This is a genomic window from Streptomyces geranii, assembly GCF_002954775.1.
GTDB classification, from domain to species: domain Bacteria; phylum Actinomycetota; class Actinomycetes; order Streptomycetales; family Streptomycetaceae; genus Streptomyces; species Streptomyces geranii.
Window position 1 is genome coordinate 173,015 of record NZ_PJME01000003.1, and the last position, 57,671, is coordinate 230,685.

The 57,671-nt window shown below is 70.1% G+C and carries 36 protein-coding genes and 1 pseudogene (2 of these 37 running past the window's edge); 26 read left to right on the forward strand and 11 right to left on the reverse strand.

What is annotated here, in order from left to right; all coding sequences use genetic code 11:
- The 5 genes from CW359_RS05805 to CW359_RS05825 all read left to right on the forward strand — a co-directional run.
- Positions 1-405, forward strand: the 3' end of a protein-coding gene (locus tag CW359_RS05805; RefSeq protein WP_105968667.1) for an FAD-dependent oxidoreductase. Its footprint begins 1,116 nt before the window's first position; 405 of the gene's 1,521 nt are visible here — the last part of the coding sequence; its start codon lies beyond the left edge, outside the window; its stop codon occupies positions 403-405.
- A 102-nt stretch (positions 406-507) separates the two neighbouring features.
- On the forward strand, positions 508-1,407 hold the full coding sequence (locus tag CW359_RS05810) for a dihydrodipicolinate synthase family protein (RefSeq protein ID WP_105968668.1): 900 nt from the start codon (positions 508-510) through the stop codon (positions 1,405-1,407).
- Between the two features lie 45 nt (positions 1,408-1,452).
- On the forward strand, positions 1,453-2,454 hold the full coding sequence (locus tag CW359_RS05815; RefSeq protein WP_105968669.1) for a proline racemase family protein: 1,002 nt from the start codon (positions 1,453-1,455) through the stop codon (positions 2,452-2,454).
- 118 nt (positions 2,455-2,572) lie between these two features.
- Entirely contained in the window at positions 2,573-3,247 is a 675-nt protein-coding gene (locus CW359_RS05820) for a GntR family transcriptional regulator (RefSeq protein ID WP_105968670.1), read from the forward strand.
- A 120-nt stretch (positions 3,248-3,367) separates the two neighbouring features.
- A complete protein-coding gene (locus tag CW359_RS05825) occupies positions 3,368-5,509 on the forward strand; it encodes an ATP-binding SpoIIE family protein phosphatase (RefSeq protein WP_105968671.1) in 2,142 nt (713 codons plus the stop codon).
- 16 nt (positions 5,510-5,525) lie between these two features.
- On the opposite strand, the gene CW359_RS05830 is transcribed toward CW359_RS05825, so the two are convergent.
- On the reverse strand, positions 5,526-6,938 hold the full coding sequence (locus CW359_RS05830) for a lanthionine synthetase LanC family protein (RefSeq protein WP_232838241.1): 1,413 nt from the start codon (positions 6,936-6,938) through the stop codon (positions 5,526-5,528).
- Positions 6,939-7,035: 97 nt separating this feature from the next.
- On the opposite strand from CW359_RS05830, the gene CW359_RS05835 reads away from it, so the two are divergent.
- Complete coding sequence (locus tag CW359_RS05835; RefSeq protein WP_105968672.1) at positions 7,036-7,779, forward strand: TetR/AcrR family transcriptional regulator; 744 nt, start codon at positions 7,036-7,038, stop codon at positions 7,777-7,779.
- 67 nt (positions 7,780-7,846) lie between these two features.
- Here CW359_RS05835 and CW359_RS05840 read toward each other — a convergent pair whose 3' ends face one another.
- Complete coding sequence (locus CW359_RS05840; RefSeq protein ID WP_105968673.1) at positions 7,847-9,376, reverse strand: helix-turn-helix domain-containing protein; 1,530 nt, start codon at positions 9,374-9,376, stop codon at positions 7,847-7,849.
- Positions 9,377-9,457: 81 nt separating this feature from the next.
- A complete protein-coding gene (locus tag CW359_RS05845; protein ID WP_105968674.1) occupies positions 9,458-9,655 on the reverse strand; it encodes a DUF4236 domain-containing protein in 198 nt (65 codons plus the stop codon).
- Positions 9,656-9,762: 107 nt separating this feature from the next.
- Between CW359_RS05845 and CW359_RS05850 the strand changes: the two are divergent.
- From CW359_RS05850 to acnA, 3 genes and pseudogenes are all read left to right on the forward strand, one after another.
- Positions 9,763-11,190 (forward strand): annotated as a pseudogene (locus CW359_RS05850) (SWIM zinc finger family protein); the annotation flags it as partial.
- 218 nt (positions 11,191-11,408) lie between these two features.
- Positions 11,409-14,156, forward strand: coding sequence for a DUF6493 family protein (locus CW359_RS05855; protein WP_105968676.1), 2,748 nt, complete (start codon positions 11,409-11,411; stop codon positions 14,154-14,156).
- A gap of 261 nt (positions 14,157-14,417) precedes the next feature.
- Positions 14,418-17,132 carry an aconitate hydratase AcnA gene (acnA, locus tag CW359_RS05860; RefSeq protein WP_105968677.1) on the forward strand — a complete coding sequence of 905 codons (2,715 nt, stop codon included), beginning with the start codon at positions 14,418-14,420 and terminating at the stop codon, positions 17,130-17,132.
- An 86-nt stretch (positions 17,133-17,218) separates the two neighbouring features.
- On the opposite strand, the gene CW359_RS05865 is transcribed toward acnA, so the two are convergent.
- A complete protein-coding gene (locus CW359_RS05865; protein WP_105968678.1) occupies positions 17,219-18,220 on the reverse strand; it encodes a helix-turn-helix transcriptional regulator in 1,002 nt (333 codons plus the stop codon).
- Positions 18,221-18,304: 84 nt separating this feature from the next.
- Complete coding sequence (locus CW359_RS05870) at positions 18,305-21,985, reverse strand: S8 family peptidase (RefSeq protein ID WP_105968679.1); 3,681 nt, start codon at positions 21,983-21,985, stop codon at positions 18,305-18,307.
- A 242-nt stretch (positions 21,986-22,227) separates the two neighbouring features.
- Between CW359_RS05870 and CW359_RS05875 the strand changes: the two genes are divergently transcribed.
- The 5 genes from CW359_RS05875 (at position 22,228) to CW359_RS05895 (ending at position 29,812) form a co-directional block, all read left to right on the forward strand.
- A complete protein-coding gene (locus CW359_RS05875) occupies positions 22,228-22,953 on the forward strand; it encodes a response regulator transcription factor (protein WP_105968680.1) in 726 nt (241 codons plus the stop codon).
- Positions 22,950-24,461, forward strand: coding sequence for a sensor histidine kinase (locus CW359_RS05880; protein WP_105968681.1), 1,512 nt, complete (start codon positions 22,950-22,952; stop codon positions 24,459-24,461). Before CW359_RS05875 ends, CW359_RS05880 begins: the two co-directional genes overlap by 4 nt.
- A 318-nt stretch (positions 24,462-24,779) precedes the next feature.
- Positions 24,780-25,880, forward strand: coding sequence for a lytic polysaccharide monooxygenase auxiliary activity family 9 protein (locus tag CW359_RS05885; RefSeq protein ID WP_198655104.1), 1,101 nt, complete (start codon positions 24,780-24,782; stop codon positions 25,878-25,880).
- Positions 25,881-26,125: 245 nt separating this feature from the next.
- Positions 26,126-29,410 carry a GH92 family glycosyl hydrolase gene (locus tag CW359_RS05890; RefSeq protein WP_105968682.1) on the forward strand — a complete coding sequence of 1,095 codons (3,285 nt, stop codon included), beginning with the start codon at positions 26,126-26,128 and terminating at the stop codon, positions 29,408-29,410.
- A 12-nt stretch (positions 29,411-29,422) separates the two neighbouring features.
- Entirely contained in the window at positions 29,423-29,812 is a 390-nt protein-coding gene (locus tag CW359_RS05895; protein ID WP_105968683.1) for a hypothetical protein, read from the forward strand.
- Between the two features lie 28 nt (positions 29,813-29,840).
- Here the strand turns inward: CW359_RS05895 and CW359_RS05900 are convergent, their stop codons facing one another.
- Positions 29,841-33,668 carry a GH92 family glycosyl hydrolase gene (locus CW359_RS05900; protein WP_105968684.1) on the reverse strand — a complete coding sequence of 1,276 codons (3,828 nt, stop codon included), beginning with the start codon at positions 33,666-33,668 and terminating at the stop codon, positions 29,841-29,843.
- A gap of 471 nt (positions 33,669-34,139) precedes the next feature.
- Between CW359_RS05900 and ngcE the strand changes: the two genes are divergently transcribed.
- The 9 genes from ngcE (at position 34,140) to CW359_RS05945 (ending at position 46,415) form a co-directional block, all read left to right on the forward strand.
- Complete coding sequence (gene ngcE / locus CW359_RS05905; protein WP_232838243.1) at positions 34,140-35,630, forward strand: N-acetylglucosamine/diacetylchitobiose ABC transporter substrate-binding protein; 1,491 nt, start codon at positions 34,140-34,142, stop codon at positions 35,628-35,630.
- A 60-nt stretch (positions 35,631-35,690) separates the two neighbouring features.
- On the forward strand, positions 35,691-36,617 hold the full coding sequence (locus CW359_RS05910; RefSeq protein ID WP_105968685.1) for a carbohydrate ABC transporter permease: 927 nt from the start codon (positions 35,691-35,693) through the stop codon (positions 36,615-36,617).
- 5 nt (positions 36,618-36,622) lie between these two features.
- Entirely contained in the window at positions 36,623-37,549 is a 927-nt protein-coding gene (locus CW359_RS05915; protein ID WP_105968686.1) for a carbohydrate ABC transporter permease, read from the forward strand.
- A 220-nt stretch (positions 37,550-37,769) separates the two neighbouring features.
- Entirely contained in the window at positions 37,770-38,969 is a 1,200-nt protein-coding gene (locus tag CW359_RS05920; RefSeq protein ID WP_105968687.1) for an ROK family transcriptional regulator, read from the forward strand.
- 124 nt (positions 38,970-39,093) lie between these two features.
- Positions 39,094-40,200, forward strand: coding sequence for a sugar ABC transporter substrate-binding protein (locus tag CW359_RS05925; RefSeq protein ID WP_198655105.1), 1,107 nt, complete (start codon positions 39,094-39,096; stop codon positions 40,198-40,200).
- A 252-nt stretch (positions 40,201-40,452) separates the two neighbouring features.
- The gene (locus tag CW359_RS05930; protein ID WP_105968688.1) at positions 40,453-41,241 is read left to right on the forward strand and encodes an ATP-binding cassette domain-containing protein; all 789 of its coding nucleotides are present in this window, start codon (positions 40,453-40,455) and stop codon (positions 41,239-41,241) included.
- Entirely contained in the window at positions 41,238-42,560 is a 1,323-nt protein-coding gene (locus CW359_RS05935) for a sugar ABC transporter permease (protein WP_105968689.1), read from the forward strand. The genes CW359_RS05930 and CW359_RS05935 overlap by 4 nt, the downstream gene beginning before the upstream one ends.
- 281 nt (positions 42,561-42,841) lie before the next feature.
- On the forward strand, positions 42,842-44,767 hold the full coding sequence (gene dxs, locus CW359_RS05940) for a 1-deoxy-D-xylulose-5-phosphate synthase (RefSeq protein ID WP_105968690.1): 1,926 nt from the start codon (positions 42,842-42,844) through the stop codon (positions 44,765-44,767).
- 148 nt (positions 44,768-44,915) lie between these two features.
- Positions 44,916-46,415, forward strand: coding sequence for an amino acid permease (locus CW359_RS05945; protein WP_105968691.1), 1,500 nt, complete (start codon positions 44,916-44,918; stop codon positions 46,413-46,415).
- Between the two features lie 49 nt (positions 46,416-46,464).
- Here CW359_RS05945 and CW359_RS05950 read toward each other — a convergent pair whose 3' ends face one another.
- On the reverse strand, positions 46,465-46,842 hold the full coding sequence (locus CW359_RS05950; RefSeq protein WP_105968897.1) for a PIN domain-containing protein: 378 nt from the start codon (positions 46,840-46,842) through the stop codon (positions 46,465-46,467).
- Between the two features lie 108 nt (positions 46,843-46,950).
- On the opposite strand from CW359_RS05950, the gene CW359_RS05955 reads away from it, so the two are divergent.
- Complete coding sequence (locus CW359_RS05955) at positions 46,951-48,021, forward strand: PLL family lectin (RefSeq protein WP_105968692.1); 1,071 nt, start codon at positions 46,951-46,953, stop codon at positions 48,019-48,021.
- 359 nt (positions 48,022-48,380) lie between these two features.
- Here CW359_RS05955 and CW359_RS05960 read toward each other — a convergent pair whose 3' ends face one another.
- Complete coding sequence (locus CW359_RS05960; RefSeq protein WP_105968693.1) at positions 48,381-49,478, reverse strand: LCP family protein; 1,098 nt, start codon at positions 49,476-49,478, stop codon at positions 48,381-48,383.
- A gap of 265 nt (positions 49,479-49,743) precedes the next feature.
- Here CW359_RS05960 and CW359_RS05965 point away from each other — a divergent pair, with 265 nt between their 5' ends.
- Together CW359_RS05965 and CW359_RS05970 are read left to right on the forward strand one after the other, a co-directional pair.
- Positions 49,744-50,997, forward strand: a complete 1,254-nt coding sequence (locus tag CW359_RS05965; protein ID WP_408647457.1) for a nucleotide sugar dehydrogenase — start codon at positions 49,744-49,746, stop codon at positions 50,995-50,997.
- Positions 50,994-52,769, forward strand: coding sequence for a glycosyltransferase (locus tag CW359_RS05970; protein WP_105968695.1), 1,776 nt, complete (start codon positions 50,994-50,996; stop codon positions 52,767-52,769). The genes CW359_RS05965 and CW359_RS05970 overlap by 4 nt, the downstream gene beginning before the upstream one ends.
- Before the next feature lie 70 nt (positions 52,770-52,839).
- On the opposite strand, the gene CW359_RS05975 is transcribed toward CW359_RS05970, so the two are convergent.
- From CW359_RS05975 to CW359_RS05985, 3 genes are all read right to left on the reverse strand, one after another.
- Positions 52,840-54,297, reverse strand: a complete 1,458-nt coding sequence (locus CW359_RS05975) for a polysaccharide deacetylase family protein (RefSeq protein ID WP_232838244.1) — start codon at positions 54,295-54,297, stop codon at positions 52,840-52,842.
- 55 nt (positions 54,298-54,352) lie between these two features.
- Positions 54,353-55,798 carry a cellulose binding domain-containing protein gene (locus tag CW359_RS05980; RefSeq protein WP_105968696.1) on the reverse strand — a complete coding sequence of 482 codons (1,446 nt, stop codon included), beginning with the start codon at positions 55,796-55,798 and terminating at the stop codon, positions 54,353-54,355.
- A gap of 255 nt (positions 55,799-56,053) precedes the next feature.
- A protein-coding gene (locus tag CW359_RS05985) for a 3-hydroxyacyl-CoA dehydrogenase NAD-binding domain-containing protein (protein WP_105968697.1) crosses the window boundary here: on the reverse strand, positions 56,054-57,671 show its 3' portion. The gene runs 509 nt beyond the window's last position; the window shows 1,618 of its 2,127 coding nt (coding positions 510-2,127); its start codon lies beyond the right edge, outside the window; the stop codon is at positions 56,054-56,056.

Consider the following 57,671-nt stretch of genomic DNA (forward strand, 5'->3'; position numbering starts at 1 on the left):
GAGATCGCCGGGCGGTCGATCGCCGCGCGGCTGGCGGGAGTCGAGCCGCGTCCCGCCGACTGGGCTTCTGCCGCCCGGACCCGTACTCGGTTGCGGAAGTTCTTCGCCGCCGTCGATGTCGCTTACGCCCCGCCCGCGCACTGGGTCGAGCAGGTCACCGACGACACCGTCGTCTGTCGCTGCGAGGAGGTGACTGCGGCGGAAGTCCGGGAGGCGGTGGGGGAGTTGGGGGCGACGGATCTGCGGACCGTGAAGCTGCTCACCCGGGCCGGTATGGGGTGGTGTCAGGGGCGGGTCTGTGCGGCCGGGGTTGCTGGGGTTGCCGGGTGTTCGGTGGGGTTGGCGAAGCGGCCGTTTGCTCGTCCTGTGCCGTTGGGTGTGTTGGCGGAGGAGCCCGGGGGCTGATGTCGTGATTTGTCTGCTGCGCCGTTGTGGCTGGTCGCGCAGTTCCCCGCGCCCCTAAAAGCAGGGCGCTTTCCCCCTGTGTCTCGAAAACTGGAGGTTCTTATGGGCACCACTGTCCCCGTCCCCGTCTGGCGCGGTGTTCTTGTCGCCACCGCTCTGCCGTTGAACGACGATCTGAGCGTCAACTACGCCGCCTACGCCGATCATTGCCGTTGGCTCGTCGAGAACGGGTGTGACGGGGTCGTGCCCAATGGGTCGCTCGGTGAGTATCAGGTGCTCACTGTCGAGGAGCGGGTCAAGGTTGTCGAGACCGCAGTTGACGCGATCGGTGGGGACCGGGTCATGCCCGGTGTCGCCGCCTACGGGTCCGCCGAGTCCGTCCGGTGGGCCGCGCAGGCCAGGGACGCCGGCTGTGCCGCCGTCATGCTGCTGCCGCCCAACGCCTACCGGGCCGACCGGCGTTCGGTGCTCGCGCACTACGCGGCCGTCGCCGAGGCCGGGATCGACATCGTGGCCTACAACAACCCGATCGACACCAAGGTCGACCTCACCCCCGAACTGCTCGCCGAGCTGCACGCGGCCGGGCTCATCAAGGGCGTGAAGGAGTTCTCCGGGGACACTCGGCGCATCTACCAGATCCAGGAACTCGCCCCGGAACTCGATGTGTTGATCGGCGCCGACGACGTACTCCTCGAACTGGCCACCGCCGGGGCGGTCGGCTGGGTCGCCGGGTACCCCAACGCCCTGCCCCGGGCCACGGTCGAGCTGTACCGTGCCGCGATCGCGGGCGATCTGGCCACCGCGCTGCCGCTCTACCAGCAGCTGCACGCCCTCCACCGCTGGGACTCCAAGGTCGAGTTCGTGCAGGCGATCAAGCTGTCGATGGACATCGTCGGACGGCACGGCGGTCCCGTCCGGCCGCCGCGCATGCCGTTGCTGCCGGAGCAGGAGAAGGCGGTCCGGGAGGCCACCGAGAAGGCCGTCGCCCTCGGTCTCGCCTGAGTACCGGGACCCGCCGACCCGAGTTCACCTGAGAGGATCGCCCCCATGCGCAGCAAGCTCGTCCTGCACGCCGTCGACTCGCACACCGAGGGCATGCCGACCCGGGTCGTCACCGGCGGTATCGGCACCATCCCCGGCGACACCATGAACGAACGCCGGCTGTGGTTCCGCGAACACCGGGACGACGTACGGCACTTCCTGATGGACGAGCCGCGCGGGCACGCCGCCATGAGCGGGGCGATCCTGCAGCCGCCGACCCGGCCCGACTGCGACTACGGCGTCGTCTACATCGAGGTCTCCGGCTATCTGCCGATGTGCGGCCACGGCACGATCGGTGTCGCCACCGTGCTCGTCGAGACCGGCATGGTCCCGGTCGTCGAGCCGGTCACCACCATCCGGCTCGACACCCCGGCCGGGCTCGTCGTCGCCGAGGTCGCGGTGGAGGGCGGTGCCGCCAAGGCGGTCACCATCCGCAACGTGCCTTCTTTCGCAGTGGAGTTGGGGCGGAAGGCGACCCTCGCCGACGGGCGGACGGTGACGTACGACCTGGCCTTCGGCGGCAACTTCTACGCCATCCTGCCCCTCGACGAGTTCGGTCTGCCCTTCGAGCGCGAACGCAAGGACGACATCCTCGCCGCCGGACTCGCCCTGATGGACGCGATCAACGCCGACAGTCCCCCCGTACACCCGGAGAACCCGACCATCAACGGCGTCCACCACGTCTATCTGGCCGCCCCCGGCTCGGACGCGACCCGGTCCCGGCACGCGATGGCCATCCACCCAGGCTGGTTCGACCGTTCGCCCTGCGGCACCGGGACCTCCGCGCGGATGGCGCAGTTGCACGCGCGCGGTGAACTCCCCCTGCACCAGGACTTCTTGAACGAGTCCTTCATCGGTACGTCGTTCACCGGGCGGCTCGTCGAGAGCACCGAGGTCGGCGGGCGGCCCGCCGTGGTGCCCACGATCACCGGGCGGGCCTGGATCACGGGCACCGCCCAGTACCTGCTGGACCCGGACGATCCGTTCCCGGCCGGCTTCGTACTCTGACATCACCCATCACCCATCACCCATCACCAGAAGAACCAGCGCGACCAGAACCACCCACCGCGACCGGAACCACCGCGACCAGAACCAGCGCCAGTTGAGATCCATCCAGGAGAACGCCATGGCCGCCGCCCAGCCCACCGGGCCCGCCCTGCCCAGCCTCGGCGGGCCGCGGCCCAGCTACCGGGCGAGTGTCGCCGACGCGCTGCGGGCCGCGCTCGTCGCCGGTGAACTGCGGCCCGGGGAGGTCTACTCGGCGCCCTCGCTCGCCGCCCGGTTCGGCGTCTCGGCGACCCCCGTGCGCGAGGCCATGCTCGACCTGGTGAAGGAGGGCATGGTCGACCCCGTGCCCAACAAGGGGTTCCGGGTCACCACGGTCTCCGACCGGCAGCTCGACGAGTACACCCACATCCGGTCGCTGATCGAGATCCCGACCACCGTCGGCCTCGCCGCGACCGCCGACCCGGCCGCCCTGGAGGCGCTGCGCAAGGATGCGGAGGGCAGCGTGGCCGCGGCGGAGCGGGTCGATCTCATCGCCTACGTCGAGACCGATCGCCGCTTCCACCTCGGGCTGCTCGCCCTGGCCGGCAACGAACACCTGGTCGAGGTCGTCGGCGACCTGCGCAAGCGCTCCCGGCTGTACGGGCTGACCGCGCTGGCCGAGCGCGGTCTGCTGACGTCCAGCGCCGAGGAGCACCTGGAGATCCTCGACGCGCTCCTCGCCCGGGACACCGAACGCGTACGGACCGTGATGACCAGACACCTCGGGCATGTCCGGGGCGACTGGGCGCGCTGACCCCGCCGGTCTCCCACCCGCCCCACTGATCCACCGCCACAAATGGCGTACGCGAACTCCCCGTGCGCGTTCGGACGTGTTCGGTTGTTGCCCTCCGGGCGCGGGGAGGACACTGAAACCATGGCCTCCGCGCACGTTGACGACGCACATCAGGACGGACCCGACCTGGTGGAACAGGCGTTCCAGCAGGCGTCGTACTCGATGTCCGTCTTCGACATCGAGCAGCGCTACCGGCGGCTGAACGACGTGGCCGGCCAGGTGATGGGCGTCGAGGAGGCCGCGCTGATCGGCCGGGTCTTCCCGTACGGCGTGCCGGAGGACGTGGACTGGCGCGGCACGCTGCAGGCCCTGAAGGACGTGGCCGCGACCGGAAAGCCCGCGCACTACGAGAGCTTCACCCGGGCCCCCTCCGGCATCCGTGAGCACGCCTGGAACCTGGAACTGTGGCCCGTCCGGGACGCCTCCGGCGAGGTGTGCGCGGTCGGGATGGCCGGGTTCGACAGCAGCGAGCAGCACTGGGCGCGGCAGCGGCTCGCCGTGCTCGACGAGGCGGCCGTGTCGATCGGCACCAGCCTCGATCTCGACCGCACCGCGCAGGAACTCGCCGATCTGGTCGTCCCCCGGTTCGCCGACTTCGCCAGCGTCGACCTGCTGGAGGCGGTCATGCGCGGCGACGAACCCGCCGAGGCCGGTCCTGACGGCGATGTCGTGCTGCGCCGCCTCGCCCACGCCTCCGGGACGGAGTGGGAGCCAGGCGCGGTGCTGGGCCTGGGCGCCACGGACACCTACCCGCCTTACTCCCCGCCCGCCCGCGCGCTGCGCACCGGTGAGACGGTGCTCAGCCGCAGCGGCGCCGCCGACTTCGACCGTTGGATCGCGAGCGCGCCCGAGCGCGCCGAGCGGCTGCGCGGCACCGTCGTCACCTCGATGGTGGCGGTCCCGCTCATCGCGCGCGGTACGACCCTGGGGGTCGCCGTCCTGCTGCGTACCCGGGCCGACGTCTTCAACGAGGACGACTTCGTGCTGGCGAAGGAACTGGCGAGCCGCGCCGCCCTCTGCGTCGACAACGCCCGCCGCTACACCCGCGAGCGCTCCACCGCCCTCGCCCTCCAGGAAAGCCTGCTGCCGCGCGGCCCGTCCCGGCAGTCCGCGGTGGACGTCGCCTCCCGTTACCTCCCCACCGACTCCCGGGCGGGCGTCGGCGGCGACTGGTTCGACGTCATCCCGCTCTCCGGCGCGCGCGTCGGCCTGGTCGTCGGCGACGTCGTCGGCCACGGCATCCAGGCCTCGGCGACCATGGGCCGACTGCGTACGGCGGTCCAGACCCTGGCCGACGTCGACCTGCCGCCCGACGAACTCCTGGCCCACCTCGACGACCTCGTCCTGCGCCTCGCAGCCGACGACGACAGCGACCCGAGCGACGCCCGGATCGGCGCCGGCGCGACCGGCGCGACCTGTCTGTACGCCGTCTACGACCCCGTCTCCCGCGAGCTGACCGTCGCCAGCGCCGGCCACCCGCCGCCCGTACTGGTCCTCCCTGACGGCGACACGCGGGTCGTGGACGTCGCCGTCGGACCGGTGCTCGGCGTCGGCGGCCTGCCCTTCGAGACCACCGAGAGCCGGCTGCCCGAGGGCACCCTCGTCGCCCTCTTCACGGACGGACTGGTGGAGGCCACCGCCGAGCGGGACGCCGACCTGGGGATCGCCCTGCTGGCCAGAACCCTGGCCACCGGGGACACGGGCAGATACGCGGGTACGCACACGGGTACGGGCACGGAAACCGTCCCGGTCTCCCTGGAAGACCGCTGCGACCAGGTCCTCTCCGCCCTGCTGCCGAAGCACCCGGCCGACGACGTCGCCCTCGTCCTGGCCCGCACCCGCGCCCTGGACGCCGCCCATGTCCGCGTCTGGGACCTGCCCGCCGACTTCGAGGTGGTCGCCGAGGCCCGCAGACGCGCCGTCGCCCAGCTGGAGGAGTGGGGCCTGGACGAGGCCGCCTTCGTCACCGAACTGGTCGTCAGCGAACTCGTCACCAACGCCATCCGCTACGGCGCCGACCCGATCCAGCTCCGCCTGATCCACGACCGCACGCTCATCTGCGAGGTCTCCGACGGCAGCTCGACCTCACCGCATCTGCGCCGGGCCCGGATCTCCGACGAGGGCGGCCGGGGCCTGCTCCTGGTCGCCCAGCTCACCACCAGCTGGGGCACCCGGCACACCAGGAACGGCAAGACGATCTGGGCGGAACAGGCCCTGACCTGACCGCTCCCGCCGGGGCTCAGGAGACCGTCGTACGCAGCCGCTCCGGGACCGCCCACCATTGGTCGGGACGGTCGACCACCGCCGCCTCCGCCCCGGCCCCGCCGAACCGGGCGAGCCGGAGGAGATAGGCCGCGATCCCCGCCGCGCCCTGCATCCAGGAGGTGCCCGGGGGCAGCAGCGGCTGCTCCTGACGGTATTCGACGAAGCGCCAACGGGCCCCCGCCTCATCGCGGATCGCCCGCTCCACCAGGGCGTCACCCATCACCCGGGCGCCCTGTACGAGCGTCCGCGCGCCGTCGGACTCCGAGCCGTCGCCGTGCGGGCTGTCCTGGGCCGCGTCGAGGAGTACGTCGCCCACGCCAGCCGTGCCGCAGCAGCGGCCGTCGTTGTCCCAGAAGCCGGGCCGAAGGCGTCGCGGGACCCCGGAGGTGAGGATCGAGGTCAGACAGCGCTGCCGCAGCTCGCCGACCCCGAGCCCCGACACCTCCGTGACGCCCGCGTGGGCCAGCGCCGTGAACAGGTGTGACGTACCGGCGGGACCGTGGCACCAGGTGTACGTCAGCGGCTCGACCTCGCGCTTCGAGGGCGGGATGGTGTGCGGGACGACGAAACCGCCGTCGTCCAACAGCCCCACCGACAGCACGTGCCGGGCCCCGCGCTCGGCGGCCTCGACGAAGTCGTCGCGGCCCAGCGCGGCCCCCGCGACGGCCAGCGCCGAGGCCACTCCGGCGGTGCCGTGGGAGTAGTTCGGCGCCCGCCACTCCGTGGTCGCCCCGATGCCCCAGTCGAGCCCCGCCTCCGTACGGTCCGCGACCCGCAGCAGCGCCTCGCAGCCCGTCGCCGCGATCGACTCGGCGTACTCGCCGCCCGCCCAGACGGCGGTCAGGACCACGCCCGCGGTGCCCATGATGATGTCGTTGAGGGGCGCGTCCGAGCCCTTCTCGAAATCGAGGGTGGTCCGCCAGCCGTCGGGCCCCGCCAACTCGGCCAGCCGCCGCAGAGCCACCGACTCCGAGCCCGGCTGCAGCAGCCGCAGGGCGGTCACGTCACCGGCCAGACCGTCGTACAGCGAGGGTTCCGTGCGCTGCCGGGCGACAGCCGACAGCCGGGCCACGATGCCGTCCGCCAACGCCCGCTCCCGGTCGGTCAGCGGGCGGTGCAGGGCGATCTCGGCGAGGACGGGCGCGAGACCGGCGATGCCCGCGTAGAGACAGTCCCGGTCCTTGGCGGGGCCGCCTTCCTCGCCCTCCTCGGACACCGTCTCCGGCAGCCAGGGCCCGTCGTCCTCGCGAACCTGGTCCAGCACCCACGACCAGGCGGCCTCGCCCAGGTCCCGGTACTCGTCGTACGAACCGCTCGTGCTGCTCGTACTGCTCGAACTGTTGGAATCGCGGGAACCGCTGGATTGGCTTACGTCGTTGTCCGGCACCCGGACACGCTACAACCGCACGATCGACCGTCGGTAGGTGCCTGCTCCAGGGCCGGACAAAACCGGATAGGTCGATCCGATTGATAGGCTCACCGGCATGAACCCTGGCCGCCCCCAGCCCTCCGACGACATCGCCGCCCAGTCGCTGCGCAGTGACGCCGAGCGCAACCGGGAGCGCATCATCGCCGCCGCGCGCGGGGTGTTCGCCCGCGACGGACTGGGCGCCTCCATGGCCTCGGTGGCCCGTGAGGCGGGCGTGGGCATCGCGACCATCTTCCGGCGCTTTCCCACCAAGGAGGAGCTGGTCGCCGCCGTCTTCGCCGACCGCATGGACTCCTACGCGGACGCGGTCGCCGTAGCCCTCGCCGACGCCGACCCCTGGCACGGCTTCGTCGGCTACATCGAGACGGCCTGCGCGATGCAGGCGGCCGACCAGGGCTTCGCCGACGTACTGACGACGACCTTCCCGACCGCCAAGGCCATGGAGAAGCGCCGCGAGGAGGCGTACGAGGGCATGGTGCGGCTCATCGGCCGCGCCAAGGCGGCAGGCGGGCTGCGCGAGGACTTCGACCCCTCGGACCTGGTCCTGCTCCACATGGCCAACGCGGGCGTCGTCAACGCCTGCGGCGACGCGGCCCCCGACGCCTGGCGCCGCGTCGTCGCCCTGTTCGTCCAGTCCTTCGCGGCCCCGGCCCGCGCCACTCTGCCCGCCTCGCCCGCACACGAGGACCTCTACCGGGCGATGCTCCGGGCGGGGCCGGAGGTCCCGGGGGCAACGGCGCCGGGCAGGACGGGCAAGTCGAGCAAGGTGGCTACGGACAAGGCGGGCGAGGCGGACTGACGACCGCGGTGCCCTCTTGGTGACGCGACCAGGCGTGCACGCGCGTGCGTGCGTGCACGCGGGCTTCTCAGATGTCCCGGAAGATCTCGATCTGCGCACCCACCGAGTTGAGCCGCTCCGCCAGCTCCTCGTACCCCCGGTTGATCACGTACACGTTCCGCAGCACGGACGTGCCGTCGGCCGCCATCATCGCCAGGAGGACCACCACCGCGGGACGCAGTGCGGGCGGGCACATCATCTCGGCCGCTCGCCAGCGGGTCGGGCCCTCCACCAGGACGCGGTGCGGGTCGAGGAGCTGGAGGCGTCCGCCGAGGCGGTTGAGGTCGGTGAGGTAGATCGCGCGGTTGTCGTAGACCCAGTCGTGGATGAGGGTCTTGCCCTGGGCCGAGGCCGCGATGGCCGCGAAGAAGGGCACGTTGTCGATGTTCAGGCCCGGGAACGGCATCGGGTGGATCTTGTCGATCGGCGCCTCCAGCTTGGAGGGGCGGACCGTCAGGTCGACCAGCCGGGTACGGCCGTTGTCCGCGAAGTACTCGGGCGTACGGTCGTGGTCGAGCCCCATCTCCTCCAGGACCGCCAGTTCGATCTCCAGGAACTCGATCGGCACCCGGCGCACGGTCAGCTCGGACTCGGTGACGACGGCCGCCGCCAGCAGGCTCATCGCCTCGACCGGGTCCTCGGAGGGCGAGTAGTCGACGTCCACGTCGATGGTCGGTACGCCGTGCACGGTGAGCGTGGTCGTGCCGACGCCCTCGACCCGTACGCCCAGCGCCTCCAGGAAGAAGCACAGGTCCTGGACCATGTAGTTGGAGGACGCGTTGCGGATGACGGTCGTGCCGTCGTGCCTGGCGGCGGCGAGCAGCGCGTTCTCCGTGACGGTGTCCCCGCGTTCGGTCAGCACGATCGGGCGGCCGGGGGAGACCGAGCGGTCGACCTGGGCGTGGTAGAGACCCTCGGTCGCCGCGATGTCCAGCCCGAACCGGCGCAGCGCAATCATGTGCGGCTCGATGGTCCGCGTACCGAGGTCGCAGCCGCCGGCGTACGGCAGCTGGAAGCGGTCCATGCGGTGCAGCAGCGGGCCGAGGAACATGATGATCGAGCGCGTACGGCGGGCCGCCTCGGCGTCGATGGCCTCCATGTCCAGCTCGGCGGGCGGCACGATCTCCAGATCGACGCCGTCGTTGATCCACCGCGTGCGTACGCCGATCGAGCCGAGTACCTCCAGGAGGCGGTACACCTCCTCGATCCGGGCGACCCGGCGCAGCACTGTGCGCCCCTTGTTGAGAAGCGAGGCGCACAGCAGCGCTACGCACGCGTTCTTGCTGGTCTTGACGTCGATGGAGCCGGAGAGGCGGCGACCGCCGACCACCCGCAGATGCATGGGGCCCGCGTAACCCAGGGAGACGATCTCGCTGTCGAGAGCTTCACCGATTCGGGCGATCATCTCAAGGCTGATGTTTTGATTGCCGCGTTCGATGCGGTTGACGGCACTCTGGCTGGTGCCGAGTGCCTCGGCGAGCTGTGTCTGTGTCCAGCCCCGATGCTGCCTGGCGTCACGGATGAGCTTGCCGATACGTACGAGGTAGTCGTCTGCCATGGGGTTGAGGCTATCTCAGATATGAGATGGCGCCTTCTGGGGACTCCGTGCGGGTGACGCACCGTCAGTTGCCGCTGACGGTCAGCGGCGCTTCTTGGTGCGGGTGCGGCGCCAGCCGAAGGGGCCGGGCAGATCCATCGACGTCGTACGGCGTCCCGTGCTGCTGTGGGTGTGCCGGGGTCCGTGGCTGCCGCCGGTCGTGATCGACCAGGAGCCCTTGTTGATGTTCAGTCGTACTCCCGGGAGGATCCGGAAGCTCTTGCGGAAGGTGAGTGGCATAGGGGTCGGGTACCCCGGATCGTCGCGGTGATGACCGCTTTCCGCTTTGTACGGCTGTCCGGGGCGATGTCAGTGGCCGGCCGTAGCGTGTGCGTGTGACCCGACTCATGCAGACCTACTCCTACTTACGACCCTCGGCCGTGCGCGAGTCCACGGCCGGGCGCACCCTCGCGCTGGAGACCTCCGGTGGTGCCACCCCGGCCGGGGAGGCGGCCAACCCCCGGTTCTTCAGCGGGTTCCTGACCGCCCCGGCCGTCGCCGCGACAGCGCTGCTCGCGGTCGCCGACGTGGCCGCCGCCCGCTACTACCGGCCGAGCGGCAACGCCTCGCTCGATCCGGTGGTGACGGCCGACGGCGACCGGCTGCGACTGGAGTCCTTCTCCGGCTGCTGCGGTGTGTACGCGCGCCTCGACGTCCTCGCACCCGGCCTCGACGGCGACGACGTCGGCCACGGCACGACGAACGTGGACGTCAACCCGCCCCTGCGGCGGGCGCTGGCCGGGCTCGGCGGGCTCGACCCCCTCCATCTGGCCGTCGGGCCCGAGGAGTTGACGGTCAGCACCTTCGACGGCGAGTTCGTGGAGAAGAAGGTCCCGCTCCCGGAGCGCTGGCTGCGCGGCTTCGCCGAGGCCCAGGTGCTCGCCGCGGACTTCGCCCTCCGGGCCGAGGTGCCCGCCGCGGAGGCGGCCTCCCTGCTGCGGGCGCTGCCCCGGCCCACCCAGCGGTCCGACGGCCGTACGACCCGCTGGGTGGTCCCCGCGGGCCGCACCCTGCGCCCCACGACCAGGCCCTCACCGGGAGCCGTGTGCCTCCCCGGGCCCGAGCGCCTGCTGACCCTCCGTACGGTCCTGCGGCACGCGACGACCGTACGGGTGTACGCGCCGACCGCCCCGCACACCGGGGACGCCGGGGACGGTGCCGCCGCCGTCGCCTGGGAGGTCGAACTGCCGGGCATGCGGCTGACGTTGATGCTCTCCCAGAGCGCCGCACGCGGCTTCTCCGGCGAGGGCGGAGTCCTGAACGACCTCGCCACCGGACAGGTGACCGAGGACGCGGAACGGGTCGCGGAGCTGCTGGCCTGGGAGCCACGCATAGACGTCACCGAGTTGTCGACGCAGACCGCTCTGCCGGCCACGCGTGTGCGCGCGGCGCTGACGATGCTGGGTACCTCCGGCCAGATCGGCTACGACCTCGCCGAGCAGGCGTACTTCCACCGCCACCTGCCCTACCGCGCGGGCGCCGCCGAGACCCGCAACCCCCGTCTGCGCGGCGCCCGGACGCTGGTCGCGGACGGCGCGGTGCACCTCGACGGCCCGCTGGCCCGCGTCGGAAAGGGCGACGAGGCCCACGTGGTCCGCACGGACGACGAGTCGGGCCGCCTGAGCTGCACGTGCTTCTGGTGGGCGAAGTACCGGGGCGGACGCGGCCCCTGCAAGCACGTGCTCGCGGTGGGCATCGTGCGGGGCACGGTTGATGGCGTGGCGCGGGGGCTGGTGGGGGGAGTGGAGCGGGGCGCGGTTGACGGCGTGGCGCGGGGCCTGGTGGATGGCGTGGCGCGGGGCGCGGTGAGTGACGCGGCGCATGGCACGGTGCCGGACCGGCCGGCGGGAGCCGCTGGGGAAGCGGCAGCCCCAGCCCCGCCCCGGGCCGCAACACCACCCTCACCGCCGGCCACAACACCGCCCCAGCCCTCACCCCCAGCCACATCACCGCCCCCGCCCCCAGCACCCCCAACCCCTTCGGAGACCGCCCGATGAACCTGTTCCACCTCGCGGGATCCGGTGACGTCGAGGAAGTCCTCCGGGAACTCGCCACCCTGACCCCGGCCGAACGCGCCGCGCAGGCCGACGCCCTGGAGGCCCGGCGGGCGCCGATGCGGGTCGCCTGGTATCACGTCCCCGAGGACCAGAAGGCCGCCCAGCTCGCCGCCGAACTCGGCTGCCGTACCGACCCGGACGGCGCGGCCGAGTGGATCCTGCGGCCGGAGAACGGCTCGAACACGGTCGTGCTGCCCCTCGGCGGTGCCTGGATGCTCGACGTCGTGAATCTCCAACCCCTCGCCTGGCGGGCCGAGTTGGCCGCGCGGCTCGCCGAACGGTCGGTGCCGGGCAAAGCCATCAGGTCCGACCTCGTTGAGCACCTCGTCCACGACACGGGCTGTCCCGTCCCGATCACCGACGGGTTCATCGACAGCTGGCTGCGCTGGCGCGACAGCACCTGGGAGCGGCCCGCGCACCTGCGCGGCGGTTCCCCGCCGGGCGCCACCTTCCTGGCGCGGCTGCGCGCCGACGCCCTGTCGCCGCTCCTCCTCCCGCTGGTGCCGGAGCGGCCGGGCGTGTACCTCCGCTCGAACTCGCTCCACCACATGTCCACCAGAAGAGGCCTGCCGTACGTCATGGAGGACACCCGGCTGGGCGTGTTCATCAGCCTGGCCAGGGAGGGTCTGGTCGACCGTGCCGCGCTGATCCGGCGTGTCTTCGCCGACCTGGCCGGTGACGCGGGCTGGGGCTGGGACGCCGCGCTCACGCTGACCCAGCTCGCCCTCAGCCCGGCGGAACACGCCTCCGTGTCCCGTGAACGCCTCGCGCTCGCCGAGCCGTTGGTCGCCCGGCTGCTCCAGGACGGCACCCGCGCGGACACCGCCCCGCACCTCGCGTATCTGCGCGCCCTCGCCCTCACCCCGGCCGAGAACGTGCCCGCCCTCCGGGACCAGGTCGCGCTGCTCGACCTGTCGTCACCGGTGGCCGCCTACGCCCAGGAGGTCCTCCTCGGCCTCGACGAGGCGGGGCTGCTGGAGCCCGACGTACTCACCGAGATGTGCGAACGCGTCCTGCTCCGCCCGGAGAAGAAGCTGGTCCGCGCCCAGCTCACCCGTCTCGACCGGGCCGCCCGCAAGGACCCCGCGCGCGCCGCCCGGACCGTCCTCGACACGGCGACGGCCCTCGACCACCGGGACGTCGACCTCCAGGAGCGCGCCCTCGACGTGATCGCCCGGCACCTGGCGGCGGCGGGCGACTCCGTCCTGCCCGAACTGCGCGCCGCAGCCGCCCGGATCAACCCCGCCCTCGCACCCCGCGCAGCCGAACTCCTCGGCACCGCCCCCGGGCAACTCGCGGACGAGCCGGACCGGTTCACCGACCCGCTCACCGATCAGTACGCCGACCTGCTGCCCGCCCCGCCCGAACCGCGCCCCGTCCCCGGGCCCATCGAGACCGCCGCCGAGGTCGCCGAGGAGCTGGCGGCCGTCGTCGCGAACCCCAAGGACGTGGTGACCTTCGAGCGGGTCCTGGACGGACTGGTCAGGCACGCCCACCTCGACCGGGTCGAGCTGGAGCGGGCGCTGCGGCCGGTCATGCGCAAGGAGCCCCGCGACGCCGTGGACTTCACCCAGTCCGACGTGTACGACGTGGCCAGGGCGCTGCGCCGCGACGAGCCTAGGCAGCGCCACTTCGACTCCCGTTTCAGGGCGGGTCACTCCTCCCCGGCCGGGGAACTGCTGAGGGCGCGGCTGGCCGAGGCGATCGCCATCGTCGAGGCCGATGCCCAGCCCTTCCTGCTGGCCGTCCCGACCGACGCCACGGGCGCGCTGGACGCCGCCGTACTCGTCCGGCGGCTCTCGGTGCTCGACGGGCTCGGCATCGCACCCGCCCCGGTCGACCTCGCCCAGGCGCTCCTGCGCGTCACCCCGACCGCCGACGCGAAGGTGCTGGACGCGGCCGGGCGGCTGGACTCCGACGCCGGTCGGCGGCTCGCCCACTGGCTGAGCGAGGGCGGCCTGCCGCACCCGGACACCGGCCACGAGGACGACACCCGGCCGGGCCGGCACCCGACGGACCTGGTGAGCCACCTCCACCCCGACCCGGTCCCCGGACCCCCACTGCTCCCGGCCGCCGAGACCCTGATCGGGCCGTACCGCAACGACGGTCTGTACGACCCGATGGTCCCCTTCTGGCTCGCCCAGCTGCCCCACCACCGCGAACTCGTCCTGGCCCGCGACTACTTCAGATACCGCGTCTCCATGCGCGGCTGGGCCCACGCCCTGCCGTTCGCCGCGGAGTCCGGCGGCCCGGCGGGATTCGCCCTGCACCTGGCCGTGGCGTACACCCTCACCTACGACCAGCAGGGCGAGCGCGACGCGGCGGTGGACGCGCTCCTCGTGCTCGCCGGGCGGGGACAGCTGGACACCGGTCTGCTCGGCCGGCAGCTCGCCGACCTGCTGCGCGCCAAGTGGATCGAGGCGAACCGGGTCACGGCCTCCCTGCGGACGGCGGCCGAGACAGGCGCGTACGCCACGATCTGGTCGGTGCTCGAAGCCGCCCTGCCCCCGCTGCTGCGCGACCCCGTGGTCCGGGGCACCGGAGCGCTGCTCGCCCTCGGCGTCGACTGCGCCTCCCGCAGCGCGGCGAAGGGCGGGATACCCGAGGTCACGACGGCCGCCGCCCGCACCGGATCGAGCCAGGTGGTGAAGAACGCGCGGCTGCTGCGCGACGTACTGGGCTGAGCGGCCGGACCCCGCGAAGGGCAGGGCGAGGCGGATGGCCGGGGCACGGTCGGCCACATCACACCGCGGCCGGGCATGACCATCCGCCACCCATGTACTAGAGTTATCTCGACATCGAGATATCTGCCGGGCGTACCGCGGCCCACTCCACTGCCGGTCCAGCGGTAAGGCTTACCTAACTTAGCCTTACCTTAGCGGATCGGCCAAGCAGGCGTGGCGGCAGGATGCGGTGGAACGCGCACATCAATGAAGGAGACTGTCGTGTCGGCGAACAGCTTCGACGCCCGTAGCACGCTCAGCGTGGGCGACGAGTCGTACGAGATCTTCCGGCTGGACAAGGTGGAAGGCTCGGCTCGCCTTCCGTACAGCCTGAAGGTGCTGCTGGAGAACCTGCTCCGTACCGAGGACGGCGCGAACATCACCGCCGACCACATCCGGGCCCTCGGCGGCTGGGACTCGCAGGCGCAGCCCAGCCAGGAGATCCAGTTCACGCCGGCCCGCGTGATCATGCAGGACTTCACGGGTGTGCCCTGTGTCGTCGACCTCGCCACCATGCGCGAGGCCGTGAAGGAGCTGGGCGGCGACCCGGCGAAGATCAACCCGCTCGCTCCCGCCGAGCTGGTCATCGACCACTCCGTCATCGCCGACAAGTTCGGCACCCACGAGGCGTTCGCGCAGAACGTCGAGCTGGAGTACGGCCGCAACCGCGAGCGCTACCAGTTCCTGCGCTGGGGCCAGACCGCGTTCGACGAGTTCAAGGTCGTCCCGCCCGGCACCGGCATCGTCCACCAGGTCAACATCGAGCACCTCGCGCGGACCGTCATGGTCCGTAACGGGCAGGCGTACCCCGACACCCTGGTCGGCACCGACTCCCACACCACCATGGTCAACGGCCTCGGTGTGCTCGGCTGGGGCGTCGGCGGTATCGAGGCCGAGGCCGCGATGCTGGGCCAGCCCGTCTCGATGCTCATCCCGCGCGTCGTCGGCTTCAAGCTCACCGGTGAGCTGACCCCCGGCACCACCGCCACCGACCTCGTGCTGACCATCACCGAGATGCTCCGCAAGCACGGTGTCGTCGGCAAGTTCGTCGAGTTCTACGGCGAGGGCGTGGCCGCCACCTCCCTCGCGAACCGCGCCACCATCGGCAACATGTCGCCGGAGTTCGGCTCCACAGCGGCGATCTTCCCGATCGACGACGAGACCATCAAGTACCTGAAGCTGACCGGCCGCGACGCCCAGCAGCTCGCGCTCGTCGAGGCGTACGCCAAGGCGCAGGGCCTCTGGCTGGACCCGGCCGCCGAGCCCGACTTCTCCGAGAAGCTGGAGCTGGACCTGTCGACGGTCGTCCCGTCGATCGCCGGTCCGAAGCGCCCGCAGGACCGTATCGTCCTCGCGAACGCCGCCGAGCAGTTCAAGTCCGACGTACGCAACTACGTCGCCGACGACGACGAGGCGGGCAAGGAGTCCTTCCCGGCCTCCGACTCCCCGGCCGCCTCCAACGGCGTGCCGACCAACCCGGTCACCGTGACCGCCGCCGACGGCTCGACCTACGAGATCGACCACGGCGCGGTGACGGTCGCGGCCATCACCTCCTGCACCAACACCTCGAACCCCTACGTCATGGTCGCCGCCGCGCTCGTCGCGAAGAAGGCCGTGGAGAAGGGGCTCACCCGCAAGCCCTGGGTCAAGACCACCCTCGCGCCCGGCTCCAAGGTCGTCACCGACTACTTCGACAAGGCGGGGCTCACCCCCTACCTCGACAAGGTCGGCTTCAACCTCGTCGGCTACGGCTGCACCACCTGCATCGGCAACTCGGGCCCGCTGCCCGAGGAGGTCTCCAAGGCCGTCAACGACCACGACCTGGCCGTGACCTCGGTGCTCTCCGGCAACCGCAACTTCGAGGGCCGGATCAACCCGGACGTCAAGATGAACTACCTGGCGTCCCCGCCGCTGGTCGTCGCGTACGCCCTCGCCGGTTCGATGAAGGTCGACATCACGCGTGACGCGCTGGGCACGGACCAGGAGGGCAAGCCGGTCTTCCTGGCCGACATCTGGCCCTCCGAGGCCGAGGTCAACGACGTCGTGGCGAACGCCATCGGCGAGGACATGTTCAGCAAGTCCTACAGGGACGTCTTCGCGGGCGACGCCCAGTGGCAGGCGCTGCCGATCCCGAGCGGCAACACCTTCGAGTGGGACGCGGAGTCGACCTACGTCCGCAAGCCCCCGTACTTCGAGGGCATGACGATGGAGACCACCCCGGTCTCGGACATCGCCGGCGCCCGCGTCCTCGCCAAGCTCGGCGACTCGGTCACCACCGACCACATCTCCCCGGCCAGCTCCATCAAGGCCGACACCCCGGCCGGCCAGTACCTCACCGAACACGGCGTCGAGCGCCGCGACTTCAACTCGTACGGTTCCCGCCGCGGCAACCACGAGGTCATGATCCGCGGTACGTTCGCCAACATCCGCCTGCGCAACCAGGTCGCGCCGGGCACCGAGGGCGGCTACACCCGCGACTTCACCGTCGACGGCGGCCCGGTCTCCTTCATCTACGACGCCTCGCGCAACTACATCGAGCAGGGCATCCCGCTGGTCGTCCTGGCCGGCAAGGAGTACGGCTCCGGCTCGTCCCGCGACTGGGCCGCCAAGGGCACCGCGCTCCTCGGCGTCAAGGCCGTCGTCGCAGAATCGTACGAGCGCATCCACCGCTCGAACCTCATCGGCATGGGTGTCATCCCGCTGCAGTACCCGGCGGGCCAGTCCGCCGAGTCCCTCGGGCTGACCGGCGAGGAGACCTTCTCCGTCACCGGCATCACGGAGCTGAACGAGGGCACCACCCCCGCCACGGTCAAGGTCAGCACCGACACCGGTGTGGAGTTCGACGCGGTCGTCCGCATCGACACCCCCGGCGAGGCCGACTACTACCGCAACGGCGGCATCCTGCAGTACGTGCTGCGCAGCCTGATCACCAAGTAGGCGCTCCGGTACGGCAGTCGGGCCGCACCACCCGGGTAGGAAACGGGGGGTGCGGCCCTTCGCGTGTGCTCGTACCCCTACACCCGCTACACCCAGCCCCGTTGCGCCGCCCGCACCCCCAGCTGGAACCGGCTCGCCGCCCCCAGCCGTTCCTGCAGCTCGCTCACCCGGCGCCGCAGGGTCCTCAGGCTCACCCCGAGATGGCGGGCCACCGCCTCGTCCTTCATCCCGGCCGCCAGCAACCGGGTCAACGTCCGCTCGCCCTCGGAGAGTTCACCCTCTCCGGTGCCCTGGCCCAGCGGGGTCGCCTGCTGCCAGGCCAGGTCGAACAGCTTCTGCAGCGCCTCCGTCACCGCCGAGTGCCGGACGACCACCGCGCAGTAGCCGCCCGCCTCGGACGCGGTCAGCGGAAGCATCGCCCGGCGCCCGTCGACCACCAGCAACTTGACCGGCACCGAGGGCAACACCCGGGCCTGTTCGCCGAGTTCGACCATCTTCCAGGCGTGGTAGAGGACGTCGGGGTCCTCCAGGGCGGTCGCCGCGTACACCGTGCGGTAGACGATGCCCCGGCGGAGCAGATCGGACTGCAGGTCCAACTGCGGGGTGCGCGGGGCCAGATACGGGGGAGTGTCGAAGACGCACACTTCGTGCTCGGCGCGCGCGTACAGCTCTTCCAGCCGGGCCGCGTTGGCGCCCTCCCCGGAGACCACCTCGACCAGCCGGGACGGCTCCTCCCGCAGCAGGCCCGCCTCGTACGAGGCGGCCATCTCCTCGGCGTTGGCGGCGAGCAGCTCGGACTCCGTCTCGCGCTGCCGGATCAGCGCGCGGATCGCCACCCTCGGGTCGACCGCGCGTAACCCGCCCATGGAGTCCGGCGGTTGCAGCAGTCCGAGCGCGAGCAGCCGGTTGCAGGACTCGCGGACCCGGCCCGGGGAGGCGCCGGTCAGCAGTGCCCAGCCGGCCGCGCCCGCGTCGGGCTGATGGAGGACCGACTGGTACACCAGCTCGTCGAAGGCGGAGACCCCCACCGCGGCCCAGGGGCTCGCGGCAGGGGTCCGCCCCGCAGTGTCATATGCCGTGTTAACCATGCCACGGCACGCTAGAGGATCCTTGTTAAGAGCGAGGCACTGGCGACGGGAGTTACTTCGGTAGCAACCCCCTTATTTCCGTGGCTACTTCAGACCGAACGCCCTCAGCACCGTCTGGTCGATGCCGTTGCCGGCCCGGTCGGTGGCCCGCACCCGCAGGGACACCGACTCGGCGCCCTTCGCGGCCTTGAACCGGACCTCGCCGCTCTTGACCCGCACTTCCTTCCAGGTGGTGCCGTCGTCGAAGGACACCCAGGCCTTCAGGCTGCGGGCCTTGACGCTTCCCAGCTGGTCGGAGACCGGCAGCGCGACCGCCAACTCCTGCTTGCGCTCGGCCCGGTTGAGCAGGTCGAGGCCCTTCGGGGCGATCCCGACGGTGAGGACCGGCAGGGCCGTCCCGGTGTCGGTGTGCGCCGAGTCGAAGGTCCACTCGGTGTGCGTGGACGTGGAGTACTTGGCCCACTCCGCCCGGCGCTGCACATCCAGGTCGAAGCGGTACGAGGCCTTGCCCGCCGGGACGTCGAACACGCCGTACCCGCCGAACGTCGAGTCGCCGACCAGCTGCCCGTCCGCGTAGAGCTTGCCTTTCGCGGTGCTGTCGGTGCCGTTGATGTATCCGTAGTGACCCGGCGTGGAGTCGGTCAACTCCGCCACCGACATGGTGAGTTTGTCGCCGGTGCGCTCGGACAGGCCGTACTCCTCACTCGTCCCCGGGCGGATGACCTGACGCAGCCAGTTCTCGGTCTTCTTCTCCGTGCCCGCCTTGTCGAAGGTCCGCAGCGGGCTCCACTGGCCCCTGAAGGTGTTCCAGTTGGGGTAGACGGTGTGCCAGGTACGGGTGTCGGGGTCGACGTAGTAGTACTCGTCGCGTTCCGTGCCCAGCTGCAGGTACTTGCTGCTCTCGATGCCGAAGAGCTGCCAGGGGCGGAAGGTGTACAGGGCGTCCGCGCCGGTCTCGTCGGCCGTCGCCCCGTAGTAACGGGCGTGCCGCTTCACGGTGTTGGACTTGTCCAGGCTGTACGTCTGGTCGGCGGCGATGGAACCGCTCTGCGCGACGAGCACGTTGTAGACGTACGGACTGACCGGTGTGCCGCTCAGCTTGAGCGTGACCTTCTTGCCGGTCTTCAGCAGGCCGGTGAGCTTGGCGCCCTCCTCGCCGGTGGCGATCATGACCGGGACGGTGGTCGCGCGGTCCACGGCCTCGATCCAGAAGCCGGGGTTGTCGCGGTACACGATGAGGTAACCCGCGCCTGCCTTGGTCGCGTTGTCCAGAGCGCTCTGTGCGCGGTCCGTGGCGCCGACCCTGACCACCGCGACCTTGCCCTTGACGTCGAGGCCCGCGAAGTCGGCCTCGGTGCCGGCGCCCGCGTCCACCGCGCGGACCTGATGGGTGCCGCTGATCTTCAGCGGGAAGCCGTTGTAGGTCTGGGAGTGGTAGAGCGAGGACAGCTCCGTCTTCGCCGGGCTCGTGACGCTCGCCGTCAACTCCTGCTCGTACAGCCGGAATTTGGCGGAGAACTCCAGGGAACCCTCGGTGACCTGCTCGGTCGGCGACACATAGACGTGGTCGGTCCAGAAGCCCTGGCTGTAGGTGAGGCCCCAGCTGTTGGCCGCCCCCTCGCGGTGCACACTGGTGCTGAAGCCCTGGAACTCGGAGTTCTGCCTGGTCTCCGGCTTGATCTCCACCGCCTTGCGGGCGTCGAGGACGACCGCCGTGTCCGCGCCCACCTTGATCTCGGGGCTGGTGACGACCGAGGTGCCGACGGCCACGCCGCCCGCGTCCCGGTCCGGGATCCAGGTCGAGATGGCGTACGTACCCGCCGGGACCTGCCAGGTCCAGCCGGTGCCGAGGAAGCCGTACTCGTCGGGGATGCCGTTGTTCAGCTCCATCAGCGTGTAGATCGAGCCGCCGGTGGGCGCCTTGCCGTCCCGGCCCAGCAGGGAGACCTTGAGGTCGTAGGTCTTCGGGGCCTTCTCGAAGCCGACGCCCGTGGTCACCCGGACGCCTGCGCCGGTCGCCGTGATGTGGCCCGTGTACCGGCCGTCGGCCTGCGCCGCCGGGTCGACCGTGACCGGGACCGTCGCCGTGCCCTTGGCGGGAACGGTCACCGTGCCGACGCCCGGCGCGGCTGCGGCGAGGGAGGACGAGATCGTCAACTCCACCGCCTGGTCGGTGGTGTTGGTGTACGTGACGTCCTTGCCGACGACGCCGGAGTCACCGTCCTGGAACTCGCCGAAGCTCAGCGCCGAGGTCCCGAACACGCCCTGCCCGACCGCCCGTACGGCGTCCACCCGGCCGTCGCCCTGCTCGAACACGGAGTTGACGTCGTTGGTCCTCGCCGTGCTGGCCAGGGACTGCTTGAGCTGCTCGCCCGTCCAGTCCGGATGAGCCTGCGCGACCAGCGCCGCCGCGCCCGCGACATGCGGGGTCGCCATCGACGTACCGCTCGCCGCCGTGTAGTAGTCGTCGACGGGCGTGCCGCCGGGCATGCTGGTGCCGGCGGCGCGGGCCGCCGTGATGGCCACCCCCGGCGCGGTGATCTCCGGCTTGGCCGCGAAGTCACCGGGGCGCGGGCCACGGCTGGAGAACGGCGCCAGCTTGTCGGACTTGTCGACCGCGCCGACCGTCAGCGCCGAGTCGGCGATGCCCGGAGTGCCCACGGTCTGCTCGGAGGGGCCCGCGTTGCCCGACGCGATCACGAACAGCGTGCCGGTGGACGCGGACAGCTCGTCGACGGTCTCACTGAGCACGTCGGACGCGCCGGTCGCCGTACCGCCCAACGACATCGAGACGATCCGCGCGCCCGAGTGCGCCGCCCACTCCATGCCCGCGATGATCCAGGAGGACTGCCCCCGGCCGTCGTTGCCCAGCACCTTGCCGACCAGCAGCTCCGCGCCCGGGGCAACCCCCTTGAGCCGGCCGTCCGAGGCCGCGCCCGAACCGACGATCGTGGACGCCACATGCGTACCGTGACCGTGGCCGTCCTGCACCGCCTGGTCCGGTACGAAGCTCGTCGACTCCGCGATCTTCCCCGCGAGGTCCGGGTGCCCGGTGTCCACGCCCGTGTCCAGGACCGCGATCTTGACGCCCTTGCCGTCGTAGCCCGACTTCCACACCTCGGGTGCGCCGATCTGCGGCACGCTCACATCCAGGGACGCCGTCACCTGGGCGTCCAGCCAGAGCTTGTCGATGCCCTCGCCGAGCTGCTTCGCGGCCTTCGCGGTGGGCTCGGTGCCGAGGGCCGGGGCGATGTCCGTCCAGAAGGCGCTGGTCTTCCTCGCGCTCAGCGCTGCGCCGTCGATCCCGGGCAGCGCGAGCGTCCGGCGCGCGCCCTCGGGGGTCGAACCGCCCCTGCTGTAGGTGGCGATGACGGGAGTGGCGCCGGTCCTCGCGTCCGAGTAGCCCTGCTCGACCAGCTGGGTGACGTTGAACAGGGCCGGGTCGAGGCGGCCCGCCTGGATCAGCGGGATCGCGTCCGTCGGCAGGACGCTGACCTCGCCGTTCTTCTCGCTGGACAGGAAGGTGGCCGCCTCGCGGCCCTGGCCGCGCCGGACGTCGACGGCGCTTCTGCCGTCCGCCCCCGCGCTGAGGGAAACGATGTCGCCGGTGATGAGGGTGACGGTCTGCGCCGAAGTGGCGGCTGTGCCGGGGCCCTTGGGGGTGGTGGTGACCGGAGACACCGGGCCGGCCGCCGCGGGCGTGATCGCGCCCGCGACCAGCCCGGCCGCGCCTGCCACGGCCCAGAGGGCATGGAGTCTTCGCATGGGTGGAGGTCCTCCCCTGAACGCTCGAACTCTGAGAACGCTTCCGGCCTGGTGAGCGGAAGCCAGTGATCAGAGTGGGCGCCGCACGGAATGGGGCTCAAGGGATTCGTGTGGCCGGGGAGTGCCAATGCCGCCTTCGGTCAAGGCAGTTGACCTCGTCCGAGGCCCCCGGGCGGCCGTCCCACGGCCGTCGCCCAGCTTGAACACAGGATTCCCCCAGGAAACCGGGACACGATCAGGACATGTCTGGCACTTCTGGGGTTCGCTGCGGTCATGTCCGGGTGCTGATCGTCGACGACGAACCGGCGCTCACGGAACTGCTCTGCGTCGCCGTCACCGAGGCGGGCTGGCGGCCCTACCCGGCCCTCGACGGCGAGAGCGCGCTGCGCGTCGCCCGCTCCTCGGCTCCGCACGCCGTCGTCCTCGACGGCATGCTGCCCGACCTCGACGGCCTCCAGGTGCTGCGCAGACTGCGCTACGAGAGCCCCCGGCTCCCCGTGCTCATGCTCACCGCCCGCGACGCCCTCGAACACCGGCTCGACGGACTGGAGGCGGGCGCCGACGACTACGTCACCAAGCCGTTCTCCCTGGAGGAGGTCGTCCTGCGGCTGCGCGGACTGCTCCGCCGCTGCGGCGCCGAACAGACCCGCACCGACGACTCCGTACGCGTCCTCGGCGACCTCGTCGTCACCGAGGAGACCCGCGAGGTGCACCGCGACGGCACGCCCGTCCAGCTCACCGCCAAGGAGTTCGACCTGCTCAGCCTGCTGATGGGCCATCCACGCCAGGTGCTGAGCAAGAGCCAGATCCTCGACCACGTCTGGACCAGCGGCTTCGACAGCGGCGACAACCTCGTCGAGGTCTACATCTCCAGTCTGCGCCGCAAGATCGACAAGGGCCGGGCCCCGATGATCCACACCGTGCGCGGACTCGGGTACGCCATCAGGGCGGGGGAGGACGGGAGATGACCGTACGACTGCGCGGGCGCTCACTGCGGACCCGGCTGCTGTTCTTCATCGGGGTCACCCTGGCCGTCGTGTGCGGCGCCATGGCGGTCACCACGATCTACGCCCAGGAGAGGTACCTGCTGGGCAGCCTCGACGACCGCGTCGCCAACGCCGTCGCGCGCAGCCAGGGCGGCGCGCGGCTCCACCCGGAGCAGGACACCAACCTCGGCTTCCTCAACGAGAGCGGCCAGCCCGCCGGAACCCTGGCCGCCCGGCTCGGCGCCGACGGCTCCCTGCTCACCGCCCAGGTCGTCGCCCAGGACGCGGCGCCCCGGGACCTGACCCCCGTCCAGCGGGCGGCGCTCTCCGGCATCAGGGCCGACGGCACCATGCACACCCGTACCGTGCCGGGCCTCGGCACCTACCGGATCACGGCGATCGGCGGCCACGGCGACCGCGGGGTCCGGGTGCTGACCGGGCTGCCGATGGACGACGTCCAGAACATGATCCGGGGCCTGGTCGTCGTCGAGGCCGTGGTGGCGGCGGTCGGACTGACGATCGCGGGCTGCCTCTGCGCGGTCGTCATACGACGTCAACTGCGGCCCCTGGGCCGGGTCGCCGCCACCGCCGTCGAGGTCTCGCGGGCACCGCTGGGCCGGGGCGCGGTCGTCGGCCTCACCCGCGTCCCGGAACGCGACACCGACCCCGAGAGCGAGGCAGGACAGGTCGGCGCCGCCCTCAACAAGATGATCGACCACGTCGAGTCGTCCCTCGCCGAACGCCAGGCCGGCGAGGAACGCATGCGGCGCTTCCTGGCCGACGCCAGCCATGAACTCCGTACCCCGCTCGCCTCGATCGCCGGATACGCCGAACTCATGAACCGGGGTACGCAGCGGATCGAGCCCGCGATGGCCTGGCGGCGGGTGTCGGCGGAGTCGGCGCGGATGACGGGCCTGGTCGAGGACCTGCTGCTGCTCGCCCGGCTCGACGAGGGACGGCCCCTGCAGTCGGCCGAGGTGGACCTCGCGGCGGTGGTCGCCGAGGCGGTGTGGGACGCGCGGGCGGCCGGCGCGAACCACAACTGGCAGCTCGCCCTGCTCGTCGACTCCCCGGCCCTGGTCGCGGGCGACGAGGCCCGGCTGCACCAGGTGCTGGCCAACCTGCTCGCCAACGCCCGCGTGCACACCCCCGCCGGTACGACGGTGGTGGCCTCGGTCGAGACGGTCGGCGAGCGCTGCGTGGTCCGCGTCCGCGACGACGGCCCCGGCATCCCGCCGCACCTGCTCCCGTCGGTCTTCGAACGCTTCACCCGGGCCGACGTCTCCCGCTCCCGCACCGACCCCCGGGACGGCGGCTCGGGCCTCGGCCTCGCCATCGTCACGGCGATCGTGACGGCGCACGGGGGCCGCATCGACGTCGAAAGCGTCCCGGGGCACACGGAGTTCACCATCGACCTGCCCAGCGTGCGGCCGACGGCGGTGCCCGCTCTTCAGTTTTCCCTCAGGTACAGCCCGCACAGTCGTCAATGACGGCCGAGAGGAGCCTCATTGAACCGAACGGTTTTCTGTCATGACGAGAGCCGCACCCATCAGGGTGCGGCTCTCGTGCGTCAGCCGTTTACAACGGCACCGCACGGCGCTAGCTTCGAGAGGGAGTGAGGTGGGAGCGCTCCCACACCGAGCGGACCGGAACCCGTAAGCGGGAACCGCTCCCACCCCACCACCCCCCACGCACACCTCGCACCGCACATTCCGCGCACCCCATGCCGGGTGCGTCCCTTCACCCGCACGTTCCGTACGTACCGCACGACGTACGGCGCACCGCGTACGACTGAAGGAGATCATGACATGGCCCTGACATCATCGTCCCCACCCTCCTCCCGCACCCCACCCCGCCTGCCCCTCCCCACCCGGGGCAGAGCCTTCCTCCTCGTCCTCCTCGCCCTGCTCACCGCGATCCCGGCCCTCGGCCTGGTCGTCACCTCGGGCGGTGACGCGGAGGCGCACGGCACCCCGATGAAACCCGGCAGCCGCACCTTCCTGTGCTGGCAGGACGCCCTCACCGACACCGGTGAGATCAAGGCGATCAACCCGGCCTGCAAGACGGCCCAACAGGTCAGCGGTACAACGCCGTTCTACAACTGGTTCTCGGTGCTCCGCTCGGACGGCGCCGGCCGCACCCGCGGCTTCGTCCCGGACGGTCAGCTGTGCAGCGGCGGCAACACCAACTTCACCGGGTTCAACACCCCCAGCGCCGACTGGCCGTTGACCCACCTCACCTCGGGCGCCACCGTCGACTTCTCGTACAACGCGTGGGCGGCGCACCCGGGTTGGTTCTACGTCTACATCACCAAGGACGGCTTCGACCCGACCAAGACGCTCACCTGGGACGCCATCGAGTCCCAGCCCTTCCTGAGCGTCGACCACCCGCCGCTCAACGGCACCCCGGGCAACGTCGAGGCCAACTACTCCTGGAGCGGGCGGCTTCCGGCGAACAAGTCCGGCCGTCACCTCATCTACATGGTGTGGCAGCGCTCCGACAGCGCGGAGACCTTCTACTCCTGCTCCGACGTCGTCTTCGACGGCGGCAACGGCGAGGTCACCGGCATCAAGGACCCGGGCAACCCGCCCACCGAGCCCCCGCCCGGCGCGTGCACCGCGAGCCGCCGTACGACGGGCAGTTGGACCGGCGGCTACCAGTCCGAGGTCACCGTCACCAACTCCGGCACCGTCCCGATGCTCGGCTGGATGGTCGACTGGACCCTCCCGGCCGGCCAGAAGATCGACAGCCTCTGGAACGGCAACGCGACCTACAACGGCCAGGCGGTGATGGTCCACAACGCCAACTGGAACGGCTCGCTCGATCCGGGCAGAAGCGCGACCTTCGGCTACGTCGTCCAGGGCTCCGGAGGTGATACGGCGACGACCCTGCCCTGTCGGGTCGGTTAGTACCGGACCCGGGAGCGGGACTGCTCAGGGCGGACCCGGTGGTCGATACCCACCGGGTCCGCGAGCCGGGCCCGCACGGGGGATGAGGCCCGGGTGGAGCAGCTCTCGGGGTGCGACCGACTGGCCGGGACAACGTTGTCCAGTGGTCTAAACATCACTCTATCGCCCCAATGGACAACACCGTCAACCCGGTTGGCGCGCGCGTCGGCGCAGGGGCACGCGCCCCCCGTGGTACCGCTGGCGCCATGCGTGTCCGCCCTACGTCCCTGCTGCTCGCCGCCGCCCTGGCCCTCGGCACCCCCACACCGGCACCGGCAGCGCCCGTGGGTGTCCCGCTGGTCCAGGACCCCACCCCGTACGTCGACCCGCTGATCGGCACCAGCAACGGCGGCGACGTCTTCCCGGGCGCGGTCGTCCCCTTCGGCATGCTTTCCTGGAGCCCCGAGAACACCCGGGGCGACGCCACCCGCACCGCGGCCCCCGGCGGCTACCACTACGACGCCACCCGCGTCCGGGGCTTCAGCCTCACCCACATGTCCGGCACGGGCTGCGCGGGCGGCAGCGGCGACATCCCCTTCTTCCCGTACGCCGGTGAGGTCACGTCCTCCCCGGCGAGCGACACCCGGGACGCGGTGTACGCCGCCGACTTCAGCCACGCCGACGAGACGGCCGAACCGGGCCACTACCGGGTGGGCCTGGCGTCCGGGGTGACGGCCGACCTCACGGCAACCGCCCGCACCGGCTCCGCCCGCTTCACCTACCCGGCGGACAGACCGGCCTCGATGCTGATCCGCACCGCCAACTCCGAGGTGGGCTCCACGGATTCGACGGTCACGATCGACCCCGCCACCCGCACGGTCTCGGGCTCGGTCACCTCCGGCAACTTCTGCGGCCACCTCGACCCGGAGGGCCGACGCCCGTACTACACCCTCCACTTCACGGCCCGCTTCGACCGCGCCTTCAGGTCGACGGGCACCTGGCAGGACGACCGCCTGAGCCCGGGCACGACGTCCACGTCCGGCGGCACGGGCGGCTTCACCGCCGACAACGGCCGTCCGGTGGCGGGCAAAGGGGCGGGCGGATACGTCGAGTTCGAGCCCGGCGCCGGTCCGGTGGGCGTCAAGGTCGGTATCTCGTACGTCAGTCGGGCGGGCGCCGAGGCCAACCTGGCCGCCGAGAACCCGCCGACCCGGACCTTCACGTCGGTGAGGTCGGCGGCCCAACTCGCCTGGCGGGAAAGGCTGGCCGCGATCAGGGTCGGCGGCGGCACGGAAGCGGACCGCACCACTTTCTACACGGCCCTCTACCACTCCCTCCTCCACCCGAACGTCATCAGCGACGCCGACCGCCGCTACCGGGGCGCCGACGACCGGGTCCACACGGTCCGGCCGGGCCACGACCACCAGTACGGCACCTTCTCCGGCTGGGACGTCTACCGCTCCCAGGTCCAGCTGCTCACCCTCCTGAACCCCGACACCGGCTCGGACATCGCCCAGTCCCTGTACGAACTCGCCCGCCAGAACGGCGGCTTGTGGGACCGCTGGCTGCACGGCGCGAGCGGCACCCACGTCATGAACGGCGACCCGTCGCCCGCCACCCTCGCCGGTATCCGGGCCTTCGGCGGCACCCGCTTCGACCTGCGCGGCGCGCTGCCCTCGCTGACCCGGGCAGCGACGGTGCCGACACCGCGAGACCTGTCCCCGGCGGGCAGACCGGTCCTGGCGGTGGGCCAACGCCCCTCCCTGGACAAGTACTTGGCCCACCACTACATGCCGTCGGTGTCCAACGCCTGGGCAGGCGCGGCGGAAACCCTGGAGATGTCGGGCGCGGACTTCGCCCTGTCCCAACTGGCCTCAGCGGCAGGGCAGAAGAGGACAGCGGCCGAGTTCATGGGCCGCGCCCAGTGGTGGCAGAACAACTTCGACATCGCGGCCCACGCCACCGGCGGCTACATCGCCGACCGCAGGGCGGACGGCAGTTGGGCCCCCGGCTTCACCCCGGCCACCGGCAGGGGCTTCGTCGAGGGTACGGCGGCCCAGTACACCTGGATGGTCCCGCACAACCCGGCGGGCCTGTTCGCGGCGATGGGCGGCCCCGCCGAGGCACGTGACCGCCTGGACGCCTTCTTCCACCGCGCCGACGGCGGCTGGGCCCTCACCGGCAGCGGCGGCGAGAAGTCCGAGCTGGACAACGAGCCCTCGGTCAACGTCCCCTACCTGTACGCCTACGCGGGCGCCCCGCACAAAACGCAGGAGACGGTCCGCGCGGCGATGACGACCCTCTGGTCGACCCGCCCCGGCGGCATCCCCGGCAACGACGACCTGGGCGCGATGTCCTCCTGGTACGTCTTCGCCGCCCTCGGCATGTACCCCCAGGTGCCGTCCCGGGCCGAACTGGTCCTGGCCTCACCCCTGTTCCCGAGGATCGAGATCAGCCGCCCGTACGGCAACGACATCTCGATCCGGGCGGAGGGAGCGGCGGCGGAGTCCCCGTACGTCGTCTCCCTGCGGGTCAACGGCCGTGCGAGCAGCCGCCCTTGGCTCCCGGCGTCCTTCGTCCGGCACGGCGGCACCCTGGACTACACCCTGGCCGCCACCCCGCACCCCACCTGGGGCTCGGCCCCGTCCGACGCCCCGCCGTCCTTCCGCTCGGGCGAGCAGCCGTACCAGATCGGCGTGGGCCCGACGGCAGCGACGCTCGCACCGGGAGGCGGCGCGGCGGTGGACATCCGCGCACTGTCCCTGACGGGCGAGGGCGACACGGCCCCGGAGGTGCGCTTCGAGGTGGAGACACCGCCGGGGGTGACGGCAACGCCCGCCGCAGGGAGGGTGGTCGACGGCCGCCGCCAGGTCACGCTGACCGCGTCACCGGACGCCACCCAGGGCTTCCACGAGGCGAGGATCAAGGTCACCTCGACGGACAACACGGCGTACGAGCAGCCGATCGCCCTCACGGTGGCCGCCCCGGGCTCCCTCCTCGCCGCCTACAACAACACGGGCACCTCCGACGACACCGGCGACCACACCGAGGCCGACTACGACGGCGGCGGCTGGAGCTACTCCCGCCAGGCCCTGGCAGCGGAGGGCCTGACCCCGGGAACCCGGGGGACCCTCCCGACCGGCCTGACCTTCACCTGGCCGACCTCACCGCCGGGCCGCCCGGACAACGCGTCGGCGTCGGCCCAGACGATCCAACTGGCCTCCCCGGCAACCCGGTTGTCGTTCATCGGCAGCGGAGTCTTCGGCAACCAGCAGACGACGGCGACGGTCACGTACACCGACGGCACCACGGACACGACCGACCTCGCCCTCACCGACTGGACCGTCGGCGGCGGCACGGGGACGGTCCAGTACGGCAACGAGGTCGTGGCCAGGGCGGCGTACCGGAACGTCTCGGGAGCTGGCCGCGACCCGGTCCCGACGTACGTCTTCGCGACCCGGCCGTTCACGGCTCCGGTGGGCCGGAGCATCGCGAGCGTACGTCTCCCGGCCAATGCCGACGTGCATGTTTTCACCCTCGCCGTCGGCTGACACCATCGATGGATGGGGCAACGACCGAACCTCCCCGCGGAGTTCAGGTCCGAGGCACGCATCGCCTTCGCGTTCCTCGTCGAGACCGAGGGCTTCGCCGAGCCGGAGGACCACGACCTCGGGCTGACGTACTGCCGCGTCGACCTGGAAGTGCGCCTCTGCTGCCATCTGAGACGGCCTGAGCACTGCGTGTGGACGCGCCTGAGCCCGATCGCGCCGGACGGCACCCGAGGGTGGGGTGCGTACCTGGACGACCTCTACACAGCCGCCGGCTGCGGCCCGCCCCAGGATGTCCCCAGCACGGTCCACAACCGCCGCTCCCTGCTCAAGCGCGTCCACCAACACGCGGAGGCCCTGCGCCGATTACTGCCCCGCCTCCCCGCCCACTTCCCCGAGCGCTGACCGGAGAAGCGGGCCCGGGAGGATCGGCTCAGCCCAGCAACTCCACCTCCGCCAAAGCCGACTCCCGGTCCAGCACCAGCCGATACCGCGCGTACGAGCCCGCGAACGCCACCGAGAACGCCCGGGTCTGCCGGTCCCACCTGAACTGCTCACCCGAACGCCGGTCCAACGTCCGCCAGTTGGCGCCGTCCGACGACCCCTGCAGCACCCACCCCGTCGGAGCCGCAGCCCGGTCCGCCGACGTCAGCGTGTACTGAACGGCCTTCGTGGCACCGGCGACCGGCAGGTTCACGGACGACGTCACCGTCGCGTTCGTCGCCGACGTGTCGTCGAACAACGCACCCCCGCCCACCACCACGTCCGCCCGAGGCGCGGGCACCTCGTCGTCCTGGGTGATCGACACCGGGGCCGCCTCCTTGGACGTACCCCATGCCGAAGGCTCCGGGCCCATGTCGAACTCCAGGGTCCCACCCGCCGAGACGATCGAGTGGGGGAGCGAAGTCGACGTCCAGGACTGCCCGTTGACCTTCAAGCCCTGTACATACACGTTTCGCGCGCTGTTCTCCGGAGCCTTGATCACCAGGTCCCGTCCGTTCTCCAGATGGACGGTCGCCTTCGTGAACAACGGTGAACCGATGGCGTATTCGCCGCTGCCCATGACCAACGGGTAGAAGCCCAGCGCCGAGAACAGATACCAGGCCGACTGCTCCCCGTTGTCCTCGTCGCCGTGGTAGCCCTGGCCGATCTCGCTGCCCGTGTAGAGCCGGGAGAGCACCTCGCGGACGTTCTTCTGCGTCTTCCAGGGCTGCCCTGCCGCGTCGTACATGTAATTCACGTGGTGGGCCACCTGGTTGGAGTGGCCGTACATGCCCATCCGGACGTCCCGCGCCTCCGTCATCTCGTGGATGACCCCGCCGTACGAGCCCACGAACTCCGGTGCCGCCGTCTCAGGCGTCGCGAAGTACTCGTCGAGCTTGTCCGCCAGGCCCGCCCGGCCGCCGTACAGGTTGGCCAGACCCCGGCTGTCCTGCGGGGCCGTGAAGGCGTAGCCCCAGCCGTTGGTCTCCGTGTAGTCGTGGCCCCAGACGCGCGGGTCGTACGCCGACGACTCGACCCGCCAGTCGCCCTGCGCGTTCCGGCCCTGGAAGAAACCGGCCCGCCGGTCGAACAACCGCACATAGTCCTGGGCCCGGTTGAGGAAGTACTCGGACTCCTCCTTGTACCGTTTCACGCCCGTCTCCCGGTACAGCTCCTGACCCATCCGCGCGATGCCGTAGTCGTTGAGGTAGCCCTCCAGCGCCCACGACAGGCCCTCACGCGTCTCGGTGCTCGTGTAGCCGAGGAACGGCGAGGTCGCCATGCCCTTGCGGCCCACGCCCGACGAGGGGGGTACCACGGTCGCGTTCTTCACGGCCGCGTCGTACGCCGACTTCGCGTCGAACCCGACCCCCTTCACATAGGCGTCGGCGAACGCCACGTCCGACGACGTACCCGTCATCAGGTCGGCGTACCCGGGGGAGGACCACCGCGAGGTCCAGCCGCCGTCCTTGTACTGCTGCACGAACCCGTCGACCATCTCGCCCGCTTGACGGGGCGTCAGGAACGAGTAGGCCGGCCAGGTCGTCCGATACGTGTCCCAGAAGCCGTTGTTGACGTACACCTTGCCGTCCACGATCTTCGCCCCGGTGTGCGTCGGGGTGTCGGGACCCGGCATCGGGGAGAACGGCGACGCGTACTGGAACTTCGAACCGACCTTCTCGAAGCCGGAGTTGGGGTACAGATACAGCCGGTACAGGCTGGAGTACAGCGTCGTCAGCTGGTCCGCCGTCGCCCCCTCCACCTCGACCTTCCCGAGCAGCCCGTCCCACTGCCGCTGCGCACCTGCCCGTACCGCCTCGAAGGACGTGCCCTCCGGAATCTCCTGCCGCAGATTGGCCTTCGCCTGGTCGACGCTGATCAGCGAGGTGGCGATCCGCAGCGTCACCGTCCCGTCCGACGCCGGCCTGAACCGGAGATATCCCTTCACCCCACTCGACGAGCCCTCCGTGACCACCGCCTCCTCGCCGAACTCCCCGTACACGAACAGCCGGGTCGCCCCCGTCGACAGCCCCGACTTCACGTCCGAGTAGCCGGTGAAGGTGCCGCTGTCCGGGTCCAGGGTCAGGCCCGCCTGGTCGGTGACGTTGTCGAAGAGGACGCTCGCGTCGGCGCCGGGGTAGGTGAAGCGCAGGACCGCCGCGTGGTCGGTCGGGGTCATCTCCGCCCTGACGCCGTTCTCGAACCGCACCCCGTAGTAGTAGGGCCGCGCGGTCTCGTTCTCGTGCCGGAAGGCCAGCGCCCGTGCCGTACGCCCGGTGTCCGGGGTGCCCGCCGAGACCGACGGCATCACCTGGAAGGTCTGCCGGTCGCCCATCCAGGGGCTCGGCTCATGACTCGCGCTGAACGCCTGGATCGTCGGCAGGTTGTCGGTGTTGTTGGCCCGCGCGTAGTCGTACAGCCAGCTCAGCGAGCCCGCGTTGGTCACCGGCGTCCAGAAGTTGAAGCCGTGCGGCACGGCCGTCGCCGGGAAGTTGTTGCCCCGTGAGAAGCCGCCGCTGGAGTTGGTGCCCCGGGTCGTCACGGCGTAGTCGGACAGGTGTTCCCGAGGAGGCTCGGGGGCGACCGTCCGCAGCGCCACGTCGTCGATCCAGCCCCGGAACTTCGCCGGACCGGACGGCGAGTCGTACGCCACCAGCACCCGGTCGACCGTCCGCCCCTCCGCCACCGCGCCGATCCGCGAGGCGACATGGTTCCACTGGTTGACGTACAACACCTTGGCCGCGCCCTGCCCACGAGGCGTCAGCGCGAAGCCGTGCTGGTCCACCGCCGGCAGTTCACTCAGCAGCGTGCCGTCCGTGAAGGCGAGGTCCACCGACACGTTCGTGGCGTCGTAGTCGCGATCGCCGTCCGCCATCGACGGGAACACCCGGTACGACAGCTCGGTGTCCCGGCCGACGGTCACATCCACGTCGAACACCTTGTTGTACGAGTACGCCCGCCCGTCGGCCTGATGCGTACCCGCGTACCGCAGCGCCCGTTTGCCCGTGAAACCGGCCCGCGCCTTCGCCGTCGGGGAGCCGTTCGGGCCCCGGTCGACCAGCGACAGCATGTCCCGGGGTACGGGGTCGGCGCCGCCGCCCGTCGAGAACTGGACATCGGCGAGCTGCGTGATGGCGCCGCCGTTGTTGCGCCCGATGTCGAGCCGGAAGTGCTGGTAGGAGGCGGGCTCGGCAAGGTCGTACGACCTGGTTTGGAAGCGCTCCGCGAAAGACTGGCCCGAGCGGGTGTCGAGGGTCGTCCAGCCCGTCGTGCCGTCCACCGAGCCCTGGAGCGTCCAGTCGGCCGGGTCGCGCTCGGCGTGGTCGTTGGCCGAGGTCAGCGCGTAGGTGACGACCCTGACCGGCTCGGCCAGGTCGAACTCCGCCCAGCCCGTCGGCGCGAACGTCAGCCACTTCGTGCCCGGCTCGCCGTCGACGAGGTTCTCCTTCACCTCGCCCCCGGCGGTGTTCTCCGCGCTCGCCCGGACGTCCGTCACCCGGTCGGTCACATTGCCCGGGATGCCGCTGCTGTAGCCGCCGTCGACCCCCGAGGCCCGCCTCGCGCCGTCCGGCCCGGTGTCGACGGTGTTCAGCCAGTCCGGCGCCGGTTCACCCGCCTCGAACGAGGAGGCGAACTCCCGGTCGGCGGCCCGTGCGGCGGCGGGCAGTGCGGTCGCCGCACCCTGTCCGCCGATCACCAGTGCGAACACTGCCGCGATGGCCGAAATTGATCTGAACTCCCATCCGTACCGAGCCCTGTGCCGAACTCCATACCGCATGCGAGAGCACCCTCCCTGCCACCTGGACAACGTTGTCACCTTGGCCGCGCAGGAACCAGTAGGGAGTCAAGTGGTCAGTGGTGTCAAGGGCGTTGGGTGTGGCATTCGGGCCCAATATCGCGAATTTCCCGCTCAAAGGGATGCGCGCGCTCCGCATATTTCCGCGAGGTCTCAACTCGGAAAAGACCCGCGGCCAACCCTGCATTCGATCTTGCCCCTTTGACGGGAAGTGGACTATACCTGTCGGCGTCCACGTACCGTTCGACCGGTGGACGACAGGTGCGGGAGAGCCGGAAGGGTGGTTTGACGTGCTGAACGCGCGGCCCGCCGGGTATTCCCTCTGATCAAGGCACATCACGGACTAAGTACTTCCTGCACGACGTACTTCCTGCACGACCCAGTACGACCCGACCGCGGTGCCGGGAGGTTCCGGTTCACCGCCTGAGTCCTGGAGAAGGCGAGGACTTGAGCATGGGATCCACCTCCGACGAGAGCCGCACCCCCGAGAGCACCACCCGTACCTCCCGCACCACCCCCGTGAACGGCGTGGGCCGCCGCGACCTCATCAAGCGCTCCGCAGCGCTCGGCCTGGTCTCCGTCCCCGCGATGGGCTTCCTGTCCGCCTGTGCGAGCAGCGGCGGCGGGGGCGACGAGGACAAGGCCGCCGCGGGCAAGAAGACCGCGAAGAACCCCCTGGCGGTCAACGACACCGCCCAGATGGAGTTCGTGCTGTTCGACGGCGGTTTCGGCAAGGAGTACGCCGAGGACGCGGTCAAGATCTACGAGCAGAACTTCCCGAAGGCCAAGGTCAAGTTCTCGGCCACCCAGAAGATCCAGTCCACGCTCCAGCCCCGCTTCAACCAGGGCACCCCGCCGGACCTGATCGACAACTCCGGCGCCGAGCAGATGGACATGGGCGTCCTGGCCGGCAAGAACCAGCTCGCCGACCTCACCCCGCTCCTCGACGCCCCGTCCTACGACGACCCGGCCAAGAAGGTCCGCGACACGCTGCGGCCGGGCATCGTCGAGATGGGCCAGCTCGACGGCGACCCGGTGTGGATCATGTACTACGCCTACACGGTGTACGGCGTCTGGTACTCCCAGAAGGCCCTGGACTCGCTCGACGCCACGTACCCCGAGACGTGGGACGAGATGCTCGCGGTGTGCGAGAAGGCCAAGAAAAAGGGCATCGCCGGCTGGACCTACGCGGGCAAGTACCCGTACTACCTGCCCTTCTCGCTCTACGCGATGATCGGCAAGGTCGGCGGCGTCGAGGTCCTGAACGCGATCGACAACCTGGAGCCGAACGCCTGGAAGGCCCCGGCCGTCAAGGCCTGTTTCGAGGCGTACTACGAGCTGTACAAGAAGGGCTACATCCTCAAGGGCACGCCCGGTCTGGACCACATCCAGTCGCAGACCGCGTGGGCCAAGGGCAAGGCGCTCTTCATCCCCAACGGCTCCTGGGTGGAGAACGAGTCGGCGAACGTCATCCCCGCCGACTTCGATCTCGCCGTCTCCGCGCCGACCGGCATCGACAGCTCCGACAAGCTGCCGTTCGGCACGATCTGGGCCTCCGGCGGCGAGCCGTTCATCGTCCCCGCCAAGGCGAAGAACACGGCGGGCGGCATGGAGCAGCTGCGCATCATGCTCAGTGAGGCGTCCTCGAAGAACTTCACCAGCAAGGTGAAGTCGCTGACCGCGTACAACGGCGGCACCGACGGCATCACCCTCACCCCGGGCCTCAAGTCCGGTGTGGCGGCGCTGGAGAAAGCAGGCGACAACGTAGTCAACCCGCGGCTCCAGGACTGGTACGTACAGCTCCAGAAGGAGCAGATCGGGGTCTCGGGGCTCGGCGAGATGATGGCGGGGCGGCTCACCCCGGCCGAGGCCATCAAGAAGATCCAGGCCTACGCCGACGCGACCGCGAGCGACGACTCGATCAAGCACTACAAGCACCAGTGACCGGCAGCCGATGATCTGTCACCAGTGGCGGCACCCGCGCACGGAACGGGGTCTGTGGTAATGCAGCACGGCAAGTACCGCTTCATCGTGGGATTCCTGGCGGTCCCTCTGGGGCTGTACGTACTGTTCGTCGTCTGGCCGTTCATCCAGTCCATCTATTACTCGTTCACGGACTGGACCGGACTGAGCCCGGAATTCAAGATGGTCGGCCTCGACAACTACAAGAGGATGCTCGACGACGAGATCTTCTGGAAGTCGTTGCAGCACAGCCTGCTGTTCGCGTTGGTGCTGCCGCTGGTGACGATCAGTCTGGCGCTGTTCTTCGCCTTCATGATCAATGTGGGCGGGAAACGGCGCCGGGGCGGCCCGGTGATTTCCGGGGTCCGCGGTTCCTCGTTCTACAAAATCGTCTACTTCTTCCCGCAGGTGCTGTCGATCGCGATCGTCGCGCTGCTGTTCGCCTTCGCGTACAACCCGGAGAGCGGTTCGATCAACTCGCTGCTGCGCGGTATCGGGCTCGACAGCGTCCAGCCGCTGTGGCTGGGCGACCCGGACCTCGCCCTGTGGTGCGTGATGGCGGTACTGGTCTGGTCGACGGTCGGCTTCTTCGTGGTGCTGTTCTCCGCGGGCATGGCGTCCATCCCGGCCGACCTGTACGAGGCCGCGCTGCTCGACGGTGCGGGCCGGGCCACCACGTTCTTCCGGATCACCCTGCCGCTGCTGTGGGACACCGTGCAGTCCGGCTGGGTCTACATGGGCATCCTCGCGCTGGGCGCCGAGTCGTTCGCGGTCGTCCAGATCATGACGACCGGGCCCGGCGGACCGGACTACTCGACGACCGTCATGGTCCTGTACGTCTACCAGAAGGCCTTCCGCGACGGTCAGGCCGCCTACGCAACCACCATCGGGGTCGCCCTCCTCGTCGTCACGCTGGCCTTCGCGGCCGTCGTGATGCGGCTGGGCCGGCGCGAGCGGCTGGAGTACTGACACCTATGAAGACGACCGACAGCACACCGTCGGACACGGTTCCCCCGCAGGCCGGAGGCCCCGTGCGCAAGGCGGACACACCCGCGGGGGGCGAGGGGGAGAAGCGCGAGGGCAGGGTCCTCAACGTCTTCTCGCACGGCATCCTCGTCCTCTGGGCGATCATGGTCGTGATGCCGCTGCTGTGGGCGGTGATGACGTCCTTCAAGGACGACAACGCGATCTTCAGCTCGCCCTGGGCCCTGCCGGACAAGCTGCACTTCGACAACTGGGCGCGGGCCTGGACCGACGCCAACATGAGCGACTACTTCCTCAACACCATCCTGGTGGTGGGCGGTTCGCTCGTCGGCACCCTGGTGCTGGGCTCGATGGCCGCCTATGTCCTGGCCCGCTTCGACTTCCCGGGCAACCGGTTCATCTACTACCTGTTCATCGGCGGCATGAGCTTCCCGATCATGCTGGCCCTGGTCCCGCTGTTCTACGTCGTGGACAACATGGGGCTGCTGAACACGATCCACGGGCTGATCCTGGTCTACATCGCCTACTCGCTGCCGTTCACGGTCTTCTTCCTGACCGCGTTCTTCCGGACCCTGCCGTCCTCGGTGGCGGAGGCGGCCTTCGTGGACGGCGCCTCGCACTCCCGGACCTTCTTCCAGATCATGCTGCCGATGGCCAAACCCGGCCTGATCAGCGTCGGCATCTTCAACTTCCTCGGCCAGTGGAACCAGTACATGCTGCCGACGGTGCTCAACACCGACCCCGACAAGCGGGTCCTCACCCAGGGCCTGGTGCAGCTGGCCGCCAGCCAGGGCTACAAGGGCGACTGGTCGGGACTCTTCGCCGGCCTGGTCATGGCGATGCTGCCGGTGCTGGCCGCGTACATCGTCTTCCAGCGTCAGGTGGTGGCCGGACTCACGGCGGGCGCGCTGAAATGACCGGACCCGGGTAACCCGGACGGCGTAACCGGAACCGTCCGTTCAGCCGCCGTACGCGCGCGTGCACACCGCAAACCGTGCACGCGCGCCGCTATGTGTACAAGACCCCGGATGCAGTTCAACCTCTTGACGGGAGGCGACCCTAACGGCTCAGCTTAGAGTTCACTAGTTGGACATAGACGGGGCCTCATCGAAGCGGTCCCGCGCGCAGGAGGTCGTCGTGGAGACTCCGGGGTCGCAGTCGTCGCTGCACCGAGCCAACCTCGAACGGGTCGTACGGGCCGTACGCCTCGCCGGGTCGCTCACGCAGGCCGAGATCGCCCGGACCACCGGTCTGTCCGCGGCCACGGTGTCCAACATCGTGCGCGAGCTGAAGGACGGCGGAACCGTCGAGGTCACGCCCACGTCGGCGGGTGGCCGAAGAGCCCGGGCGGTCTCGCTGAGCGGCGACGCCGGCATCGTGATCGGCATCGACTTCGGGCACACGCATCTGCGGGTCGCGATCGGCAACCTGGCCCACCAGGTGCTGGCCGAGGAGTCCGAGCCGCTGGACGTGGACGCCTCCGCCGCGCAGGGCTTCGACCGGGCGGAAGAGCTGGTCAGTCGCCTGATCGCAGCAACGGGGGTCGACCGTTCCAAGATCGCCGGTGTGGGCGTGGGCGTACCGGGCCCGATCGACGTGGAGTCGGGCACCCTGGGCTCCAGCGCCATCCTGCCCGGCTGGATCGGCACCAGACCCGGCGAGGAGCTGCGCGGGCGCCTGGGCGTACCGGTGCACGTGGACAACGACGCCAACCTCGGCGCCCTCGGTGAGCTGGTCTGGGGCAGCGGCCGGGGGGTGCGCGACCTGGCGTACATCAAGGTCGCGAGCGGGGTCGGCGCCGGGCTGGTGATCAGCGGCAAGATCTACCGCGGCCCGGGTGGCACAGCGGGAGAAATCGGGCATATTACTCTTGATGAATCCGGCCCCGTCTGCCGTTGCGGAAACCGGGGCTGCCTGGAGACCTTCGCGGCGGCGCGCTATGTGCTTCCGCTCCTCCAGTCCAGCCACGGAACCGACCTGACCATGGAAGGTGTCGTGCGGCTGGCGCGGGACGGAGACCCGGGCTGCCGTCGCGTGATCGCCGACGTCGGCCGCCACATCGGCAGTGGAGTCGCCAATCTCTGCAATCTGCTGAACCCGAGCAGGGTGGTCCTCGGTGGTGATCTCGCCGAGGCCGGTGAGCTGGTGCTCGGTCCCATCAGAGAGTCGGTCGGCCGCTATGCGATCCCCAGTGCGGCACGTCAACTGTCCGTTCTTCCAGGGGCACTTGGAGGCCGTGCGGAGGTGCTCGGAGCACTCGCCCTCGCGCTGAGCGAGATGGGTGATTCGACCCTTTTGGACGGCACGCTGAACGCAGCGACTCCTGCCTTCACCTAGAGAACGAACAAAGCCGTTGCCAACCCGTTAAGGATTTACTTCTTGACGTCGCACGTGTGGCCGAGTTGACTTCCAGCCACCTCGGCCGCAGCGTTGCGGCCCTGTCAGGGAGGCACCACCAAAAATGAACGCGATGATGCGTAGAGTCGTGATCGGTACCACTGCGGTTTCCATGGCTCTCGCCGTGGCCGCCTGTGGGAAGGCCGGTGACGACAAGGACGACAGCGGGAGCACCAGCAGCTCGGGCGGCGGCGACAAGACCATCGGTCTGCTGCTCCCCGACAGCGTGACCGCTCGGTACGAGAAGTTCGACAAGCCCTTCTTCGAGGCCAAGGTCAAGGAGCTGTGCTCCGACTGCAAGGTCGAGTACGCGAACGCCGCCGGCGACGCGGCCAAGCAGGCCCAGCAGGTCAGCACCATGATCACCAAGGGTGTCAAGGTGATCGTGGTCAGCGCCCAGGACTCCGCCGCCATCAAGTCCTCCATCCAGACGGCGGTCGACAAGGGCATCAAGGTCGTCGCGTACGACCGTCTGGCCCAGGGCCCGGTCTCCGCGTACGTCTCCTTCGACAACGTCAAGGTCGGCCAGCTCCAGGGTGAGGCCCTGCTCGCCTCCCTCGGCGCCAAGGCGACCCCGAAGGCCAAGGTCGTCATGATCAACGGTGACGACGCCGACCCGAACGCCGGTCAGTTCAAGAAGGGCGCGCACGAAGCCCTCGACGGCAAGGTCGACATCGCCTACGAGCAGTCCGGCCTGTGGAAGGACACCGTCGCCGCCGAGAAGATGTCGGCCGCCATCACGCAGCTCGGCGCCAAGAACATCGCGGGCGTCTACGCCGCGAACGACGGCATGGCCGGTGGCATCGCCAACACCCTCAAGGGCGCCGGCATCAGCGGTATCCCGCTGACCGGCCAGGACGCGGAACTGGCGGGCATCCAGCGCATCGTCGCCGGCACCCAGTCCAGCACCGTCTACAAGGCCTTCAAGCCGGAGGCCGACGCCGCCGCCCAGATCGCGGTGAACCTGCTGGACGGCAAGAGCATCGACTCGCTCGCCACCGAGACGCTCACCAGCGGCTCCGGCGACAAGGTCCCCTCGCAGCTGCTGACCCCGGTGTCGGTCACCAAGGCCAACATCGCGGACACGGTCGTGAAGGACAAGCTCTACACGATCGCCGAGATCTGCACCGGCGAGTTCGCCGCCGCCTGCAAGACCGCGGGCCTGCAGTAGGCATCCCAGGACCGCCGGCACCGGGTGGGCGCCCCCAGGGCACCCACCCGGAGACGGCCGCCCGGCGGTCCCGCGAGACCTGTCCGACGCCCGATCCGGCCTTCATACCCCGCTGCCGGATCGGGCGTCGGACGGAACCGTTGCCATCGGCAGCGGATTCGCGCATGTTCATCTTGTAAACCAGTGCATTGCGCACATCCCTCCGCGCCTTACCCCAAGCGCGGCATCCCCGCCGGTCAGGCGGCGAAGGAGATGGTTCACGTGTCCGCTACGCCCGTGTTGGCGTTGCGCGGAGTCTCCAAGCGGTTCGGTGCGGTCCAGGCCCTCACCGACGTAGAGCTGGAGGTCCACCCCGGAGAAGTGGTCGCCCTGGTGGGCGACAACGGCGCAGGAAAGTCGACCCTGGTCAAGACGATCGCGGGCGTTCACCCCATCGATGAGGGCGTCATCGAGTGGGAGGGCAACCCGGTCAGCATCAACAAGCCGCACGACGCCCAGGGACTCGGCGTCGCGACCGTCTATCAGGACCTCGCCCTGTGCGACAACCTCGATGTGGTCGGCAACCTCTACCTCGGGCGCGAGCTGCTGCGCCGCGGTGTCATCGACGAGGTGTCGATGGAGAAGAACGCCCGCGAGCTGCTGAGCACGCTCTCGATCCGCATCCCGAGCGTCCGCATCCCGATCGCCAGCCTCTCCGGCGGTCAGCGCCAGGTCGTCGCCATCGCGCGCGCCCTGATCGGCGACCCCAAGGTCGTCATCCTCGACGAGCCGACCGCCGCCCTCGGCGTCGAGCAGACCGCCCAGGTCCTCGACCTGGTCGAGCGGCTGCGCGAGCGCGACCTCGGCGTCATCCTCATCAGCCACAACATGGCCGACGTCAAGGCGGTCGCGGACACCGTCCACGTACTGCGCCTCGGCAGGAACAACGGCTCCTTCCCGGTGAAGACCACGAGCCACGAAGAGATCATCGCCGCGATCACCGGAGCCACGGACAACGCCGTGACCCGTCGTGCGGGGCGCACCACGGAGGCGGCAAAGTGAGCGACACGTCCAAGACCGTGAAGCCGGACCCCGGCGCGGAGCACCAGAACACGGTGGCCCCCGCGGACGACCCGACCGCGGCGGCGGTGACCGTCGTCGACCCGCGGCTGCTGGTCCGTGACGAGGGCCTCAAGGGCTACGTCACCGAGTTCAAGCGCAAGGTGAAGGGCGGCGAGCTGGGCTCGCTGCCGGTCGTCATCGGTCTGATCGTCATCTGGACGATCTTCCAGTTCCAGAACGACCGCTTCCTCAGCGCCGAGAACCTCTCCAACATCAGCTACTACCTCTCGGCCACCGGCATGCTCGCCATCGGCCTGGTGTTCGTGCTGCTGCTCGGCGAGATCGACCTCTCCGTCGGCTCGGTGAGCGGTCTCGCGTCCACGATCTTCGCCGTCTTCGTGGTCACCCACGGGATGAACGGCTGGCTCGCGCTGGCGCTGGCCATCCTCACGGGCGCCGGTGTCGGCGCGCTGCACGGCTGGTTCTTCGCCAAGATCGGCGTACCCGCGTTCGTCGTCACCCTGGCAGGCTTCCTCGGCTGGAACGGCCTGATGCTGTGGCTGCTGGGCTCCAGCGGCACCATCAACATCCCGGCCGACGAGGGCCCGGTCCAGCTGCTCGGCCAGAGCTCGTTCTTCATGGACCAGGCCATCATCGGCGCCTATCTGCTGGCCGGTCTCGGTGTCCTGTCGATGCTCGTCGGCTCCTTCGGCGAACAGCGCCGGCGCAAGGCCGCGGGCGTGCCCTTCCGGCCGACCAGCGAGATCGTCCTGCGCGTCGGCGCGCTCGCCCTGGCGACGTTCGTCTCCGCGGCCGTGCTGAACAACTACTCCGGTGTCTCCAACGCCCTGGTGATCTTCCTCGCGGCGCTGGTGATCGTGGACTTCGTGCTGCGTCGTACGACGTACGGCCGCCAGGTCTTCGCGGTCGGCGGGGGCATCGAGGCGGCGCGCAGGGCCGGTATCAACGTGCCGATGATCCGGATCACCGTGTTCGCGATCTCCGGTGGGTTCGCGGCGATCGGCGGTATGTTCTTCGCCGGCCAGACGGCGAGCGCCACGCTGAACGCCGGTGGCGGCAACACGCTGATGCTGGCCATCGCGGCGGCGGTCATCGGTGGTACGTCGCTGTTCGGCGGGCGGGGCAACGTGTGGTCCGCGCTGCTGGGCATGCTGGTGATCCAGTCGATCCAGACGGGTCTGAACCTGCTGAACATGAACACGTCGATCCAGTACATGATCACGGGTGCGGTGCTGCTGGGCGCGGTCGTCATCGACTCGGTGTCCCGGCGGAGCCAGAAGGCCGCGGGGCGGGCCTAGTCGTGGTGGGGGCTGCGGTGGTTGGGCGGCTGCGGGCCGTCCGTGGCTTCTCGCGCAGTTCCCCGCGCCCCTGAAAGCGGCGCCTTCGGCGTGCTTTCAAACATTTGTGCCCGGTGTCGCCAAGCGACACCGGGCACAGGCTTGTCATAGACCCAGCTGTTCTTGGGTACGGCCGATCGCGTGACGTATCACGCAGAGGCCGGGCGTCGTCCGCAAAGGCGGAACACTAGACTCGACACGCCCGGCGAAAGCTCGATCAGCTCTACTGCAAGGAGGCACGGGTGCCGCTGCTGACCCGCATCACGGGACCGCGTGATCTTGACCGGCTCAGCCTGGAGCAGCTCGACCAGCTGGCCGAGGAGATCCGGACCTTCCTCGTCGACGCGGTCTCCAAGACCGGCGGCCACCTCGGCCCCAACCTCGGTGTCGTCGAGCTGACCATCGCACTGCACCGGGTCTTCGACTCGCCCAAGGACAAGGTGCTCTGGGACACGGGCCACCAGTCCTACGTCCACAAGCTCCTCACCGGCCGCCAGGACTTCTCCAGGCTGAAGATGAAGGGCGGCCTCTCCGGCTACCCCTCGCAGGCCGAGTCCGAGCACGACGTCATCGAGAACTCGCACGCCTCGACCGTCCTGGGCTGGGCCGACGGCCTCGCGAAGGCCAACGAGGTCAGGAAACGCGAGGACCACCACGTGGTCGCCGTGATCGGTGACGGCGCGCTCACCGGCGGGATGGCCTGGGAGGCGCTGAACAACATCGCCGACGCCAAGGACCGCCCGCTGGTCATCGTCGTCAACGACAACGAACGCTCGTACGCGCCCACCATCGGCGGCCTCGCCAACCACCTGGCCACCCTGCGCACCACGGACGGCTACGAGCGGTTCCTCGCCAAGGGGAAGGACCTGCTGGAGCGGACCCCGGTCGTCGGCAAGCCGCTGTACGAGACCCTGCACGGCGCCAAGAAGGGCCTCAAGGACTTCATCGCCCCGCAGGGCATGTTCGAGGACCTCGGGCTCAAGTACGTCGGCCCCATCGACGGCCACGACATCGAGGCCCTGGAGTCCGCGCTGGCCCGCGCCAAGCGCTTCGGCGGCCCGGTCATCGTGCACTGCCTCACCGAGAAGGGCCGCGGCTACCAGCCCGCCCTCCAGGACGAGGCCGACCGCTTCCACGGCATCGGCCCCATCCACCCCGACACCGGCCTGCCGATCAAGGCCTCCGGCGCCGACTGGACCTCCGTCTTCGGCGACGAGATGGTCAAGCTCGGCGAGGAGCGCGAGGACATCGTCGCCATCACGGCCGCGATGCTCCAGCCGGTCGGCCTGAAGAAGTTCGCCGACGCGTTCCCCGACCGCATCTACGACGTCGGCATCGCGGAGCAGCACGGTGCCGTATCCGCGGCCGGCCTCGCCGCCGGGGGAGTGCACCCCGTCTTCGCGGTGTACGCCACCTTCCTGAACCGGGCCTTCGACCAGGTGCTGATGGACGTTGCGCTGCACAAGTGCGGGGTGACGTTCGTCCTCGACCGGGCCGGGGTCACCGGCACCGACGGGGCCTCGCACAACGGCATGTGGGACATGTCGATCCTCCAGGTCGTCCCGGGCCTGCGCCTCGCCGCCCCGCGCGACGCCGACCAGGTCCGCGCCCAGCTCCGCGAGGCCGTCCAGGTCGACGACGCGCCGACCGTCGTTCGCTTCTCGAAGGGCGCCGTCGGCCCCGCCGTACCCGCCGTGGGACGCGTCGGCGGCATGGACGTTCTGCGCGAGCCGGGTACGGACACGCCGGACGTGCTCCTCGTCTCCGTGGGCGCGCTGGCTCCCATGTGCCTGGAGATCGCCGGGCTGTTGGACCAGCAGGGCATCTCCACGACCGTCGTCGACCCCCGCTGGGTCAAGCCGGTCGACGAGGCCATGGCACCGCTCGCCGACCGGCACCGCGTGGTGGTCACCGTCGAGGACAACTCCCGGGTGGGCGGCGTCGGTTCGGCCGTCGCACAGGCACTGCGGGACGCCGGGGTCGACGTACCGCTGCGCGACTTCGGCATCCCGCCGCGCTTCCTCGACCACGCATCCCGGGCCGAGGTCATGGCGGAGATCGGCCTGACCGCGCCGGACATCGCCCGCCAGGTCACCGGCCTGGTCTCGAAGATCGACGGCCGCTTCGAGCAGTCCGAGGTCGACTCGGTGGAGCCGGCCCGCGACTGACCCACGGATGTGAGCCCCAATGGGCCGCTTTCACCACCCTTTACGGTGGGGAAAGCGGCCCATTAGCGTGAATTCCCTCGCGCCGGGGCATACGCACCACGCCCCCTCTCGATCATGTCCGGGACGACACAGCGTGGGAGGTACGCCCGTGAGCAGCACCCTCTTCAGGACGAAGAAGGTCGAACAGTCCATCCGTGACACCGAGGAACCGGAGCACGCGCTCAAGAAATCCCTGTCCGCGCTGGACCTGACGGTCTTCGGCGTCGGTGTCATCATCGGCACCGGCATCTTCGTCCTCACCGGCACGGTCGCCAAGAACAACGCCGGCCCCGCCGTCGCCCTCGCCTTCGTGGTCGCCGGCGTCGTCTGCGCGCTCGCCGCGCTCTGCTACGCCGAGTTCGCCTCCACAGTCCCGGTCGCCGGGTCCGCGTACACCTTCTCGTACGCCTCCCTCGGCGAGCTGCCCGCCTGGATCATCGGCTGGGACCTGGTGCTGGAGTTCGCGCTCGGTACGGCGGTGGTCGCCGTCGGCTGGTCCGGCTACATCGACTCGCTGCTCGACAACGCGGGCTGGCATCTGCCGGAGGCGCTCAGCGGCCGGGACGGCGCCGACGGCTTCGGCTTCGACATCCTCGCCGCCGCGCTGGTCCTCGTACTGACGGCCATCCTCGTCCTCGGTACGAAGCTCTCCGCGCGCGTCACCTCGATCGTCGTCGCCATCAAGGTGATCGTCGTGCTGACCGTGATCGTCGCGGGCGCCTTCTTCGTCAAGAGCGGCAACTACGACCCGTTCATCCCCAAGGCACAGGACGTACCGGCCGGCGACAGCCTCCAAGCGCCGCTGATCCAGCTGATGTTCGGCTGGGCGCCCTCCAACTTCGGTGTGATGGGCATCTTCACCGCCGCGTCCGTCGTCTTCTTCGCCTTCATCGGCTTCGACGTCGTCGCCACGGCCGCCGAGGAGACCAAGAACCCCCAACGGGACATGCCCCGGGGCATCATCGGCTCCCTCATCATCTGCACCACCCTCTACGTCCTGGTGTCGATCGTGGTCACCGGCATGCAGCACTACACCGACCTGTCGGTGACCGCGCCGCTCGCCGACGCGTTCAAGGCCACCGGACACCCGTGGTTCGCGGGCTTCATCAGCTTCGGCGCCGCGGTGGGCCTGACAACGGTCTGCATGATTCTCCTGCTGGGCCAGACCCGGGTCTTCTTCGCGATGAGCCGCGACGGCCTGCTGCCCCGCTTCTTCTCCCACGTCCACCCGCGCTTCCGGACCCCGCACCGCCCGACGATCCTGCTCGGCGTGATCATCGCGATCGTCGCCGGCTTCACCCCGCTCAGCGAACTGGCCGAACTGGTCAACATCGGCACGCTGTTCGCCTTCGTGGTCGTCGCGATCGGCGTCGTCATCCTGCGCAAGTCGCGCCCCGACCTGCCCCGTTCGTTCCGCACGCCGTGGGTGCCGTTCATCCCGATCGTGTCGGTGCTCGCCTCGCTCTGGCTGATGCTCAACCTGCCCGCCGAGACCTGGCTCCGCTTCGCCCTCTGGATGGCGCTCGGCTTCCTCGTGTACTTCGCGTACGGCCGCTCCCACAGCCTCCTGGGCCGCCAGGAGGAAGCCCCCAAGGTGGACACCAACTGACCTGACGGACGAGGAGAGTTGACGATCGGGCCCCGTACGGTACGGCGTACTAGTCGCCGCGCACCGTACGGGGCCCGGTGACGTCCGCGCCCAACTCCCCGACCCGGCGCCGAAGTTCACGATCAGCGGTGACGACGAGTACGTCCCGCCCCCGGGCCTCGGCGACCAGCTCGACCATGCGGTCGTCCCCGCTGCCGGGCGCGGGCTCGACCCGTACACCGGGAACCGACTCGACTCCCCGGGCGGCGCCCTCGACGACGAGGACGATCTCCAGGGGCCCGGCCCGTCCCGGCAGCCCGCTCTCCGGGTAAGAGGAGAGCCGGTCCCTGAGCCGCTCGGTGGCCCCACGCCGGTCCCGCCACCAGCCGTCGGGCACCGAGCCGACGACATTCGCGGCGTCGACGATCAAGAGCAGAGGGGCATCCATGGACATCAGGGTCGCACGGCGGGCAGGAAACGGACGTACCGGAATCGGGTGTACCGGATGAGGGGGCCGGGAGGTGTGGCGAGGGTAAGAGCACACTAAAGTAGTCCAGTGCCCATTGTTCCTCCTTCCGCGACCACGGCCGCGGGGCGTCCCGAGTCGGTCAACGGCGACTGGCTGATACGGGGTCGCGACGGCCGGCTGAGCGCCTACGACGCCGTCGGAGACGCGATCGTCTGCCGCGCGGAGTCACGGCCCGGCGGGCCCTGGCTCCCGTCCCGGCGCCTCGGCGGCGACCAGCGCGTGCACCCCATGCTCGGTGTCGGCCAAGGCGCCGACGAGTACGCCCACTTGGCGACCTGGCGCCCCACGGTGAAGGGCGAGGCGGGCCTCGTCCACACCACCCACTTCCGCCCCGCACTCGCGGCGCTCGACTGGACACCGCTGGGCCACCCGAACCAGAAGGGCGACCGGACGGGCGTACCGGCGGTCGCCGTCGACGCGGAGGGCCGCGCCCATGTGTTCGTACGGAACGCGGTGGGCGGGGTCAGCATGCGCGGCCAGAAGGAGCGCGGCGGCTGGGGCCCCTGGCGCGACCTCAAGGGCGAGGACGTCGAGGAGCAGCTGACGGCGGTCACGCGCACCTCGGGCCGCGTGGAGCTGTACGGCAACTCGCCCCACGGCATCGTGCGCTGGACGCAGGGCGGCCCCGGCTGGATCCCGGAACTCGACGAGACCCCCCTGAAGGTGACGGCTCGTCCGGGCACCCTGCGGGCCCTGGTCACGTCCGACGACCACGTGACCCTCTTCTACACGGACGACACGGACACCGTGTGCGCGTGGCGGGCGGGCAGCGACCCGGTGGAGGTGATCCCCGGCGCCGGCCCCGGCCCGGTCGCGGTGATCCGCTGCACCCTGGACGAGGTCGACTGCACCCTGCTCGCCCAGCGCTCGGCGAGCGGCCGGGTGGCGTTCGCGGCGTACCCGACCGAGCAGGAGTCGGCGGGCGCGTGGTGGACGGAGTCGGGCCCCCAACTCCCACTGGACGCACGGGTGTCGCTGACGGAGGACACGGACGGCAGGGTCGTCGCGGCGACGGTGGTGCCCGGGGGCGGGGAGTTGAAGATGGCCCGGCGGAAGCGGGAGGCGGGGTTGGCGCTGGAGGCTTGGCAGACGGTGTGAGGCTGGGGGCGTGGCAGACGTCTGGGAGTCGGCGGTGCGGCAGTCGGCCCGAGGCCGGGTGGCGTGGCGGACGGTCTGAGGCCCGGCGGTGTGGCGGATGGTCTGGGAGTCGGCGGTGCGGCAGTCGGCCCGAGGCCGGGTGGCGTGGCGGACGGTCTGAGGCCCGGCGGCGTGGCGGACGGTCTGGGAGTCGGCGGCGTGGCAGCCGGTCTGGGGCCCGGCGGCGCGGCAGTCGGCCCGCGATCGGGCGGCGTGGCAGACGTCTGGGGCTCGGCGGCGGGGCAGTCGGCCCGAGATCGGGCCGCGTTGCGGGCGGCCCGAGGCCGGAAGACGTGGTGAACGGTCCGGGGCCCGGAGGGCTAACTTCCGCCGCCCGCCGGGGACTTCTTCGCCGACTCGGGGATGGTGGAGTCGGTGCGGATCGCCTTCCACAGGGCCGCTGCCTGCGGTTCGGCTGCCACGACCCGGTTCGGGTCCTGCTTGTCGTACGAGACCGGCAGCATGATCGTCTCCATGGCGGCCGGGTCGATGCCCTGCACGCTGCGCCCGAACTTGGCCAGCGCGGTGAGCGAGGCCAGGTCGGAGTCGGTGGTCAGCGACGCGGTGAGCGTGTCGGCGATCCGGTACAGCTTCGCCGGGCTGCCGAGCAGGTCCTGGCGTTTGATCTCGCTCAACAGGGCCAGCATGAACTGCTGTTGGAGCCCGATGCGGCCGAGGTCGCTGCCGTCGCCGTAGCCGTACCGGGTCCGTACGAACTTCAGGGCCTGAGTGCCGTCGAGGCGGTGCGCCCCGGCCGTCAGCCCCAGCGGGGTGATCGGCTGGTCGAGGGTGACGGTCACCCCGCCGACCGCGTCGACGAGTCCCTTGAAGCCGGCGAAGTCCAGCACGATCAGATGGTCGACGCGGACGTCGCTCATCGCCTCCACGGTCTTCGCCGTGCACGCCAGACCGACCTGCGAGAACACCGAGTTGAACATCACCCGCTTCCGGGACGGCACCACGGTGCCGTCGGACCGGGTGCACTCGGGGCGGGTGACGAGGGTGTCGCGCGGGATGCTCACCGCGACCGCCTTGGTCCGCCCCTTGGCTATGTGCACCAGCAGCGCGGTGTCGGACCGCGCCCCGCTCACGTCGGAGCCGGGGTCCAGTGCGGCGTTCTTGCCGGCCCGTGAGTCCGAGCCGAGCACGAGCAGGTTCGTCGCACCCGCGGCGGCGGCCGTCCGGGCGGGCCGGTCCTTCCCGTCGCCCAGCGTCTTGTTCAGGTCGACGGCGCCGTCCTTCAGGTTGGAGTCGAGCCCCTGGTACATCCACCAGGCCGCCCCGCCACCGGTGAGCACCAGCACCAGCAGCCCCACCAGGATGCCGCGGCGGATCGTCCGGGCACGACTGCGGCTGCGGGGGCGCTCACGCTCACGTGAACGCTGGTCGGGATCGTTCTGGACTCCGATGTGACTCATGTCGCTCCGGTCTTGATCGGTGCCTCCCTACAGGAAGGGAGCACAGAGAGTTCAGTTGAGACACACGAGGCGGGTGAAGGGTTGTACGGATGTGTGAGTGAGAACCAGCACTGTGTGATCTGTGTTTGAAGTGTGAAGTTGTTGTTAGCATCCTCATTCTTGTTTTTGTTCGAATTTTGTCATCGGGAGTCGAGGTTTCGACCTCGGACGACAGCTCGCCGGTGTTAACGGGGTTGGGGATGATGTCGTGAGCGGAGTCGCCTCCGTGGATCTTGTAGTTGTGGGGCTCGGTTACGTAGGGCTCCCTCTTGCCCGTTCCGCTTCGGCGGCAGGGCTGAAAGTGGTCGGTCTCGACCGCAGCCGACGGGTCGTGGACGGCTTGAACGCCGGCCGGTCGCATGTGGACGACATCACCGACGACGAGGTCAGCTCGATGCTGGAGCGGGGCTTCACGGCGGTCGACCGGGCCGAGGTCATCGCCGATGCGGCGGCGGTCGTCGTCTGCGTCCCGACCCCGCTCACGGACCACGGCTCCCCGGACCTCGGCGCGGTGCACGCCGCCGTCGAGGACATCGCGGAGAACCTGTCTCCGGGCACCCTCGTGGTCCTGGAGTCGACGACCTACCCCGGGACCACCGACGAGGTCGTACGGCCCCGCCTGGAGGCCGGTGGACTGCGCGTCGGCGAGGACTTCCACCTCGCCTTCTCCCCGGAGCGCATCGACCCGGGCAACCCCGCCTACGGCCTGGAGAACACGCCCAAGGTGGTCGGCGGCATCACCCCGGACTGCACCAAGGCGGCCCGCGCCCTCTACGAGCGCTTCGTGACGCGTGTGGTCGAGGCGAAGGGCACGCGCGAGGCCGAGATGGCCAAGCTGCTGGAGAACACCTACCGGCACGTGAACATCGCCCTCGTCAACGAGATGTCGATGTTCTGCCGTGAGATCGGTGTCGACCTGTGGGACGCGATCCGCTGCGCCGCCACCAAGCCGTTCGGCTTCGCGCCCTTCTACCCCGGTCCGGGGGTGGGCGGTCACTGCATTCCCATCGACCCCAACTACCTTTCGTACAAGGTGCGTTCGCTCGGCATCCCGTTCCGCTTCGTGGAGCTGGCGCAGGAGATCAACCAGCGGATGCCCGTGCACGTGGTCAACAGGGCGGCCGATCTGCTCAACGACCGGAGCAAGGCGGTCCGCGGCTCACGCGTCCTGCTGCTCGGCGTGACCTACAAGCCCGACATCTCCGACCAGCGCGAGAGCCCCGCCCTGGCGGTGGCCCAGAACCTGCGCGCGCGGGGCGCGGAGCTGGTCTACTTCGATCCGCGGGTCGCGGACTGGACGGTCGACGGACTGCCGGTCGAGCGGACCGACGACTACCTTGCCGAGGCCGGGTCCGCTGACCTCACCATCCTGCTCCAGCCCCACCGCGAGCTGGACCTGGGCCTGCTGGCCGACCGCGCCCGGATGCTCTTCGACACCAGAGGCAAGTCCGCCGATCACCCCCGGGTGGTCAAGCTGTGACCTCCGAGGACACGTACGTACCCGGTGCCGTCGACTCCGACGGACGTCAGCGGCACCGCAAACGCAGGCATCTGAAGGTCTCGTATCTCGTCTTCCTCGGTCTCGCGGCGCTGATCGCCACCCGGCTCGACGCCGGCTCGCTGCACCTGTACTCGATGGGCGCCATGGGCCTGCTGGCCCTCAAGATGTTCGGCGCCCTCTTCTACCGTCCGGCCAAGGCGGACCGGGCAGGACTGGAGTACCTGGAGAACTCCTGGGTCACCGCGGTCATCCCGATCTACAACGAGGACCCGGTGATGTTCGAGCAGGGCATGCGCAGCCTCCTCGTGCAGAGCCGGCTCCCCAACGAGATCCACATCATCGACGACGCCAGCGCCGACGACAGCGGCATCAGGACGGCGAAGCGGATGCGGCGCGAGTTCGAGGCCCGCGGCGTGAAGTACACGGTCAGCGTGCAGCCGGAGAACAAGGGCAAGCGGGAGGCGCTCGCGCTGGGCTTCGAGGCGGCGCCGTACACGGACATCTTCCTGTGCGTGGACTCGGACACCGTGCTCTCCCGGGACACCGTCCGTGAGCTGCTCCTGCCGATGGCGGACGAGAAGATCATGGCATCCACGGGCATGGTGCTGGCGCTCAACCACGACAGCAACATCTTCACCCGTCTCCAGGACCTGCGGTACGGCAACTCGTTCCTCTTCGAGCGGGCCGCGTACTCACGGCTGAAGTCCGTGCTGTGCTGCTGCGGCGCCCTCTCCGCCTACCGGGGGACGCTGGTCCGCAAGTACCTCCCCGACTTCCTCAACCAGCAGTTCCTGGGCAAGCCGGCGGTCTTCGGCGACGACCGCCGTATGACCAACTACTGCCTGATGGAGGGCCAGGTGGTCTTCCAGGAGACCGCTGTCGGCTACACGGCCGTACCGGAGAAACTGCCGCACTTCCTGCGCCAGCAGGTCCGCTGGAACAAGTCCTTCTTCCGTGAGTCCCTGTGGGCCTTCCGGCACCAGAAGAAGTACCGGCCCGCCTTCTGGCTGACCTGCATGGAACTCGCGCTGTGGCTGGTGTTCGGCTCGGCGATGTTCTACTCGATGGTCATCCTGCCCATCACGAAGCCGCACCAGTTCCTCAACCACATAGGCGACTACGCCGTGTTCATGGTGCTCATGGGATACCTCCGCAATGTGCGGTACCTCGACTTCCCGCGCCGGGGCATGGGCTTCGTCAAACGCTTCGGCATGTTCCTGCTCGCACCGATCTACGGTGTGATCCAGCTGACCCTGCTCACCCCGCTCCGCTTCTACGCCCTCCTCACCCTGCACAAGGGCAGTTGGGGCACCCGGCAGGGCGGTGTCGAGGTCTCGGTCGCCGGGGACCACGAGACGGACGTGACGGAGATCTACGAGGAAGAGGACCCGTACTCCGACCCCAAGGTCGGTGAGACGCTCCAGCTGATGCGCCTCGAAGGCGTGGCACTCGCGCGTACGGCCCCTCGCCAGGCCGCCGTAGTCTTCGAGCAGCCGCTCCCGGGCGGGCAGGACGCCGGTCACCTCCAGGGCGTTCCCCAGCAGCGCGTGACCTGGGGGGCTCAGGGCCCGGCCCCTCAGCAGCACAACGCCCAGCAGCAGAACGGCGAGTGGTATCCCGCGGGGACCCAGTACCCCGGCGGGCAGCAACAGCAGCAGGGCGGGCACCCGGGTCAGTACCCCCAGGAGGGCGAGTACACGGATCCCTCCTGGCAGCAGGGGCACGGACAGGGCCGGGGACCGGGCTGGTAGCAGCCGGACGCGCAGGAGAGAGGGGGCGGACCGCGCGGTCCGCCCCCTCTTCGCTCGCCCTTTCAGCCCGTCACGCGTAGTAGGCCATCGCCTCGGAGACGGTCACGACGGGGATGCCCCGGGCGTTGATCGCCTCCATGAGCGTGGTCAGGCCGGTCCGGCTGATCTCCGTACTGCTGGCCGGAGTTCCCTCGACGATCCGGTGCAGACAGAGGATGAGCCAGTCGCCGTTGTTCGCACAGCGGTCCAGCCGGCCGCCTGCGGCGGTCAGGCCGGACAAGGTGGTGCCGCCGATGCCCGAGCCGTCGTTGATGCCCGTCAGTGCCTTGAGGCGGTACGGCATCGCCGGGGCGAAGGACTCGATCGTCTCGGAGACGATCGATCTGGCCGTGGTGAAGTGCCGGGTCGCGATCAGGTCCACCGGAACGCCGTCCGTCGTCCGCCCGAACGCGCCGTGCGGATAGGCGAAGTGCTCGCTGTTGAAGCCGTTGGACACCAGCCATTCCCGCAACCGCCGGAAGTCGTCGTCCACCTGCTGCGCGGTGAGACCGGTGTAGCTCGCCGTGTGGGCGGCCGTCGCGTACGAGTGCCCGCCCATCTCCCAGCCCGAGAAGTCCTGCATGGAGCGCATCTGGTCGACGCTCAGGAAGGCGCCGGTGCCGATCGCGTCGGCGATGTTGTAGACCGTGCCGGCGAACCCGTACGCGTCCATCGCAGGCCGGGCCAAGTTGTGGACCGAGTTGTGCGAGTCGTCGAAGGTGAGCGAGACCGCTCCCTTGGGGAAGACGCCGGTGGTGTCGGGGACCAGCTCGACGGACTGGAGCCAGTACGTCACCGGTCCGCCCGCGTTGTCGTACACGGCGAACGACATGTCGGTGAACCCGGTCCTGGTGGAGGGCACCCCGGCGGCGGAGACCGAGTACGTGCCGACCGCGCTGGTGACGTCGGCCCACTGGAGGTGGACCGTGACCCAGTCTCCCGACTGGACGTAGTTGGCGGCCGTGGCGGAGTGGGTGTGGAACGTCCAGGCGAAGAAGTTCGCGAACGAGCCGGTGCCCAGGTAGAAGACCAGCTTGGACAGTTTGGCCGTGTCCTCGACCCGCAGCAGGAGCCGGATCATCTTCCCGGTCAGGTTCATCGCCGGCTGGGCGGTTCTGCGGACGTACGACTGCGTGCCCGTCCCCGTGGTGGTCACCCGGACCGACTGGGTGCCCCGGACGAAGACCGAGGTGTCGTTCGGCTCGGCCGACGCGGTGCCGGCGCCCGCGGCGGTCCAGCCGTGCCCCGCCTGGAACTGCTGGGCCCAGGTGGCGCGGCGGAATCTGGGGCGGCGGCCCGACGGGGCGTACGGAGGCGGGGTGCCGAGCCCGCCGATCGCCGCGGCGGCCGTGACAGTGGCCGCCGCCGCGGGCTGGGCCGCCGTGGCGCCCAGCAGGGTGCCGCCGGCGGTCGCGAGACCTCCCGTACCGGCCAGGCGCAGTGCGGAGCGCCGGCTCAGGGCGCCTGGTGACAACGGCTCGTGGCTCAACGGGGGCTCCTGCCTGTACGTGTCTGTTGACCGGCCGGTCCGGCCGGAGCGGGGATCAGGGCTTGGCCATCGTGTCGAAGTAGTTCATGCCGCTGTCGGTGAAGCCCTTCACCGCCGTTTCGACCTGCTTCTGCGAGAGCGTGGCCGTGGCGTTGTAGTACAGCCAGTCGACCTTCATGTCCCAGGTGCGGTCGCCCTTGAACGGAAGGTCCACGAACCAGGTGTTGAAGTTCACCGACATACCCGCGCGCGGGACGTACTTCCCCTTGCTGGTGAACAGTTCGCGGCCGTCGAGGCGGTACGTGACCAGGTCGTCCTCGACGGTGATCAGCATGGTGTGCCACCCGGCGAGGCTCTCCTCGGTCTTGGTGGTGACCCGGTCCCCGGCCTCGACGCTGTACCAGCTCGTGGTGTCGAGCTTGGGGCCGGGAGCGCCCCAGCCGCCGTTCGGCATGTACTCGTTGTCGAGTTCGCTGTACTCGGTGCCGCTGCCGCCGATCGTGTAGAAGGTCTGGTTGACGTGATCGCCGTTCTCGCCCTCGGTCGGCTTGTCGCTGAAGTGGATCCGCGCGGCGTAGGTGCCCTCGCGGAACTCGCGGGCGGCGGTCCCCAGACTGGCCTGCCTGGTTCCGGCCTTGGTGCCGTCCGTGGTGGCGCGCAGCTGAAGCACCTGGCCGTGGCCCTCGGCGTTCGGCTCGCTGGGGAAGCTGACACCGTCGGCCGACCAGGTGTCGTCGATTCCCGGGCCGCCCTTGCTGGTGCGGACCAGCCAGCCGTGCTTGAAGAGGGCGGGGTCCTTGGGGCCGCGGTAGTTGAAGTTGTCGAAGACCGTCTTGGCGGGCACGACGGGTGCCGGGTCGGCCGCCGCTGATGCCGGCGGCGTCTCCTTGCCGCCGCTCTTCGGTTCGGCGCCGTCGGGTTCCTCGCCCCAGGCGAGCACACCGCGCTTGTACGCGGTCACCTTCTTCGACTCCTTGTAGGTCTTCATCGTGGCGTCGAAGGAGCGGTCGTTGGACTGCTTCAGCTCCTTGTGGTCGACACGGTAGAGCTGCAGCTCGATGCCCTCGCTGTTCGCCCCGGGTTTCAGCGCGCCCGCCCCTGCCGCGAACGCGATTTCGAGGTAGTGGTCGGCGGTCTCGGTGGGCTTGTCCGGTGTGCCGATGGTTCCGGCGATGTTCGAGCAGCCCACAGCGGCCTGGACGCAGTTGAAGGCGTACGCGGAGGCGTCGTCCGCGGTGAAGTAGTACCGCAGCGTCACCTCGCTCAGGGGCAGCGGCTTCTTCGACTCGTTGAAGATCTCCAACGACGGCCTGGCCGCCTCCGCCGTGGCCGCGGTGTCGGTCCGGTACCGCACGGTCAGCTCTGGCGGATCCGGATTCGCCGCACGCCACAGGGGATAGAGCGCCGTACCGCCGGCGACGACCGCGCCCACGAGCAACAGCAGCTTGATCTTGGGCCACACCCTGCTGCGGGGACGGGGCTGGCGGCGGTTGGACGGCACGGACATTCCTCCGCAAGGCAATTGGGCGACAGTGAGGCAGAAACTATCCGCTGGAGTGCTGCATATGGTCAGATCTTGTGAGGATTCTATCGGTGAGGTGTCATCTGCAGGAACTGAATCAATCACAGGACGGAAATCGCCGTACGGCCTCGGCGTGGTCGGCTCCGGGCAAAGTCAGGGCAAAGGGACGGGCCGCACGGTGAGTTCACCGTGCGGCCCGCGCCCGCTACGAATTGCCGTGCTGTGGACGTCCCGTCACGCCGGGACGCTCGCCACCCCGGCCTCCAGGAACCGCTTCCCGTTCACCCGCTCGGAGACGCCCTCACGGTCCAGGTAGGGCGTGAGCCCGCCCAGGTGGAAGGGCCAACCGGCGCCGGTGATCAGGCAGAGGTCGATGTCCTGCGCCTCGGCGACGACACCCTCCGCCAGCATGATCCCGATCTCCTGGGCCACCGCGTCGAGCACCCGGTCCCGCACCTGCTCCTCGCTCAGGGACACATCCCCCTGCTTGAGCAGCGCGGCGACCTCGGGGTCCAGCTCCGGCTTGCCGCTGTCGTAGACGTAGAAGCCGCGCTTGCCGGCCTTCACGACCGCCGCCAGGTTCGGCGACACCGTGAAGCGGTCCGGGAACGCCCGGTTCAGTGTCTCGGACACATGCAGGCCGATCGCCGGACCGACCAGCTCCAGCAGCACCAGCGGGGACATCGGCAGCCCCAGCGGCTCCACCGCCTTCTCCGCGACCTCGACCGACGTACCCTCGTCGATCACGTTCTGGATCTCGCCCATGAAGCGCGTGAGGATGCGGTTGACGACGAACGCGGGCGCGTCCTTCACCAGCACCGCGGTCTTCTTCAGCTTCTTCGCGACACCGAACGCCGTGGCCAGCGAGGCGTCGTCCGTCTGCTCGCCGCGCACGATCTCGAGCAGCGGCAGGATCGCGACCGGGTTGAAGAAGTGGAAGCCGACGACCCGCTCGGGGTTCTTCAGCTTCGACGCCATCTCCGTCACCGACAGCGAAGACGTGTTGGTGGCCAGGATCGCGTGCGCCGGGGCGACCGCCTCGACCTCCGCGAACACCTGCTGCTTGACGCCGATCTCCTCGAAGACGGCCTCGATGATGAAGTCCGCGTCGGAGAAGCCCTCGGCCTTGTCCAGTACACCGGTGACCAGGGCCTTCAGGCGGTTGGCCTTGTCCTGGTTGACACGGCCCTTGCCGAGCAGCTTGTCGATCTCGGCGTGGACGTAGCCCACACCCTTGTCGACGCGCTCCTGGTCGATGTCGGTCAGCACGACCGGCACCTCGAGGCGGCGCAGGAAGAGCAGCGCCAGCTGCGAGGCCATCAGGCCCGCGCCGACCACGCCCACCTTCGTCACCGGACGGGCGAGCGACTTGTCGGGCGCACCCGCAGGACGCTTGCCGCGCTTCTGCACGAGGTTGAACGCGTAGATGCCGGACCGGAGTTCGCCGCCCATGATCAGGTCGGCGAGGGCCACGTCCTCGGCGTCGTACCCCTGCTGGAGGTCGCCGTTCTTCGCCGCCTCGATGATGTCGAGGGCGCGGTAGGCGGCCGGAGCGGCCCCGTGCACCTTGCTGTCCGCGATGAACCGGCCCTTGGCGACCGCCTGGTCCCAGGCCTCGCCGCGGTCGATCGCCGGACGCTCGACCGTGATGTCGCCCTTGAGGACGGAAGCCGTCCAGATCAGCGACTGCTCCAGGAAGTCCGCGCCCTCGAACAGCGCGTCGGCGATGCCCAGGTCGAGCACCTGCTGGCCCTTGAGCTGCTTGTTCTGGTTGAGCGAGTTCTCGATGATCACGCTCACCGCACGCTCGGCGCCGATCAGGTTCGGGAGCAGCGTGCAGCCGCCCCAGCCC

Excerpts from the sequence above, each read along its gene's own strand:
- CW359_RS05810 (WP_105968668.1), top strand. The coding sequence starts at position 508 with ATGGGCACCACTGTCCCCGTCCCCGTCTGGCGCGGTGTTCTTGTCGCC.
- CW359_RS05815 (WP_105968669.1), top strand. The coding sequence starts at position 1,453 with ATGCGCAGCAAGCTCGTCCTGCACGCCGTCGACTCGCACACCGAGGGC.
- CW359_RS05820 (WP_105968670.1), top strand. The coding sequence starts at position 2,573 with ATGGCCGCCGCCCAGCCCACCGGGCCCGCCCTGCCCAGCCTCGGCGGG.
- CW359_RS05825 (WP_105968671.1), top strand. The coding sequence starts at position 3,368 with ATGGCCTCCGCGCACGTTGACGACGCACATCAGGACGGACCCGACCTG.
- CW359_RS05835 (WP_105968672.1), top strand. The coding sequence starts at position 7,036 with ATGAACCCTGGCCGCCCCCAGCCCTCCGACGACATCGCCGCCCAGTCG.
- CW359_RS05840 (WP_105968673.1), bottom strand. The coding sequence starts at position 9,376 with ATGGCAGACGACTACCTCGTACGTATCGGCAAGCTCATCCGTGACGCC.
- CW359_RS05845 (WP_105968674.1), bottom strand. The coding sequence starts at position 9,655 with ATGCCACTCACCTTCCGCAAGAGCTTCCGGATCCTCCCGGGAGTACGA.
- CW359_RS05855 (WP_105968676.1), top strand. The coding sequence starts at position 11,409 with ATGAACCTGTTCCACCTCGCGGGATCCGGTGACGTCGAGGAAGTCCTC.
- CW359_RS05865 (WP_105968678.1), bottom strand. The coding sequence starts at position 18,220 with ATGGTTAACACGGCATATGACACTGCGGGGCGGACCCCTGCCGCGAGC.
- CW359_RS05870 (WP_105968679.1), bottom strand. The coding sequence starts at position 21,985 with ATGCGAAGACTCCATGCCCTCTGGGCCGTGGCAGGCGCGGCCGGGCTG.
- CW359_RS05875 (WP_105968680.1), top strand. The coding sequence starts at position 22,228 with ATGTCTGGCACTTCTGGGGTTCGCTGCGGTCATGTCCGGGTGCTGATC.
- CW359_RS05880 (WP_105968681.1), top strand. The coding sequence starts at position 22,950 with ATGACCGTACGACTGCGCGGGCGCTCACTGCGGACCCGGCTGCTGTTC.
- CW359_RS05885 (WP_198655104.1), top strand. The coding sequence starts at position 24,780 with ATGGCCCTGACATCATCGTCCCCACCCTCCTCCCGCACCCCACCCCGC.
- CW359_RS05890 (WP_105968682.1), top strand. The coding sequence starts at position 26,126 with ATGCGTGTCCGCCCTACGTCCCTGCTGCTCGCCGCCGCCCTGGCCCTC.
- CW359_RS05895 (WP_105968683.1), top strand. The coding sequence starts at position 29,423 with ATGGGGCAACGACCGAACCTCCCCGCGGAGTTCAGGTCCGAGGCACGC.
- CW359_RS05900 (WP_105968684.1), bottom strand. The coding sequence starts at position 33,668 with ATGCGGTATGGAGTTCGGCACAGGGCTCGGTACGGATGGGAGTTCAGA.
- ngcE (WP_232838243.1), top strand. The coding sequence starts at position 34,140 with ATGGGATCCACCTCCGACGAGAGCCGCACCCCCGAGAGCACCACCCGT.
- CW359_RS05910 (WP_105968685.1), top strand. The coding sequence starts at position 35,691 with ATGCAGCACGGCAAGTACCGCTTCATCGTGGGATTCCTGGCGGTCCCT.
- CW359_RS05915 (WP_105968686.1), top strand. The coding sequence starts at position 36,623 with ATGAAGACGACCGACAGCACACCGTCGGACACGGTTCCCCCGCAGGCC.
- CW359_RS05925 (WP_198655105.1), top strand. The coding sequence starts at position 39,094 with ATGAACGCGATGATGCGTAGAGTCGTGATCGGTACCACTGCGGTTTCC.
- CW359_RS05930 (WP_105968688.1), top strand. The coding sequence starts at position 40,453 with ATGGTTCACGTGTCCGCTACGCCCGTGTTGGCGTTGCGCGGAGTCTCC.
- CW359_RS05950 (WP_105968897.1), bottom strand. The coding sequence starts at position 46,842 with ATGGATGCCCCTCTGCTCTTGATCGTCGACGCCGCGAATGTCGTCGGC.
- CW359_RS05960 (WP_105968693.1), bottom strand. The coding sequence starts at position 49,478 with ATGAGTCACATCGGAGTCCAGAACGATCCCGACCAGCGTTCACGTGAG.